This window comes from Nostoc sp. DedSLP03 (assembly GCF_034530815.1).
GTDB lineage: Bacteria > Cyanobacteriota > Cyanobacteriia > Cyanobacteriales > Nostocaceae > Nostoc.
The window spans coordinates 1-57,671 of the sequence record NZ_JAVRCK010000036.1; the positions used below are offsets into that span (position 1 = coordinate 1).

The 57,671-nt window shown below is 40.8% G+C and carries 45 protein-coding genes, 5 pseudogenes and 1 other annotated feature (1 of these 51 running past the window's edge); of the genes and pseudogenes, 25 read left to right on the plus strand and 25 right to left on the minus strand.

From position 1 onward, the window contains the following. The first annotated feature begins 112 nt into the window (after positions 1-112). From RM368_RS18275 to RM368_RS18305, 7 genes are all read left to right on the plus strand, one after another. Positions 113-1,489 carry a cytochrome P450 gene (locus RM368_RS18275; protein ID WP_322695376.1) on the plus strand — a complete coding sequence of 459 codons (1,377 nt, stop codon included), beginning with the start codon at positions 113-115 and terminating at the stop codon, positions 1,487-1,489. A gap of 33 nt (positions 1,490-1,522) precedes the next feature. Beyond that, complete coding sequence (locus RM368_RS18280; RefSeq protein ID WP_322695377.1) at positions 1,523-2,905, plus strand: cytochrome P450; 1,383 nt, start codon at positions 1,523-1,525, stop codon at positions 2,903-2,905. 62 nt (positions 2,906-2,967) lie between these two features. Further along, the gene (locus tag RM368_RS18285; protein ID WP_322695378.1) at positions 2,968-3,837 is read left to right on the plus strand and encodes a TauD/TfdA family dioxygenase; all 870 of its coding nucleotides are present in this window, start codon (positions 2,968-2,970) and stop codon (positions 3,835-3,837) included. A gap of 163 nt (positions 3,838-4,000) precedes the next feature. Further along, positions 4,001-5,032 carry a sucrase ferredoxin gene (locus RM368_RS18290; protein WP_322695379.1) on the plus strand — a complete coding sequence of 344 codons (1,032 nt, stop codon included), beginning with the start codon at positions 4,001-4,003 and terminating at the stop codon, positions 5,030-5,032. 24 nt (positions 5,033-5,056) lie between these two features. Then, complete coding sequence (locus tag RM368_RS18295) at positions 5,057-6,442, plus strand: MATE family efflux transporter (protein ID WP_322695380.1); 1,386 nt, start codon at positions 5,057-5,059, stop codon at positions 6,440-6,442. 70 nt (positions 6,443-6,512) lie between these two features. Continuing rightward, positions 6,513-7,394: an SDR family oxidoreductase gene (locus RM368_RS18300; RefSeq protein ID WP_322695381.1), complete on the plus strand. Its 882-nt coding sequence runs from the start codon at positions 6,513-6,515 to the stop codon at positions 7,392-7,394. Between the two features lie 102 nt (positions 7,395-7,496). Further along, positions 7,497-8,552 carry a methyltransferase gene (locus tag RM368_RS18305; protein ID WP_322695382.1) on the plus strand — a complete coding sequence of 352 codons (1,056 nt, stop codon included), beginning with the start codon at positions 7,497-7,499 and terminating at the stop codon, positions 8,550-8,552. A 125-nt stretch (positions 8,553-8,677) separates the two neighbouring features. Here RM368_RS18305 and RM368_RS18310 read toward each other — a convergent pair. From RM368_RS18310 to RM368_RS18320, 3 genes and pseudogenes are all read right to left on the minus strand, one after another. Further along, positions 8,678-9,028 (minus strand): annotated as a pseudogene (locus tag RM368_RS18310) (four helix bundle protein). 32 nt (positions 9,029-9,060) lie between these two features. Next, on the minus strand, positions 9,061-9,549 hold the full coding sequence (locus RM368_RS18315) for a transposase (RefSeq protein WP_416212242.1): 489 nt from the start codon (positions 9,547-9,549) through the stop codon (positions 9,061-9,063). Between the two features lie 208 nt (positions 9,550-9,757). Then, positions 9,758-10,093 (minus strand): annotated as a pseudogene (locus RM368_RS18320) (ISLre2 family transposase); the annotation flags it as partial. 209 nt (positions 10,094-10,302) lie between these two features. On the opposite strand from RM368_RS18320, the pseudogene RM368_RS18325 reads away from it, so the two are divergent. Further along, positions 10,303-10,686, plus strand: a pseudogene (locus RM368_RS18325) (transposase); the annotation flags it as partial. Between the two features lie 46 nt (positions 10,687-10,732). Here RM368_RS18325 and RM368_RS18330 read toward each other — a convergent pair. Both RM368_RS18330 and RM368_RS18335 read right to left on the minus strand, forming a co-directional pair. Further along, positions 10,733-10,942 (minus strand): annotated as a pseudogene (locus RM368_RS18330) (IS4 family transposase); the annotation flags it as partial. Beyond that, complete coding sequence (locus tag RM368_RS18335) at positions 10,905-11,135, minus strand: hypothetical protein (RefSeq protein ID WP_322695433.1); 231 nt, start codon at positions 11,133-11,135, stop codon at positions 10,905-10,907. The gene RM368_RS18335 and the pseudogene RM368_RS18330, both read right to left, overlap by 38 nt. 203 nt (positions 11,136-11,338) lie before the next feature. Here RM368_RS18335 and RM368_RS18340 point away from each other — a divergent pair, with 203 nt between their 5' ends. Both RM368_RS18340 and RM368_RS18345 read left to right on the plus strand, forming a co-directional pair. Then, a complete protein-coding gene (locus tag RM368_RS18340) occupies positions 11,339-11,833 on the plus strand; it encodes a helix-turn-helix domain-containing protein (RefSeq protein WP_322695383.1) in 495 nt (164 codons plus the stop codon). A gap of 2 nt (positions 11,834-11,835) precedes the next feature. Next, complete coding sequence (locus tag RM368_RS18345; protein ID WP_322695384.1) at positions 11,836-12,420, plus strand: IS630 family transposase; 585 nt, start codon at positions 11,836-11,838, stop codon at positions 12,418-12,420. A gap of 413 nt (positions 12,421-12,833) precedes the next feature. Here the strand turns inward: RM368_RS18345 and RM368_RS18350 are convergent, their stop codons facing one another. The 3 genes from RM368_RS18350 to RM368_RS18360 form a co-directional block, all read right to left on the minus strand. Further along, positions 12,834-14,480, minus strand: coding sequence for an AarF/ABC1/UbiB kinase family protein (locus tag RM368_RS18350; protein WP_322695385.1), 1,647 nt, complete (start codon positions 14,478-14,480; stop codon positions 12,834-12,836). Between the two features lie 31 nt (positions 14,481-14,511). Continuing rightward, entirely contained in the window at positions 14,512-14,808 is a 297-nt protein-coding gene (yidD, locus tag RM368_RS18355; RefSeq protein ID WP_322695386.1) for a membrane protein insertion efficiency factor YidD, read from the minus strand. A gap of 78 nt (positions 14,809-14,886) precedes the next feature. Further along, on the minus strand, positions 14,887-15,951 hold the full coding sequence (locus RM368_RS18360; protein ID WP_322695387.1) for a mannose-1-phosphate guanylyltransferase: 1,065 nt from the start codon (positions 15,949-15,951) through the stop codon (positions 14,887-14,889). Positions 15,952-16,066: 115 nt separating this feature from the next. Here RM368_RS18360 and RM368_RS18365 point away from each other — a divergent pair, with 115 nt between their 5' ends. Next, positions 16,067-17,587 (plus strand): LCP family protein, encoded by a 1,521-nt coding sequence (locus RM368_RS18365; RefSeq protein WP_322695388.1) that lies wholly within the window; start codon positions 16,067-16,069, stop codon positions 17,585-17,587. Between the two features lie 112 nt (positions 17,588-17,699). Next, the gene (locus RM368_RS18370) at positions 17,700-18,206 is read left to right on the plus strand and encodes a pentapeptide repeat-containing protein (RefSeq protein ID WP_322695389.1); all 507 of its coding nucleotides are present in this window, start codon (positions 17,700-17,702) and stop codon (positions 18,204-18,206) included. Positions 18,207-18,496: 290 nt separating this feature from the next. Here the strand turns inward: RM368_RS18370 and RM368_RS18375 are convergent, their stop codons facing one another. After that, a complete protein-coding gene (locus RM368_RS18375; protein WP_322695390.1) occupies positions 18,497-21,514 on the minus strand; it encodes a GAF domain-containing protein in 3,018 nt (1,005 codons plus the stop codon). 888 nt (positions 21,515-22,402) lie between these two features. Here RM368_RS18375 and murJ point away from each other — a divergent pair. From murJ to RM368_RS18390, 3 genes are all read left to right on the plus strand, one after another. Further along, positions 22,403-24,007, plus strand: a complete 1,605-nt coding sequence (murJ, locus tag RM368_RS18380; protein WP_322695391.1) for a murein biosynthesis integral membrane protein MurJ — start codon at positions 22,403-22,405, stop codon at positions 24,005-24,007. A gap of 324 nt (positions 24,008-24,331) precedes the next feature. Then, positions 24,332-24,853, plus strand: a complete 522-nt coding sequence (locus tag RM368_RS18385; protein WP_322695392.1) for an outer membrane beta-barrel protein — start codon at positions 24,332-24,334, stop codon at positions 24,851-24,853. 209 nt (positions 24,854-25,062) lie between these two features. Then, positions 25,063-25,344 (plus strand): hypothetical protein, encoded by a 282-nt coding sequence (locus RM368_RS18390; protein WP_322695393.1) that lies wholly within the window; start codon positions 25,063-25,065, stop codon positions 25,342-25,344. 8 nt (positions 25,345-25,352) lie between these two features. On the opposite strand, the gene RM368_RS18395 is transcribed toward RM368_RS18390, so the two are convergent. The 4 genes from RM368_RS18395 to RM368_RS18410 form a co-directional block, all read right to left on the minus strand. Continuing rightward, on the minus strand, positions 25,353-28,238 hold the full coding sequence (locus RM368_RS18395; protein WP_322695394.1) for a DUF3769 domain-containing protein: 2,886 nt from the start codon (positions 28,236-28,238) through the stop codon (positions 25,353-25,355). Positions 28,239-28,434: 196 nt separating this feature from the next. Continuing rightward, positions 28,435-28,551 carry a photosystem II reaction center protein I gene (locus RM368_RS18400; protein WP_041566417.1) on the minus strand — a complete coding sequence of 39 codons (117 nt, stop codon included), beginning with the start codon at positions 28,549-28,551 and terminating at the stop codon, positions 28,435-28,437. Between the two features lie 445 nt (positions 28,552-28,996). Further along, positions 28,997-29,698, minus strand: coding sequence for an acyltransferase (locus RM368_RS18405; protein ID WP_322695395.1), 702 nt, complete (start codon positions 29,696-29,698; stop codon positions 28,997-28,999). A 657-nt stretch (positions 29,699-30,355) separates the two neighbouring features. Beyond that, complete coding sequence (locus RM368_RS18410; protein WP_174707946.1) at positions 30,356-30,493, minus strand: hypothetical protein; 138 nt, start codon at positions 30,491-30,493, stop codon at positions 30,356-30,358. Between the two features lie 598 nt (positions 30,494-31,091). On the opposite strand from RM368_RS18410, the gene RM368_RS18415 reads away from it, so the two are divergent. Beyond that, a complete protein-coding gene (locus RM368_RS18415) occupies positions 31,092-31,415 on the plus strand; it encodes a hypothetical protein (RefSeq protein ID WP_322695396.1) in 324 nt (107 codons plus the stop codon). A gap of 661 nt (positions 31,416-32,076) precedes the next feature. Then, positions 32,077-34,641, plus strand: coding sequence for an alpha-glucan family phosphorylase (gene glgP, locus RM368_RS18420; RefSeq protein ID WP_322695397.1), 2,565 nt, complete (start codon positions 32,077-32,079; stop codon positions 34,639-34,641). Between the two features lie 712 nt (positions 34,642-35,353). Here the strand turns inward: glgP and RM368_RS18425 are convergent. The 3 genes from RM368_RS18425 to RM368_RS18435 all read right to left on the minus strand — a co-directional run bounded on the left by RM368_RS18425 (position 35,354) and on the right by RM368_RS18435 (position 39,925). Beyond that, positions 35,354-38,407: a tetratricopeptide repeat protein gene (locus tag RM368_RS18425; RefSeq protein ID WP_322695398.1), complete on the minus strand. Its 3,054-nt coding sequence runs from the start codon at positions 38,405-38,407 to the stop codon at positions 35,354-35,356. A 98-nt stretch (positions 38,408-38,505) separates the two neighbouring features. Beyond that, positions 38,506-38,994 carry a hypothetical protein gene (locus RM368_RS18430; RefSeq protein ID WP_322695399.1) on the minus strand — a complete coding sequence of 163 codons (489 nt, stop codon included), beginning with the start codon at positions 38,992-38,994 and terminating at the stop codon, positions 38,506-38,508. A 196-nt stretch (positions 38,995-39,190) separates the two neighbouring features. Continuing rightward, positions 39,191-39,925, minus strand: coding sequence for a DUF429 domain-containing protein (locus RM368_RS18435; RefSeq protein ID WP_322695400.1), 735 nt, complete (start codon positions 39,923-39,925; stop codon positions 39,191-39,193). A gap of 151 nt (positions 39,926-40,076) precedes the next feature. On the opposite strand from RM368_RS18435, the gene RM368_RS18440 reads away from it, so the two are divergent. Together RM368_RS18440 and RM368_RS18445 are read left to right on the plus strand one after the other, a co-directional pair. Continuing rightward, the gene (locus RM368_RS18440; protein ID WP_322695401.1) at positions 40,077-41,345 is read left to right on the plus strand and encodes a glycosyltransferase family 4 protein; all 1,269 of its coding nucleotides are present in this window, start codon (positions 40,077-40,079) and stop codon (positions 41,343-41,345) included. Between the two features lie 320 nt (positions 41,346-41,665). Next, positions 41,666-42,532 carry a calcium-binding protein gene (locus tag RM368_RS18445; RefSeq protein ID WP_322695434.1) on the plus strand — a complete coding sequence of 289 codons (867 nt, stop codon included), beginning with the start codon at positions 41,666-41,668 and terminating at the stop codon, positions 42,530-42,532. Positions 42,533-42,633: 101 nt separating this feature from the next. Here the strand turns inward: RM368_RS18445 and RM368_RS18450 are convergent, their stop codons facing one another. After that, positions 42,634-44,214 carry a B12-binding domain-containing radical SAM protein gene (locus tag RM368_RS18450; protein ID WP_322695402.1) on the minus strand — a complete coding sequence of 527 codons (1,581 nt, stop codon included), beginning with the start codon at positions 44,212-44,214 and terminating at the stop codon, positions 42,634-42,636. 470 nt (positions 44,215-44,684) lie between these two features. Next, positions 44,685-44,819 carry a hypothetical protein gene (locus RM368_RS18455; RefSeq protein ID WP_322695403.1) on the minus strand — a complete coding sequence of 45 codons (135 nt, stop codon included), beginning with the start codon at positions 44,817-44,819 and terminating at the stop codon, positions 44,685-44,687. Between the two features lie 255 nt (positions 44,820-45,074). Here RM368_RS18455 and trpS point away from each other — a divergent pair, with 255 nt between their 5' ends. From trpS to RM368_RS18470, 3 genes and pseudogenes are all read left to right on the plus strand, one after another. Further along, positions 45,075-46,085: a tryptophan--tRNA ligase gene (gene trpS, locus RM368_RS18460; RefSeq protein ID WP_322695404.1), complete on the plus strand. Its 1,011-nt coding sequence runs from the start codon at positions 45,075-45,077 to the stop codon at positions 46,083-46,085. Positions 46,086-46,143: 58 nt separating this feature from the next. After that, positions 46,144-47,073 carry a methylenetetrahydrofolate reductase gene (locus RM368_RS18465; protein ID WP_322695405.1) on the plus strand — a complete coding sequence of 310 codons (930 nt, stop codon included), beginning with the start codon at positions 46,144-46,146 and terminating at the stop codon, positions 47,071-47,073. Between the two features lie 126 nt (positions 47,074-47,199). Next, a pseudogene (locus tag RM368_RS18470) lies at positions 47,200-48,023 on the plus strand (Rpn family recombination-promoting nuclease/putative transposase). Positions 48,024-48,175: 152 nt separating this feature from the next. Here RM368_RS18470 and RM368_RS18475 read toward each other — a convergent pair. The 3 genes from RM368_RS18475 to RM368_RS18485 form a co-directional block, all read right to left on the minus strand. Continuing rightward, positions 48,176-48,421, minus strand: a complete 246-nt coding sequence (locus RM368_RS18475) for a hypothetical protein (RefSeq protein WP_322686256.1) — start codon at positions 48,419-48,421, stop codon at positions 48,176-48,178. Positions 48,422-48,677: 256 nt separating this feature from the next. Further along, a complete protein-coding gene (locus tag RM368_RS18480; protein WP_322686257.1) occupies positions 48,678-49,232 on the minus strand; it encodes a phosphate-starvation-inducible PsiE family protein in 555 nt (184 codons plus the stop codon). A 172-nt stretch (positions 49,233-49,404) separates the two neighbouring features. Beyond that, positions 49,405-50,313, minus strand: a complete 909-nt coding sequence (locus tag RM368_RS18485) for a tetratricopeptide repeat protein (protein WP_322695406.1) — start codon at positions 50,311-50,313, stop codon at positions 49,405-49,407. Between the two features lie 409 nt (positions 50,314-50,722). Here RM368_RS18485 and RM368_RS18490 point away from each other — a divergent pair, with 409 nt between their 5' ends. Together RM368_RS18490 and RM368_RS18495 are read left to right on the plus strand one after the other, a co-directional pair. Then, on the plus strand, positions 50,723-52,771 hold the full coding sequence (locus RM368_RS18490) for an elongation factor G (RefSeq protein ID WP_322695407.1): 2,049 nt from the start codon (positions 50,723-50,725) through the stop codon (positions 52,769-52,771). 316 nt (positions 52,772-53,087) lie between these two features. Then, positions 53,088-53,963 carry a prohibitin family protein gene (locus RM368_RS18495; RefSeq protein WP_322695435.1) on the plus strand — a complete coding sequence of 292 codons (876 nt, stop codon included), beginning with the start codon at positions 53,088-53,090 and terminating at the stop codon, positions 53,961-53,963. A 245-nt stretch (positions 53,964-54,208) separates the two neighbouring features. On the opposite strand, the gene RM368_RS18500 is transcribed toward RM368_RS18495, so the two are convergent. Further along, positions 54,209-54,505, minus strand: coding sequence for a hypothetical protein (locus RM368_RS18500; RefSeq protein ID WP_322695408.1), 297 nt, complete (start codon positions 54,503-54,505; stop codon positions 54,209-54,211). A 361-nt stretch (positions 54,506-54,866) separates the two neighbouring features. On the opposite strand from RM368_RS18500, the gene RM368_RS18505 reads away from it, so the two are divergent. Continuing rightward, complete coding sequence (locus tag RM368_RS18505) at positions 54,867-55,517, plus strand: Uma2 family endonuclease (protein WP_322695409.1); 651 nt, start codon at positions 54,867-54,869, stop codon at positions 55,515-55,517. Here the strand turns inward: RM368_RS18505 and RM368_RS18510 are convergent. The 3 genes from RM368_RS18510 to rplJ form a co-directional block, all read right to left on the minus strand. Further along, positions 55,514-56,320, minus strand: coding sequence for a DUF4058 family protein (locus RM368_RS18510; protein WP_322695410.1), 807 nt, complete (start codon positions 56,318-56,320; stop codon positions 55,514-55,516). The two genes, RM368_RS18505 and RM368_RS18510, sit on opposite strands and share 4 nt — an antisense overlap. A 181-nt stretch (positions 56,321-56,501) precedes the next feature. Continuing rightward, on the minus strand, positions 56,502-56,897 hold the full coding sequence (rplL, locus tag RM368_RS18515) for a 50S ribosomal protein L7/L12 (protein ID WP_322695411.1): 396 nt from the start codon (positions 56,895-56,897) through the stop codon (positions 56,502-56,504). Positions 56,898-56,990: 93 nt separating this feature from the next. Beyond that, positions 56,991-57,575, minus strand: coding sequence for a 50S ribosomal protein L10 (gene rplJ, locus RM368_RS18520; RefSeq protein ID WP_322695412.1), 585 nt, complete (start codon positions 57,573-57,575; stop codon positions 56,991-56,993). A 61-nt stretch (positions 57,576-57,636) separates the two neighbouring features. Further along, positions 57,637-57,671: a sequence feature (ribosomal protein L10 leader region), on the minus strand (it continues 134 nt past the right edge of the window).

Genomic DNA, 57,671 nt, shown 5'->3' on the forward strand with positions numbered 1-57,671 from the left:
GCGATCATTTTTCGATTTTCGTTGAACCTCATATTCAAGAATTAACTAAACATCTGAGAATTTGTATCGATAATTCAGTATACGATATCAATAATGGGAGTAAAAGAGACTCATGAAACTACCCCCAGGACCGAAAACACCTTTCTGGTTGCTAAATCTGCAATTCGAGGCTGACCCTTTTGCTTACATGGATGCTCAGGGCAAACGTTATGGTGATATCGTCACTGTAATGTCTGGTTCTACACCAATTATTTATGTGAGCAATCCCTTAGGAATAAAGGAGATTTTCACAAATACTAAAGAAATTGCAGCCAGAGGTGCATTAAACCAAAATTTCGCCTTAGGAACAGGAAATCAAGGAGTTCTTCAATTAGATGGCTTAGTTCACAAAAATCGACGCAAGCTCTTAATGCAATCTTTTCACGGAGCGCGAATGCAAGCCTGTGGGCGACGTATTTGTGAACTCACAGAAAAGATTATGAGTAAACAGGTGATTGGAAAACCTTTTGTTGCATACCCAACAATTGAAGATATCACCTTACGAGTGGGTATAGAAGTTGTAATGGGTTTGGATAAAGGAGAGCGTTGTGAGAAAATTAAACATTTATTTGTGTCTTTGCTTAGAGATGGAAAATCTCCTATAGATAAGATTCTTAAGAGTATTTTTGGACAACGGGATTTAGGTAAGTGGAGTCCAGAAGGATACCTCGTTCATCTGCGGCAAGAACTTTTTCAATTATTATCGACTGAGGTTGAAAAACGACGATCGCAACCAGATTTTTCACGCCCTGACATGCTTTCCGATCTGATATTTGCTGAAGATGAAACAGGTCAATCGTTAAGCAATGAAGAAGTGCGCGACCTCTTATTATCGCCTATATTTGCCGCTGGTGATGCTTCCGGAACTGCGATCGCTTGGTCTTTATATTGGATTCACCGTTTACCTAATGTTCGCTCCCGCCTTTTATCAGAACTCGACAGCCTTGGTGAAAATCCAGACCCTATGAGTATTGTCGCACTACCCTACCTAAGTGCCGTTTGTAACGAAGCTTTGCGAATTTACCCAACTCAGTTGTTTGCATTTCCCAGGTTGGTAGAATCGACGGTTGAGGTCATGGGTTACGAGTTGAATCCCGGTACAGTACTGATTGCTAATATTTATTCGACACATCAACGTGAAGATTTATACCCTGCTCGAAAAGAATTTCAGCCAGAGCGCTTTTTAGAAAAACAATTTTCTCCCTACGAATTTTTACCTTTTGGTGGTGGTTCTCGTGTTTGTATTGGCGGGACTTTTGCCTTATTTGAAATGAAACTTGTATTAGCAACTATTCTTTCACGTTATCAATTGGAGCTAGTTAGTAAGCGTCCAGAACGTCCCAAATTTGGAGGTCTAATTTGTTACCCAGCTAGTGGCGTGAAGATGGTTATGTGCGATCGCCGTCAACATCAAGGACAGTCGCAGACATTTGTTGTCGGTTCAGTTTAACAGCGATATTTTAACATTTACCTAAAAATACGAATGAAACTACCAGATGGACCAAAAACTTCTCCCCAGTTGCTGAATCGTCAATTTAAGACCGATCCCCTTGGATTCATGGATGCTATGAGCGATCGCTATGGTGATATTTTCACTATCATGGCTGATTCTAGACCTTTAGTTATCGTCAGCAACCCACAGGCGATAAAACAGATTTTTACCAGCGCCAAAGAGATTAAAGCTTCTGGTCAGTTAAACCAAGGCGGTGCGGCTCTAGTGGGAAACAATGGGTTACTTATGCTTGATGGCTTGCGCCACAAGCATCGCCGTCAGTTGTTGATGCCTCCTATGCATGGGACTCGCGTACAGCTATACGGGCAGCGTATTTGTCAAGTGACAGAGAAAATCATCAATCAACTGGCGCGAGGTCAAACTTTTGTTGCTTACCCGACTGTGCAAAAAATTACCCTAGAGGTAATACTGCAAGCTTTGTTTGGTTTATCTGAGGGAGAGCGTTATGAACAATTTCGGCAACTACTTTCCAAGTTACTAAGTTTTGCCCGGTCTCGCTGGCTGGGGTTATCTCTGGCTTATCCCTTTCTGCAAAAAGATTTAGGTCGTTGGACTCCTTGGGGATATTGGCTTCATCTGCAACAACAGTTTGATAAACTACTTTATGCTGAAATTGCACAAAGGCGATCGCAAGTAGATCCGACTCGCACCGATGTTCTCTCGGAACTACTCTTTGCCCGTGATGAAACAGGTCAACCAATGACCGATGAGGATATACGGGATTTGTTTCCATCATTACTACTGGGTGGTCAGGATGCGTCAGCCACTGCCATAACTTGGTCATTGTACTGGGTTCACCGTTCAAAAGATGTTCGCGATCGATTGCTAGCAGAACTTGATACTCTTGGGCAATCCCCAGATCCTATGGCTATTGCTGCGCTACCCTACCTCAGCGCTGTCTGTAATGAAGCACTACGAATTTACCCAACTCAGGTAGTCACATTTCCACGGTTGGTAGAAGCACCAATTGAGGTGATGGGCTACGAATTGAGTCCAGATACAGTCACCAGAGGCTGTATCTATCTGACACATCAGCGTGAGGACTTATACCCACAACCGAAGGAATTCAAACCAGAACGGTTTCTGGAGAGACAATACTCTCCCTATGAATTTCTCCCATTTGGGGGTGGCGCTCGTCGCTGTCCGGGTGAGGTGTTAGCACTTTTTGAAATGAAGCTAGTCTTAGCAACAATTCTCAGTCGCTATCAACTAGCACTAGCCGATGAAGAAATAGTAGAAAAACCCAAGGCTATAGGTGTTAACTATCCTCCTGCTAGTGGCTTAAAAATGATTTTGCTTGGTGAACGTCCACGCTCAACCAAGCCACAGCAGTTCGTTGCTAATTCAGCATAAAAGGCGTTTGTCTTGCGGTAAACAATTACACTATTAATCCCAAAAAATACTAAATAAAACCCATGATTAGTAAAATCGAGTCATTAGGAACAGGAACAGCAAAAATAGTATACAGTACTAACGACTGTCAAGATATTTTACGCCTTTCTAAAGCGGAAATTATTGAGCTATTCAAGTCATCTGGAGTTGTTCTTTTTCGAGGTTTTGGAGTAACTCCCATACTGATGAAAGAATTTTCGGAAAAATTCAGTTGTAGCTACCTTAAAGATCCTACGAAAACAAGTATTGACTCGGTTGATTTTGTTAACTCAGTAGATAACGGAATGGGTGCTAGTCCTGCTCATACTGAGCATGGTTCTAGTCCTTATCAACCTGATGTTATTTGGTTTTGTTGTCAAACGCCTGCACAAGAAGGAGGCGAAACTCTATTTTGGGACGGTGTACAACTATGGAAGGAAATGAGCCAACATCTGAAACAGTTATTTATTGAGAAAAAACTAAAATTTACTTTTGAAAACCTGTCATTAGATATATTAAATCAATGGATTGATGGTGGTGAAACCATTGATGATTGTAAGCAAGTATTGGATAAATTTGAGGATTTTAGTTATCAAATAAATGAAGATTCAACATTTTCTTTAAAATATATTCGTCCAGCAGTAGTGAAAACAAAATATGGGAATCAAGATGCATTTGCTAACTTTCTTTGGGCATCTCACACTCGCGGATGGGAGATTTTTGAAGATGGTTCAAAGCTTCATGACGAAGTAGCCGATGAACTTGAGAAACTTTACGACAAATTTACCCAAGAAATCCCGTGGCAAGCTGGCGATCTAGCTATGATCGATAATTCTAGATTTATGCACGGTCGTCGCGAATTCAAAGATAATCGACGGCGGGTATTCACTACCATAGCTAAGATTTTAGACTAATTCATGGCTCTTTCTTATAGTCATTTACGAAAGAAACTAGGACTTGATTAAAAAATAAATTTAGTTTGATTGAACGCATAATTTTTTGGGAATTATGAATGATTAATTCTCAGGGCTTGGATTTAAGAAACATGCCTCAAGCTTTTTTTCAGGAGCAATTAAATTGCAAACTCAACAGACCGATCAACTACCCATCACAGATTGTCGTTTTTGTTCACAGGTTTCTAAAGCTAACAAAGAAGATCCCATTGGTACAGCAGGTACTTGTGACCACTGGTTGATTATGGAAATTCCCCAACCTTGGCCGCAAGATGTCTTTGAAGAAAATCCAACAATCAAAACATTCATACATTTTTTTGAAGAGGTCATCATCAAGCATAGAATTAACATCAGACCAATGCTAATTGCTCCCGATCGCGAGTACTCTCACCCAGGCTTTACCCGCGTGCTGTACTACTATCGTCTTGCCAAACTGTTTTCTCAGTTTGAGAAACAGGAGTTTGTTCTCCCAGAGGAACAAGCAATTACTTTGGTAATGGCAATATTGAAACAGTTGATACAACAACCCAACAATTTATCAGAATTTCAGCAGTATCAGCAACAAACTAGTCATATTCGCGAACTGATGGTTTGCACACATGCTCAAGTTGATCTTGCTTGTGGCAGATTTGGAACTCCCCTATATCGCCGATTACGCAAGGAATATGCTCCTGCTGCCAACGGAAATTTAAGAGTATGGCAAACAACTCACTTTGGCGGTCATCAATTCGCCCCCACCTTAGTTGATTTACCCCAAGGATGCTTGTGGGGACATTTAGAACCTGAAACCCTTGATTTATTGGTAAATAGAAATGGTTCAGTTGCAGACTTGCATAAATTCTACCGAGGATGGAGGGGTTTAACCAAATTTGAGCAAATTGCCGAGCGGGAAATCTGGACACAATTGGGTTGGACTTGGTTAGATTACTTAAAAGCAGGCAAAGTCCTGGCTATAGAACAAATTGCTGAAGGACAAGAGGCGAATTGGGCAGAAGTTCGGATTGATTTTTCTGCCCCAGATGGCAGTGTATCTGGTGCCTATGAAGCCAGAGTTGAAGTCAGTGGTGAGGTCATCAGCACAGTTGGCTCCGGAAAAGAGATGGAGTTGAAACCGGTGAAGCAGTATTGCGTTAGCCGTTTGGTCAAAGTTGAGTAAACAGCATCAAGCAAGAACCTAAAAATGACTTCCCAAAAACAATCTCAATTGACAAATGAGATCCTCCAAGGCAATCTCATTAAACTGATGTTCAAGTTATCAACTCCTGGTATTTTAGGAACAGTGCTACTAAGCTCAAGCACTTTTGTTGATGCTTTATTTGCAGGACGACTGATTGGTGAAACTGCTGTCGCTGGTATATCTCTGGCTTTACCACTAACTTCTCTTATGGGTGGTTCTGCTTATTTAGTTGGAGTAGGTTCTGCTTCTGTTCTCAGTCGAGCTATTGGTTCTGGAGATATTAAAACTCAGTCCAAAATATTTGGCAACTTAATAGTAATGGGTGTTGTTATCTCCTTTGCGCTGACAATCATTGGCTACAGTTTTGGTGAAAAATTAGTTGTATTGATGGGAGGAAGTGGTGAAGTTGCCTCAGCTGGAGCAGAATTTTTTAAGACTTATATGCTTGGTTCAGTGTTTTGTATCATAGCAGTTTCTGCTAACTATCTCATCAAATCTGAAGGCAAACTTAAATTATCTATGATATTTGCTGCTATTTTTGTCATCATTAATATTATCTTAAATACCATATTTATTAGTATCTTTCACTGGGGAATTCAGGGATTAGCCCTCGCTACAGTGATTGCAATGGTTGTTTACTGTATTGTCATATTAAATTATTTTATTTCTGGGAAAAGTTCTATTCCAGTTCATCCCATAAAATTGGTTATAGCAAGAGATTTATTACCTGATATTTTCTCAGTAGGAATCTCCGAACTACTGACTCCATTTATGAGCTTAATTCAAAGTCTTGTAGTTTTTCAATCCATTTCTCATTATGGAACACAGAATGATATAGCTTTGTTCGGAGCTACACAGACATTAACTTTATTAGCATTCATTCCTTTAAATGGTTTTACGCAAGCCTTACAACCTGTAATAGGCATAAATTATGGAGCCATAAATTACGATAGGCTGAAAAAAGCTTATTTAAGTTTTCTAATTAGTGTCATTGCTTTGTTAACATTATTTTGGTTGCCTCTACAATTATTTCCACAAACGTTTTTAGGCTGGCTGTTGCCAAACCTTACTTTTACTAATAATGATTTACTTCACTTTCGTATTTTTAATTTATTCATACCATTAATGCCATTCATTTCCTATGGTGTAGTTCTTTTTCAATCTATAGGTAAAGGAAAAATAGTTGCTACAATAGTTATTTTAAGAAGTTTAATTTTATTTATTCCAAGTGTGATAATATTATCAATATTAATGGGTTTAAGTGGTATATATTATGGAATAATATTGACGGACGCCGTAATTATATTAATTGCCCTAAAATTAACAGCAAAAGAGTTTAATTACTTTAGTAAAATGCAAATAAAAAATACTATAAATTCAATTATATGAAAAGAATATAATAATTTTTTTAATTTTTATCTTGCAGATAAATGTCCTACCGATTATGAAGGTCACAAAAATGGTTCAGAGAGAAAAAGGTGCTGTTTTGATTACAGGAACATCCACAGGAGTAGGTCGAGCAGCAGCGATCCTACTTGAGAAACAAGGATATCAGGTGTTTGCTACAGTTCGTCAAGCAAAAGATGCTGAATCACTGAGACAGGAGTATAAATCTGGAAGTTTGACACCAATCTTGATGGATGTTACTAAAGCAGAAGAAATTAAATTTGCCGCCGATATTGTTTCAAAATCTGTTGGCGATCGCGGATTAGTTGGATTAGTGAACAATGCAGGTTTATTGGTAGATGGGCCTATTGAGTATATTTCAATTGACGACCTGAAATGGCAATTTGAAGTTAATGTTTTTGGGCAAATAGCAGTGACTCAGGCATTTTTACCATTAATCCGAAAAGCTAAAGGTCGGATAGTCAACATTGGCTCAATAGGCGGCAAAATGACTTTCCCATTCTCATCTGCATTGTGTGCTTCAAAATTTGCATTGGAATCATTTACAGATGCATTGAGAATGGAATTAGAACCTTGGGGAATTGAAGTTATTTTGGTTGAACCAGGCTCGATTGCTTCAGCAGCGCCGGATAAAGTGGAAGAAAGCTTTCAGAAAAATTTCGCCAATATGTCACCTGAAGCAAAAGCTATGTATGGTGATGCCTACAAATTTTTTGTCGAGGGTTTGATCAAATCAAATCGTATAGGAATGCCATCTGAACAAGTTGCAGGTGCAATTCTAGAGGCTCTAGAAGCTAGTAAACCAAAAACACGTTATTTCTTATCTAAGGATCAGATATCTCTAGTGCTTAATTTGATGCTGAAAAAATTCATTCCCGATCGTAGTTTTGATGCAATGATACTAAAAGGTTGGAAGTTAAAAAATCAGAATTGAAGCTATTACCTTGGATTATATCTAACTGAATACTCGAAGCCAAGGTAAATTCAATTCCAATCCTTTCAGAATACCAACACTCAATAAATTTAAATAAAAATTATGATTTTAGCAGACCAGAAGCCTAGCACGTTTCAGTCTCCCTTGACTGTGCAACAATGGGTATACGCCTACTGGGTTTCACGATGTATCTACGTTGTTGCTAAACTTGGTATTGCTGATTTGCTAAAAGACGGTTCCCAACACTGCGATGCTTTAGCTGCTGCAACAAATACCCACAGTGATTCTCTTTATCGGGTCTTACGAGCTCTTGCTGCTCTCGGAATTTTTGCTGAGACACAACCGCGATGTTTTGAGCTTACTCCACTAGCAGATTGTTTGCAGAGCAATGTCCCTAACTCTATACATAACCAGGCAATCATGCGAGGCGAGGAGCATTACTACAAATCTTGGGGAAATTTGATGCATAGTGTGCAGACAGGGGAAAGTGCCTTTGAAGATTTGTATGGTATGGATTTGTTTCAGTACAACAAACAAAATCCTGTTGCAGCAGAAATCTTCCATCAGGGTGTCGCTTCGATCGCTAAAGAGGCACATATTCCACAATTGTCGGCCTATGATTTTTCGTCAATTACGAAGCTAGTTGATGTTGGTGGTGGCACAGGTAGCTTTCTTGCTGCTATTCTCGAAGCTAACCCCACCATGACCGGGGTGTTATTCGATCTCCCAGAAGTGATTGATGAGACCAAAAATTCACCCGAAACAGCATCTGTTAGCGATCGCTGTCAACTGATAGGGGGCAGCTTTTTTGAGACTATCACCGAAGGTGGAGATGCTTATTTACTTAAGCATGTTATTCATAATTGGGATGATGAGCAAGCGATCGCCATTCTTAACTGCTGTTATCAAGCCATGAAAGAACAAGGGCGATTGCTAGTCATAGAGTCCATAATATCTCCGGGAAATGAGTTTTCTTGGACAAAATTTGGAGATGTGAATATGTTAGCGATGTGTTCTGGAGGAAGGGAGCGAACTGAAGCCGAATACAAAGACTTGTTTGAATCTGCCGGGTTTAAACTCAGCAAAGTTTGCCCAACAGAATGGGATTTCAGCATTATTGAAGGAGTTAAAATAGTTAACAATGGCGTTGTTCCATGAATAGCAAAAATTCCTGACTTAGGTATGACTTAAAGTAAAAGATGGTTCTTGGCAACTTTTGGTGATCTTGGTTGGAGGAAGGCAGAGGGCAGAAGGCAGAAGTCGGAAGGGTAGAAGTAATAAATTCAAGCTTTGAGTTTGTTTAAGCTAGCAACTAATATACTTTGCATTTCCTCGACCTCATTCAATAGGGGAGTGAAAAGGTTTTTGTCAGCTAAATCTACTTCTTTGGCAATGATTAATTGGGTATCAAGTTCTCTCAAAGATCCTAATGCAATATGTAAAAACTGTATGTATTCTGGCTTTGAGCGCCTTCCATAGCCTTCTGCTATATTAGATGCTACAGATACAGAAGAACGTCGAATTTAGCTGGTTAAACCATACAATTCGGACTGAGGAAATAGGCGGGTAAATTTATAACAATTGATAGCAAATTGAACCGCCCTTTGCCAGATAAACTGATTTATATAACTCATATCATCAAGTGTAAATTGTCAAAATTTTCTCCTCAAATAGCCAACAAAAATCGTCGTTCAAGTAAGTCTATCTTGGCTCGACCATACATCTGCCGCTTTAATATTTTCAGTCGATTAATATGTCCTTCAACGGGGCCGTTACTCGTCGAAAGCCTGACTCCTGCCTTGACAGTATCGTAGTCAGACTCTAAACCAACAGCAAAACGGCGCAGCAAAGAAACTGATCTGTTTTTAGCTTTGTCTAACCAAGCATCAAGCTGCTCAGGCTGGCGTTGACGCACAAGAGATGCAAACTGTTGAGCTAGCTCAATGGCTGACTTAAAATCCGAATGGGCTGTTTGTAGTCGAGTGATCGCTTCATTATCATCAGGCTCTGTTAATTCCGGTCGTCGCAAGACTAAAGCTGTGACTCGACTGGGGGTGAGAAGACGATGGGAAGAAGAGCTTACCCTGGGGGAAGCGTCTTTGATCTTTGATTGGGAGCAAGGCGATTTTGTGAGGTCGGATAAAAAAGGTGCGATCGCTAAAACGCATACATCAGTAAAAAGTTATTTTCTTAGCATAAAAGGCACTGATAAGACACTACATTAACCCTCAAGAGAAATCTCAAAAGGATGTTTGGTAAGTAATTTGATGATTATTTCAAAAAAAATATATAAAACAATTTGAGTACGTAGTATCAATTATATCTAAAATTTCAATAGTTATAAATATTAGGTATAAAATTTATCAACATATCCGGGGAATAATAAAGGAATTAAAGATAGAATCACAAAAATTATCCCAACTTTTAGCTATCCATTGACAACGAAGATTTAGCATAATTTCTGCATTAGTTTGTAACCAAAACTTATTGTTTCCTTTCATGCGTAAATTAACAACTTGACGAATTAAACTTTCAACCGCACCACTACCGAGAGGTAATTTTCGAGCCGCAACTTCGTTATATTTTAAAAGCCTCCTTCTATACGCTTTTAAAATATAATTTCGCTCTCGTACCATAATTTTACAGCGCTCTCCTGTTGCCTCAGACATAAATTCACCCATATTTCTCATTAAATCTAGAACACCGATTCAGTAATCAGTAAACAAAAGAAAAATCAGCCTAAAGTCAAGTAAATAGTGAAGAATAAAATAGAGTAAACGCTTACCAGTTAAAGCTTACAGTAACAAGCAAGATTTGAAAGATATTTAATAAAGTCTCAAGGAAAGACATAACCAAAATTGATGTAAAGTCAGGTAATAAATGTGCATGACCAACAGCGAATTTACGTATGCGACCCCAGATATGGCAGCCGCCGATACAACTATCGACATTAGAGCAAAGTATCGTGAAGCGGATTAAACGAGCAAAGCTGTTTACGTTCTTACGGCAATATCGCCATCAATTATTTGATGAGGAATTTCAAGAAGAACTGAGCAAGCTGTATGCAGATTCTGCCAAAGGGCAACCACCAGTACCACCAGCACAGTTGGCGTTAGCAACCATCTTGCAGGCATATACAGGGACTTCGGATGCAGAAGCAATTGAAGCGTTGGTTATGGACAGACGTTGGCAGTTAGTAACCGATTGCATAGATTGCGAAAAGGCACCTTTTTCGCAAGCTACTTTGGTGAGATTTGGCAGTGCGCTGATTATCCAAGGACTTGACCGTAGGTCACCTGTGAGAGGTTAGAGTGATTGCACTTTTGTCAAGAGGATGCAGGAAAAATAGCTAAATCCAGCTTGGAGACTGGCTTTCGGAGATATTTAACTACACCTAAGTCTTGATTCTCTGGGGCTGCAAAGTACTGAATGGGGTTATCTGCTTTACCTCGATCGTAAGCGACACTAAAATGGTACAAACCTCGATAAATCATCTCCAAAGAAATTCGGTCAAATGGTAAAGATAATTCGTCTGCAACAGCATCTCCGTGTAGTGTCGGTCATACAATACATATGTACTAAAATTGAGAGATCGCCTGTGCCAGTTGCGTAAGTCCTGATTGTAAATCCTTTCATCCAAAATCGACGTGACGACAAATAAAGCGTGTTACCGACCGTTGTATAGAAAAGTGGCTTAATACCGAAGCGATCGCGGACAGTAAAAAACCTGCCTCGCTTCATCCCATAAGATAAATGCGAATTCACCCCGCAAATATTGCAAACATTCGATGCTAAACTCTTAATAAAGATAAAGTACAATTTCGCTGTCAGAATGGGTACTAAGTCGATAACCCAAGTTTTTTAACTGATACTTTCTAACTTATATCAATTTACATTGAGCTTGCATATAATAGAGAGTCGAGGGTAAGTCGGACAGCAGCAAAATGGCACGTAAGTTAGAAATAGAAATCACCGAAAGTGCAGAATATCTAGAAAAAACACTGAAGCAGGCTCGGAGTGCAAGTCAGAAAGAAAGGCTGCAAATGCTTTGGTGGTTCAAAATCGGACAAGTGCGATCGCATAATGAACTAGCGGGCATATTAGCACGCGACCCGTCAACGATTACACGGTGGTTGCAGAAATACCGTCAGCAGGGATTGTCTGGGTTACTCGAAATCAAAAAACCACCTGGACAAGCTCCAACAATCACAGGAGAAGTACTGAAATCGCTCAAAGCGAAATTAAACTCACCTGAGGGTTTTGGCAGTTACAGAGAAATTGTGAGTTGGCTGAATGAAAATTATGGCTTGGATGTGAGTTACCGAATGGTACATTACTTGGTGCGCTACAAACTCGCCTGCAAGCTGAAAGTACCTCGACCATGCAGTGTAAACCAAGACCCAAAGGCAATTGAGACATTTAAAAAAACATTCCACTAGCATTGTTAGCGTTACAACAATTATTTGGTAAAGGCAAACGGCTGCGTTATCTGTGTCAAGATGAGAGCCGAGTTGGACTCAAAACCGAACCGAGGCGTGTTGTGACAACTCATGGTGTCCAACCAGTGGTTCGTGTTGCATGGAAGCGGCAAAGTTTTTGGCTGTATGGTGTTGTTGAACCACTGAGTGGTTGGCATTTTTGTTTGGAGTATCCAAAACTTTGTGGACAACATTTTCAAGAGTTTTTAGATGCGGTTTCATCTCAACTTGGAGAAGATATTGCACTCCTTCAAATTGACCAAGCCGCAGCGCATTTGACCTATGAGTTGAAATGGCCTGAAAATATTATTCCTTTATGCCAACCTGCCCATTCTCCACAACTTAACCCTATTGAAAGGTTATGGCTTTTTCTCAAATCTCAAATTAAGGGTCAGGTATTCAACACCCTTGAAGAACTTCGCGTAGGCGCAGCCCGCCGTAGGCATCGCCTAAACGAGCTTTTCAGTACAATCACATCGGAACGTGTTATATCTTTAACTTCTTATGACTTTATTCTCGAAGCTCTTTTCTATGCAGCTTCAATGTAAATTGATATTACAACCAGCTGGTATCAGAGGTAATTGGCGATCGCTTTGGGGCATCTTTAGCATTAATAGCGATCGCTTCCTCAAATCAAGTTTATCCTAGTTACTAGTAGCCAACCCAGTCCAGAAGCTTTGCCTGTTGGTTGTCTGTTTGGCGATCGCTGTTCCTTCGCTGAAAATCCAAACGGCATGAGTCAGACAATTTTGGATTTTAGATTTTGGACTTCGGCTACGCTCAGTCGAACGATTTTGGATTGACCTCGTAGATAAATCTAGGGGCTTGAGAATTTTAGATTTTAGATTTTAGATTAACTCCATAGATGAATCTAGGGGCTTGTACCATCAAGGAATGTCGGTCATTAAATTTTTAATTTTAGATTTTTCCTTCAATTCAAAGTCTAAAATTCAAAATGATTTTACCGTAAACGTCCCGATCGCAATGTACTAATAATTAACCACAAACCCAATAAACTAGCGGCTGCAAACAGAATGCTGCTTAAAAAAGATAGCTGAGTTGTTTGCGCTCTGGTGGAAATAATTGCCGCACCCATAATCAGCGAACCCACTAAAATACTAAAAGATAGTCGGTTAGCGGCATCGTCCATAGTGCGCCGTACACCATCTAAACCCCGCAGTGATAGATTCCATTGTAAAGTCTCTGAGGTAACTCGGTCTAATAATAGTTCGATTTGGCGGGGAGACTGGAGAGACAGACTTTTAATATCTAAGGCTGTCCGTAATAGCGATCGCACTGGATTATCGCCTAGTAACTGCCGACGAAACAAGTCTGTTATTAATGGTTTAACTTCATCAAAAAAATTAAGCTCTGGGTTGAATGTCCGCGCTACCCCTTCTAAATTTGCTAGGGTTTTGGCATACAAACCCATATTACTAGGCAACCTAATTTTATTGTTACGGGCAACTTGCAAAACTTCGTAAATTATCTGACTGAAGTTTATTTGTGTGAGGCTGACATTATGATACTTACGTAACATGCGATCGTAATCATTTTCTAACCGCGATAAAATCACAGGTTGAGCAGAATCTGATAGCTGTAAAGTTAACTGAGCGCACCTTTGAGCATCTAAATCAACGATCGCTAACAACATCTCTGTTAATATCTGCTGTGTCCGGGGATCGAGTCTTCCCACCATGCCACAATCTAAGAGGGCAACACGACCATCTTTAAGATAAAACAAGTTTCCTGGATGGGGATCGGCGTGAAAAAAACCATCAATATATAGTTGCTGGAAAAATACCCGAAATAACAAGGTAGTTATTTCTTTACGCTTTTCGGCAGGATCTTTAACGTTGGGGTCACTATCCAAATCCGCCGCCAAGAACGGTATCCCATCCAGCCATTCCATTACCAGTAACTTTGGTGTGGTCAATTCCCAGTTAATTTCCGCAACCACTATTTGTGTGGGATCGTACCAGCGACTCTGAGATAAATTGCGCCGCAGTTGGTCTGTAAAACCCGCTTCCCGTGTAAAATCCAATTCAGCTTCTAAGGCTTTGGTAAATTCTTCGGCGATGGATTTGATTTCGTAGGTTTGCCCAAAATCAGTCCGCGCCACTAAATCGGCAATACCTTGAATTAAAGCAATATCTTGACCAATAGTAATATCAATTCCCGGACGTTGCACTTTTAGAGCGACTTCTCGACCGTCTGCTAGTGTAGCTCGATGTGTCTGGGCAATCGATCCGGCTGCTACGGGAATCGGGTTAACTGTGCTGAAGGTTTCTGCTAATGGAAGTTTTAATTCTTTGCGGAGGATTATTTCTATCTCTGACCAAGGAACTGGTGGTACTTCATCTTGTAGAGTTGACAATTCCTCAATATAGGAGGCGCTCAGTAAGTCAGGGCGGGTAGACATTAACTGACCAAGTTTGACGTAAACTGGGCCCAAGTCTACCAGAATATTTTTTAAAACCGCAGGTGTCGGCAGCTGGGGTTCATCAGCTTTGCCACCAGTAAGTAACCTTCGCATATAGTCCCAGCCATTGCGAAGGAAAACTTCCAGGATTTCTCGTTGACGGGGAACAGTTTGGGTGAGGAACATTTTTGTAAAAAACTGCAAAGAGGCAGAGGAGTTAAAGAGGTAGACAGCAGGGGATGACAATACAACGGAAATCGGCTCTAGTTTTGGTGCTTGTTAAAGTCTTGCTAGCTGCGGCACAATCTTGAAATCTTTTGATGGATGATTGTACAGCTTCGTGGAGCTTCTGTTCGTTCAGCATCCGTTTGACGTAATTTGAGCAAGAATCCCCGCCGTGTAATAAGCGATGGGAACAAGAAAATCCTTTGGACGGAGAAATGTATTTTTGATAGGCAGTAATAGAATCGATTGCCATTGTCTTGGCCAGAGGCTCAAAGCTAATAATGTCCATAACTGTCAGATAAAATAACAGACTGTCAAGTTATAATGGGAAAACAGACTTTTTCGCCTCTGCCAAGGGTTCTAACTTTTATAGCAGGTCGGTAAATCGGGAATCGTTTTGGATAATTTTAAGGATCTGCTTGATTTCCTGGGTACGTTCTTTTTTGACAACGAGGGTGACATTGCGATCGCGCACAATCACCACATCCTCTAAACCAATAGTAACAACTACATCTTCTGGATTTGAGGCGTAAATAATCGCCCCTTGCGTATCTAAACCTACGTGAGTAGCAAGTTCCACATTGGGAGTCTCTTCCGTTTTCAGTAAGCGTTCGATCGCATTCCAATCTCCTAAATCATCCCAACCAAAATCAACTGGCAAAACGTATGCTAGAGTTGTCTTTTCCATTAACGCATAGTCTATACTCTTCTTAGGCAACTGGGGATAGATATCAGGGCCATGTTGTTCTAAAGGTTCGATAATTTCTGGAGCATGGGTATGTAGTTCCTTGAGAACAACCCCTGCCCGAAAAACGAACATTCCACTATTCCAGCTAAAACGTCCCGTAGATAAAAAAGTCTCTGCCGTTTCTCGGTCGGGCTTTTCAGTAAAGCGGTTCACGTGATAAGCTGGCAACTCATTAAAGCTACCTATTTTTTCACCTTGTTCAATGTAGCCGTAACCGGTTGATGGAAAAGTAGGCTTGATCCCCAGTGTAACGATCGCTGCTGTGCTTGTTGCCAGTTGCGTAGCTGCATTTAATGTGTGTGCAAACGCCTCTTGGTCAGCAATCCAGTGGTCAGCAGGGAAAAAGCCAATCACAGCGTCTTCACCATAGCGCTGTTTGATTTCTAAACTTGTCCAAGCAACGGCGGCGGCGGTGTCTCTGCCTTCCGACTCAATCAGCAAGTTTTCAACTGGTAGATTGGGTAGTTGTTGTCTTATGCCTTCAGCTATCTGACTAGAAGTGATTACCCACAGGGAATCCCAACTTCCTCCGAGTGCTAACAAGCGATCGGCGGTTGCTTGTAATAGACTTCTAGAGCTACCATCAAGACTTAAAAATTGCTTGGGTCGGTCTTTGCGGCTTAGGGGCCAAAAACGTTCACCTTTACCACCAGCTAGGATTACGGGGAACAATAAAGTATTCATGTTGTCATACACGCCTACCGAAGAACATTACAAGTTTACAGTGAGCTTTTCCACTGGCAATATTTGTAGCTTGGATTAACATACTTTTAGGGAGTGGTTGAGTGGGGAGATAATTGTGATAAAACAAGTCGAATGGTCGGAAAATCCGGTTACGTCTCAGCAAGTAGTAGAGTTTGAAAGTGACGTGGGATCGTCGCAAATTCAACGGACAGAAAATCAAATAGCGCCAGCACCAGTAGCCGACTTAGAGGAGGGGCAGGTCGAACTAAACCAGCCAGCAAATCCGAACCGTAGTGTCATCGAATCTGTGGGCGCGTTTCCCAATCAGCTTTCTGAGAGACTGGGCTTAACCATGCCTCGATGGCTGTTATGGTTTATGACGGTTGTCATTGGCATCATCTTATCTGGGCTGCTGGTGTCAACGTTAGCGCTGTGGACTCCTTTATGGAGCAATCTAGATCGAACAGATGACGATTTAGGAACTGCTGCTAAAGACGAAGTAAAAATCCCATTACCAGGGGAGTTATGGGGTAAACTCTCCCAGTACAAGCTTTCACGTCCGATGAATATTTTAATCATGGGGATTGAACCAGTCAGCGGTACCGTTGATGGTTCACCAGAAAGCTTTGCCGGGAAAAGCGACTCCATGCTGCTGGTACGACTTAATCCTAGTGAAAAATCTGTAAGAGTGCTTTCCATTCCTAGAGATACAATGATCGCCATCCCCGAAAAGGGAGAAAAGGGATTAACTAAGGTATCTGATGCCAATGCCAAAGGCGGCCCAGTCTTAGCAGCACGGGTAGTTAGCCGTACCTTAAATAATGCCCCAATCGATCGTTACATCCGTATTTCTACTAGCGGCTTACGGCAGTTAGTCGATCAATTAGGCGGAGTAGAAGTCTTTGTTCCCCAATCAATGGAATATAAAGACTCCAGCAGTCGGCTGTCGATTAATTTAGTCAGTGGCTGGCAAACCCTGAATGGCGAACAAGCAGAACAGTTTGCCCGATTCCGCGAACCAGGTTTGGGAGATTTACCGAGAGTGCAGCGTCAGCAAGCACTAACAGCAGCCTTGCTGCAACGCTTAAATAGTCCCACCATCTTACCCAGGTTGCCTCAATTAACTCGCTTAATGCGAAAATATTTTGATACCAACCTGAAGATGGAAGAAATGATGGCGTTGGTCAATTTCGGACTTAACCTAGATCGGGATAATTTCCAAATGACTGTGTTGCCAGGTACCTTTAGCCGCTTTAGCAAAGACCCCGATAGCTATTGGCTGAATATGACTGGACAACAGAGCCTGTTGAATGATTATGTTGGGGTAAATGTACCTGGTCTAAAGCCAGATATGCGTCAGGTTCCTAACCTCAAAATTGCTATTCAAAATGCCTCTAATCAACCTCAGCTAACTGAAAAAGTTATTGCTTATCTTAAACAGAAAGGCTTTAATAATATTTACAAAGTGCCTGATTGGCCGGATACTCAACGTCAAACTCAGATTATTGTCCAAAAAGGCAATCGACGAGTTGGGGTTGATTTGCAAAAAGTCTTAGGCTTGGGTCAAATCGAGGTAGCGGCGATTGGTGATTTAGAATCCGATCTGACAATCCGCATTGGCAAAGATTGGAAATAGCTAAGAGTCATTGGTCATTAGTCATTAGTCATTAGTCATTAGTCATTAGTCATTGTTAACTAACAAAGGACAAAGGACTAATGACAACGGACTACTGAAAAATAATAAAGTTATGAAAAAGATTTTACTGCGCTTTTTGGGTTTGATTGTGATTTTACTACTAGCCTTTGGGTGGATAATACTTAATCCCAAACCGGCTTTTGCTCAGATAAACACAATTAATTACAACAATATAAATTTAGAAAATCGTGACTTTTCTCATACTGATTTGGCAGGGGTGACTTTTGTGGCAGCAGAAATGCGGGGGACAAATTTTGAAGGAGCGAATTTAACCAACGCAATTCTGACTAAAGGAGTTTTATTAAAGGCAAATTTGGAAGATGCGAACTTAAGCGGCGCTTTAGTCGATCGCGCCACTATGGATGGTGCTAACCTGAAAAATGCCATCTTTACTGAAGCTACTTTGACCCGTAGCCGCTTTTATAATGCTGATGTCACTGGTGCTGATTTTAGCGATGCTTTAATTGACCGTTATCAAGTCTCGCTGCTGTGTGAAAGAGCCGATGGCATAAATCCAGTTACGGGTGTGTCAACGCGAGATAGTTTGGGTTGTAGGTAAAAAATCTCCGCGTTGAGCATAAAAACAGAGACATTTTTGCGAAAAAGATGATTAAAAGTTTTCTAACTTCAAATTAGTAGCTGTTTATACTAATTCTGCTAATTTATCAACATTAACTGTGCGATCGCATCCAAAAAAATGATCCTAAACTCTAAATAAAATAAATTATTATATTGATTCAAAGGTTGGTGCATTAGTTTGTTATGATGCCTTCGGGGGAACGGAGGAAACCTCTACCGATCCTGGCTCCCCTATTAAAATTGAGTAAAATTGTCAAAAATCAGTAGTTTCTAATTATCAATAGGAATTTCAATTAAAAACTCTGTTCCTTCTCCTGGTTTAGAGGAACATTTCATCTGACCATGATGTTTCTCAACTACTATTTGATGGCTAATAGACAATCCTAACCCCGTACCTTTACCTGGTGCTTTGGTAGTGAAGAAGGGATCGAATATATGCGATCGCACCTCTTCTGGAATCCCCAGACCATTATCAGCTATTCTGATTACAACCTGGTTATTAATGACTTGCGTATTAATCCAGATAGTCAAAGGTATTCTCGGACACGTTTGTAATAATTTCAAATACCTTTGCTGTATAGTGTTAAACTTTTCCTCTAATGCATCAATACTGTTACTTAAAAGATTCATAAACACTTGATTTAATTGCGCAGGATAGCATTCGAGCAAAGGTAAACTATCATATTGTTTAACAATCTCAATTGCTGGGCGATCGTTATTATTTTTGAGGCGATGCCCTAAAATTAACAAAGTACTATCCAACCCTTCATGAATATCTACTGGCTTTAATTCAGCCTCATCTGTACGAGAGAAGTTTCGCAGTGATAGCACAATATCACAAATCCGCTCTGTTCCTACTTTCATAGACTCAAGGGTTTTCGGTAAATCTTCGATGATAAAGTCCAAATCACTCTTGTTGATTTGCTCTTGGATAGTTGGCAATATTGAAGAGTGTTGACGGTAAAGATTCACTACCTTGAGCAGTTCTTGAGTATATTCATTTAAATGAATAAGATTGCCAAAAATAAAACTGATAGGATTGTTGATTTCATGGGCAACTCCAGCAAGTAGTTGTCCTAATCCTGCCATTTTTTCACCCTGAATTAACCTGGTCTGAGTTTGTTTTAATTCTTGCAAAGTCTGAGTAAGTTCTAAGGTTTGACGTTTAGTTTGTTCGAGTAATTCTGCTTGCTGAATCGCAATTCCTAATTGCACCCCAACTTGAGCCAGTAAATTAATTTCCTCTTCTTTCCAATAACGTGGTTGCGAATTTTGATAAGCAACTAATAATCCCCATAATTTTTCACCTTCGCGAATCGGCACAAAGGTTTCGTTACGCGGAAGTTCGTTATCGTCGTCTGTATCTTCAAAAGTTTCTATAATCGTTGGTTGGGTTTGTGCAACTGGTTTCCAACCATCTTTAAAGGAATCTGCTACAAATTTACCGCTCCAATCCGGGTTGAAACGGTAGATTGCAATTCGCTCAACTTCGAGTAACTCTCGCACAGCGTGAGTAGTAGTTCTAAAAATAGTTTTAATATCGAGTGACTGGCGGATTTTATCAATAGTTGCAGCCAGTAGTTCTTGACGTTCCATTGCTTTTTCGCGTTCAGTGGCTTCTGCTAACTGGACAACCTGCATTTGAACTTGCTTTAAATAAGAATCCTGTTTTAATGCAACTCCTAATTGCTCGGCGATTTGACTAGCAAATTCAATCTCAGAAGGTTGCCAGTAGCGAGGAGCAGTACATTGGTGAATACACAGCAATCCCCAAAGTTCACCTTTTTTCAATAGAGGTGCGACCATATTTGCCCGTACTTGAAATTTTTCTAGGATTTGGACGTAGCAACCGGGGAACTTTCCTTGATAAATATCAGCGATCGCATTTACTCGACCTTGAGCATAAAGAGGTGCAAAGTTTTCACCAAAACAATAGTCATAAACTTTTTCTGCCATTACCGAGTTACACTCAGGCACAAAATCCTCAGAAATAAATTCTCCTTCCCAATCTTTTTGCGGGTCAAAACGAAAGACTGCCACTCGGTCTGCTTGCAGCATTTGCCGAGCCTCAGTGACAGTAGTTTGGAAGATTGTATCTAAATCTAGAGACTCTCGAATTCGAGTAATTACACTAGTTAATGTTTTTTGTTGCTCTGCTTGGTACTGAGCGTATGCCAGCAACTTATGGTGTCGCACTGCGACACCAATTTGTGTGCCGATTTTGCTCAGTGATTCGACTTCATAAGATTGCCACTCTCTGGGTGAAGCATTTTGATAGGCAGCGATGATTCCCCAAAGTTGATCTCCTTGGAGAATCGGGGCAGTTGCAAACGCTTTTGCCTGAAATTGTTCCAACAGAGTTACATGGCAGTTTGTTAATCCCGCTTGGTAAATATCATTAACTATAAAAGTCTGGTTGTTAACGTAACGCCCGCCTTGCGTCTGTTGTAAATAACTATCAGCGATCGCAGGCAGAAGACCAACTAAAGGAGTCCAACCTTCAGCAAATGATTCAGCAACAAAGTTACCACTCCAATCGGGATTGAAGCTAAAGATGGCAACTCGGTCAGCTTGCAACAGCTTGCGTATTTCTTGAGTTGTGGTTTTAAAGATAATTTCAATATCAAGGGGTGAGCGAATTTCATCGACAATTTTAGCTATTACTTGGTCACGCTGAACTGCTTGAACCAATTTTGTTGCTTGCAATTTGACTTCATGAAGATGCTTTGCTTGTTGAATCGCAACAATAAGATGGTCAGCAATTTGACGAATAAACTCAATTTCTGATTCTTTCCATTCACGAGTCTCACTGCACTGATGAATGCAAAGCAATCCCCACAGTTCCTTCTTCCGCGATAGAGGGACAACGAGGTTGGCCTGCACCTGAAATTTGCTTAAAATTTCCAGATGACAATCACTCAGTCCCGCATTGTAAATATCTGCTACTGCTTGCACTCTACCTTGTTGATAACTAGAAGCAAATTGTTCTCCAAAGCAGTGGTCATAAACTTTTATTGCCATTGCTGAGTTCCAGCCAGTTGCAACATCTTCAGAAACAAATTCTCCCTGCCAGTTTTGTTCGCGGTCGAATTGCAAGACTGCTACTCGGTCGGCATTTAGTAACTGACGCACTTGTTTAACAGTCGTTTGAAAAATTGTTTCTAAGTCAAGAGATTCCCGAATTCGGACAATGACACTCGCCAGAGCTTTTTGTTGCTCTAGTTGCTCTTGAAGTTGAGCGCTTGATAAAAGAAGTTGATTTTCTGTGAAATTTGAATTGGGTTCCATTGCTCTGGATTATTTTGTTTTTTATACAAGGGTTCCTCACACCAAACTTCATGGGGTTAACAAGTGTCAAAAATATGACAAACTGCAAAGTTTTACAGTCTTCAACTGGCCGCGTCCAGGATTCACCAATTTCAGATGGATAGCAACTTGTTGGGATAGGGACGAATGGGCGCTTTGGGACTGAGTACTGGGTACTAGGAAATAAAATATGAGTAAGATTTGTTTGGGATTCAAATCTCGCCCGATATCCAGTCTCTAGTCTCCAATCCCCAATCCCTAGTTCAACTATTTCCCAGAAGATGGTTATTGTTATAGTTCCCCTTTCTCGATCTATCCTTGTAATGGATTAAAAAATAATTTTGGCTTGTACACAATAGAGGAGATAACTAAGTACACAATTGTGTAAATTCGTCGTCAATTGAGGGTTTATTTGAAACACAGAGGAGCGCAAAGTTTCTTTGAGTATATTCACTACAAACTTAAGCAGGGCTGTCACTAAGTTAGTGTTGTCGGGGCAAATCAGAAAATCGGTCTGACCCCTTTGAAATCGCGATCTAACTAACTTGTAATTCGCTGTATTATAGCAATTCAGGAATTTAATTTTGAGCGTAGGCGAGCATTTACCGTAGATATCGCTTTGCCTTTGCCGTTGGCGTAGGCATTTATAGCAAAGTGCTAAGTTTTGAGTGCTGTTAGCGTCAGCAAGGCGTTTAGCCGGTGCTGAGTATAGACCCAGTTGCTTCATGGCTTTGAGCAATCAACACTATCCTAACCTATGTGACTACAGCTATAAAATTACTAATTGGTCAAAATTTACCTGACAGACTGCAAAATTTCAGGTTAAATGTTTTAAAGTATGCACTCTGCTAGAGTTGTCGGGTATTATTCGTGACACAACAAGATCAAAAACCCTCTCGTTCTTTCGCTGGAATTGCTGGCATTGTTGCCGCAGCCACATTAATTAGTAAAGTCTTCGGTTTGGTGCGGCAGCAAGCGATCGCTGCCGCATTTGGTGTTGGTGCTGCTGCTACCGCCTATAGTTATGCCTATATTATTCCTGGCTTTCTATTGATTTTACTCGGTGGCGTAAATGGGCCATTACACAGTGCCCTCGTCAGCGTTTTAGCCAAGCGTCGGCGAGAAGAAGCGGCTCCTTTAGTGGAAACCGTGACAACGCTGGTAGCTGGATTGCTGTTGCTGGTGACAGCGGCTCAAGTTCTATTTGCGGATGCGATCGTTGATTTAGTCGGTCATGGTTTGGAAGAAACAACCAGAGCGATCGCTATTCAACAACTCCGCATTATGGCCCCGATGGCTTTATTTGCCGGTTTAATTGGCATTGGCTTTGGTACTCTCAATACAGCCAATCAATATTGGTTACTCTCCATTAGCCCTTTGTTATCCAGTATTACCGTTGTTGGCGGTATTGCGATCTTGGCGATGCAACTGGGCAAAAACATTATTAAACCGGAGTTCGCTTTAATCGGGGGAATGGTCTTAGCTTGGGGAACCTTGGCAGGAGCAATTCTCCAGTGGGTGGTGCAGCTAATTGTTCAATGGCGATTAGGATTAGGCACATTACGCCTGCGGTTTGATTTTAAATCCCCAGGCGTTCAAGAAGTTATCAAAATTATGACTCCGGCAACAATTTCCTCTGGAATGATGCCAATTAATGTTGCCACTGACCTTTATTTTGCTAGTCCTATCCCTGGTGCGGCGGCAGGATTTAACTATGCCAATCTATTAGTCCAAACTCCCTTAGGGATTATTTCTAATATCATTTTACTGCCTTTATTACCGATATTTGCCAAACTATCTAGCCCCGAAAATTGGCCAGATTTAAAATTACGGATTCGCCAAGGACTTCTACTTACTGCTTTTACCATGTTACCGCTAGGGGCACTGATGGTATCGCTATCAGTACCCATTGTACAGGTGGTATACGAGCGCGGTGCTTTCAAGCCAGAAGCCACACAGCTAGTTTCATCTTTGCTAGTCGCTTACGGAATTGGGATGTTTGTCTATTTGGGGCGTGATGTTTTGGTGCGGGTATTCTATGCCTTGGGTGATGGACAGACACCTTTTCGCATCAGTATTTTTAACATCTTGCTCAACATTGTATTAGATTGGTTTTTCGTTAAACCTTTTGGCGCTCCCGGTTTGGTATTAGCAACGGTGGGTGTAAATTGTAGCTCAATGTTAATGCTGTTATGGTTGCTCGATCGCAAACTCAATGGTTTACCTTGGCGCGAGTGGAGTTTGCCGATTCTGGGTTTGGCTGGCGGTAGCTTAGTTGCTGGGGTAGCAAGCTATGGAGCTTTGGTTGGTTCTCAGGAATTGTTGGGTAAAACGGGTTTACTGATTTTGGTGTTGCAATTATGTATATCTGGTTTCGTGGGAATTGCGGTGTTTGCTGCGATCGCTTCCTGGCTGAAAATACCAGAGATAAATATTTTTATCTCTCGTCTACGTCAGCGCTTTTTGAAGAAATAACTGTTATCTAAATAGAATTCAGGTTCAGGAGTCAGGAATCAGAATTCAGCATGAACTTGGAGCCAGAGAAAGCGGATAAGACAGCATAAAGACAAGAGGGTGGTGGATCTGAATCTTCCACTTTCTTGTTTTGAATCCTGAATTCTGACTCCTGAATTCTGACTCCTGAATTCTTCAATTAAATATTTCAGTTGTTACACCCAAGTGGGTGAGAAATAATTCAGCCACTTGGGTGAACCAGGTGCGTGAGGTTACATTTTGTAAAAAAAGAGATTCTAGTACTAGAGAACATTGATTTTACCTAACTCTAGTGAGAATAACTTTATGAAACTGACAAAATTAGCTGCCTCTTTCTTTGCTGCTGCTTCCATTGTCCTCTCAGCCGGCATTGCATCTGCTCAAACAGCAGTTACTAACGGTACTAACGGTAATTACATCGGTGCTGGTGTCGCTGTTGGTGCAACCAGTGGCGGACAAGGAAACGATGAAGCACAAATTGGTGGTAATATTCAAGGACGATACGCCGTACCCAATGCACCTGTTTCACTGCGGGGTTCTGTGTTGTATGGTGGTGATGCTGCTGCAATTATGCCCATAGTGACTTATGATGCGCCCATCGCCAAAAATACTAACGTTTACTTCGGTGGTGGTTATTCCTTTGTAACTGACGAAGGTCAAAAAACTCCATTGGGCAATCGGAATTCACCTGTAATTACCCTTGGTGTTGAATCAGAAGTTAGCAAAAATGTCATTGCCTATGGCGATACTAAATGGGGTATTGACGCCTACAGAAATAGTGATGCTGATGCTGTCAGCTTCCAAGCCGGATTAGGCTATCGCTTCTAGTAATTACGAGCTAGAAAACGGCCTATTCATAAGCTAAAGCAATGCTGTTTACCAGCCGTAATCGTAATTCATTCTTTCATACCTGAGTATTCTATTCAGGTATGAATAATTTTTATTGATGATTTTAATAAAAAATGATATTGGCTAGTATTGATAGTTTCTTTTAAAGTGAAATGAGTAATTGAGAATACACGTATAAGATATTACTCATGAAAAAGATTAATCCCATTCCAGAAATAGTTGGTGAAACAACTGACGTAGAATCTTGGCTGATGCGAGCGGGGCTAAAATTTTCCGACTTAGGTAACGATGCTGCAAGTATTGCAATCCGTAGACAATGGCGAGAATACCAAGCCGCAGTTCATAGATGCTGTGTTACCCTACATCAACCACCATCACACGTTCAACTAAGCGGCGACTATGCCAGCTTGAGAATACCTGGCGCGGCATTAACTAATTGTGAGATCGATCGCCTGTCAAATCTTCCCTAGTCCTTAGACTAATTATCCTGTTGCACGCCGTTCACTACTGGCTTAACTTCCGAAAATGGATCGGTGCCGCCACCCCAGTTAAAGTCACTGATTCGGAAGCTGATGCCGCCTAACTCCAACACCGGATTGTAACGTAAGGTGATGCCATAGGTGCGACGGCTATATTCCAAGATGTAGTCGGTGCTAGTTTCCTTACCAGTATCCAAGTTAACAGATGTTTGAAAGCCTAAGCGAAAAGGGCCGTAGATTTGCTGTGATATTCCAGCGGTCAATACTTTGTTATCAACGGAGCGGTCAAACAAAAAGGGTGATAATCCGCTATTTAAGCCTTGAGAGTAACTGATATTAAAGGCGGTATAGTCGAAAAAAGGTCGGGAAAAATGGCCAATTTGCCCTTGTAAGCCAATTGTACTAGTTAGAGTACTTTGGTTATCACCATTGGTGTAATAACTAGTAGTGCCTGTGAGGCTAGCGATCGCTAGCAAGTAAGGAACTACAGGAGTAGCGGTGTATCGTAACCCCTCACTGGCAGTGGGTGGTAATGGTTTTCCCTGCCACAGCAACAGCCCTCTACTGAGAGTCGCACTGGCTTGTAAACGACCAAGTGAAATGCGATTGTTTTCCCGCACTGGTTCTAGCAAGTCTGGGCGATCGGTGTTGGCATCAATATACTGGGCACTTGCCTGGTAGTTGAGGTTGATGCCACTTTTTCCTAAAGGAATCACCGGAGAGGTAATAATGCCGCCAAAACTGCTCTGGACAGTTTGAAAACCCAAAGTACCGTTGTAGAGACGATTGCGGTAGTTATATTGCACATTCAATGTGTGGGGAAGAGAAGTGCCTAATATCTGACGCAATCCTAAATTCACCCGCAAATTATCTTCCACGTCATTCAAGTTAAAACTAGTTAATTCCCCATTTCCCTGAATTATCGTCCGTGGACTCAAAACAGAATTTATCTTGGTCTTCACAGCAAACAGTGAGCCTAAGTCACCCACCCCTTCTTGCACACCTCTCTGTAATAATAACTGGGGCGTTATCGTCCAGCGTGTTTGCTCAGTATCGATTAGTGGAAAGCCACGCTCAATATACAAACCACCCCGATCTTCTCCATCGTAGCCGGGGGAGACTATTGCAGGTGAAGCGTCCCGCTCTCGGCGGTCAATAGTACGCTCATTCAACGGAATTGGTAAGGAGACTTTTTGATCTAATACCAAACGCTGTCGCTGTGTCCTGATGCGGTCTACCAAAGGTGATTCTCGCGTCAAAGTTACTTTATCTGCGCGTAATTCTAATTCCGGGGGCGAAAAAGGATCGTTGGTGATGCGGACATTGCTTGCTTGCCAGCCTTGCGGATAAAAATCAATTTGTTCAGCTTCAAACCTAAGCCGATTGACTACACCCCCTGTTTTCGATCGCGGGATGTTGCTAGCATCTGACTGACCACCAAATGTCACATTAATTCCTCCAGGGCTACTCACACCGGAAAGGGGCTGATCGGCTCGAATGCGATCGCTAGGCGGAAGTCTTGAAACTCCACCAGCACTTATAGCTGTGGGTGAAAAAGCAAAATCTGTTTGGGCTGAGGGTACGTAAATTTCTCCTCTACCATTTTCCAGTTCTCCACGATCTTGAACAAAGTTATAGGTAAAGCGTTGTCCGCGCAGTATCTGATCGCCCCGTGTTAAGGTGACGTTGCCTTCACCCGCAGCGATCAAGTTGTCCAAATTAACTTGCAAGCGATCGGCATCCACTACTGCCCCATCAAATCGCACAACTACATTACCTACAGCTGTAATAATTCGCTGTTTCTCGTCATACTCTTGCCGATCTGAAGTGACTTCTACAGTTCTTGGCCCGGCTGGCGGTGTGGTAGCTGGCGCAGTTGTACCAGATGGTTGAGCTTGTGGCTGAGTGGTATTTACTTGTGGTGTAGGCGTTGGTACTTGAGCTTGTGACTGGAATGGGGACTTAAATTCTACAGTTATCGGCGCTGAGAGTTGGTTTGTCGGGTTACGAGACTTAAATGTTATAAGATTTTGTACTGATTGAGAACTCGGTGCAAGATCGGCAGCAGATACAGAGATATTGTCTTTTTTTAGAGACTGTTGTGCAGTAATATCGCGTTGCTGTTTTTGTTGAGTTAACTTCTCAGCTAAAATTTCTGCTTTGGATTTGTCTAACTTGTTGCTGTTGGTGACAGTTGGGGCGATTTGAGGAGGGAGCAAAGATTGGGCGACAAGGGGACTTGGAGAAACTTTATAGCTAAAGCTAGAAGAGTCCAAAAAGGTTGGTTTTGCTCCACCATTAGAGTTTAGATTTAGCGTAGACGCAAAGCGGCTTGTCGTCAGACATCGCTGACTGAGTTTTTGAGAAGGCTTATCTTTTGCATTTTGGTCTGAAGCCTCCGCTTCGACTTTTCTTTGCATCTCCCGTTTGCGCAGTGCCGACATCAGAAGTTCCGAGTGGCGGGGTTCGACGCTCGGACTTGCCTTTGTGTCTTTTTTAACTTGGCGATTAGAGGTTGTAACCTCTTGCGTGGGATAACCAACAACCAGCGGCTGCCCCAAAAGCCCAGCAGTTGCAGAACCAGGGAGTGGGGAACTTTCTGGTGGAAAGGTTTCTGGTGAATGAGGTACAGAAGAAGTTTCAGCTACTACCAAGCGATCTTGAGTTGAGTCGATCGGAGTTGACAATAAAAGATCGCTCTTAGTGTTACCCGAAATTGCCAACTGAGCCAAATTCTTGGGCTGCTTGGATTTGTCTGTGTTTTCGTGTGTTCCAGTATCTACACCTGAAAGAAACTTTGTATGACTAGCAGATGAGGCGGGATTTACAGGTTGTAAAGATTCAACGATAGGAGGCGGATTAGGTGGCAGAACTGGATGAAGCATAAGTGAGCAAAATCGGGCTAACAAACAGCCAAATGACAAAGGGAAGGATAAACATACATTTTGCCTTCCGACTGTCGCCTTCTGCTACCTACAGCAAGCTACTTGGAGAAAGAAACTTACTAAATTTTCGCTTAGTAAGTTTCCGTGGCGTTTAGTATTTTCCGCCTTCCAAAGTCGCGGATAATTTATCGCCCTTTTACTCTAAGTCCCGACGGCCGGGGTTACGAGCCGGATCGTTCGACAAAAATCCGAAGATGAAGATAGTTACAAAGAAGGCAACAACAATATAAACAGCGATTTTTAAAGTCAGCATAGAAATATCTCCAACGGGTAAAACAAAGAAAGCTTTTCTTTCAGTATCTGCAATGCAGAAAAGATAGCTACTTTATATTACCCAAATCTCGTCCCTTTTTTAGAGGACTCTGGGGACTCAAGACTAGGAATGTCTAGCCTACGGTTATTGATAATGTACAAGATGTCAGTTGTCTGACTTGTAGATGCCCTTAAGAAAGATAACTCAGAGGCGTTTACCCTTGTGACGTTGACTGATGGCAAAGGTTTCCCAAAAAAGGCAACAGGTTACAGGGGATAGTTACTATTCCCCATGCCTTTCAGCAGTGCTGAGTAATGAGTAATGAGTAATGAGTAATGAGTTAAGAGTTAGGAGTTTTGTTTATCCCTTTGTCCCCTCATCTCCCCTGCCCCCTGCCCCCTGCTCCCCTGCTCCCCTTGCCTCTCTCCCTCTTATACCCTATGCCCTATTTCTCAACTTGAAGCTTTGCTATATCTTTGCCAATTCGGTTTTTGATTACTCGTGCAGGTGTGCCAACAGCAACGGAAAAAGCAGGAATATCTTTATTAACAACTGCTCCTGCACCAATAACACTGCCTTTGCCAATAGTAACGCCATCTAATACTGTTACTCCATGTCCTAGCCAACAATCATCCTCAATCACAATTCCCTTGCGAGTAACACCTTGGTATTTAATCAACTCCATCGGATCGGCAAAATTATGATTATTGGCATATATCCCTGAATGGGCAGCAATCATGCAGTGTTTACCAATTTTAATGTCTCCTGGCCCCTCAATACACACGTTAGGAGCAATGAAGGTGTCTTCATCAATATGTATATACGTATCTTCTAAAGACCCAATATCAACGTTACGTTCAATCGCGACTCTATTTCCTAGATGAATTCTATTATTTTTATGTCCTCTCGCATCCATCCGCACACCCTTGAAAATATAGACTCCTGCACCGATCTCAATACAAGAAGTACCGTTAAATTCAACACCATTTTGAATATATACTGGGCTGTCTATCTCGGCAAAAATACTACGATATCCTAAATTACGCAACTTTGGGCCGAGAAGAAGTGTTGGAATATCTCCTAACACTGTAGTTACTAAAAGTTCTTGCACGCGCTGCAATTTAGAAAAATATTGCTCGTTCTGCATGGCTACATATCTCGTTAATCAATTGTTGTTGACAGTGTTTAAAGTTGTTTTGGCTGTATTCTAATCTTCTACCAATACCAATAGACTCTGTGTGTATTAATACATGAGCTAAGGTGGCAATCTCACCAAAATTTCCCAAGATTTTTAGATGGTTTTACATTGAAAAACCAGAGTCTGGCTTTGACTATGCGAGCAATTATTGAGGTTAGATATGTAGAATTACTCAAGTAATATGCACAATTGCATTAAGTCGCTAGCAGATTTTGTACTATATGCACGTAAAATTTTGGCTTATGTTTCACAAAATCAATTAACAAAACAATTTCAGTGCATTGCTGTGTCAAAACTTAGACTCTAAATTGTCTGAGGAAAATTTGCTGGTTTAGATAGACTACTGTTTTGGTTCTCTGGCAAATTTGAAAAGCTTGCTACCGCTAACAGCACTCCTAAAGCAAATAGGGATAGTGTTGTTTGTCTTGAGGCTATTTACTCTCAAGCGGTTTTAGTTTTTTGAAACAATTCAGTTTCACAAACTATTTTGCAACAAAAAATACATTTAACTAGACTATATTCAAAGTTTAAATAAAATTTATGCCTAGCATAACAATGTAATTATTGTTGGATTTTTCTGGGTATTTATGCCCAAATAAAATCCAATTAGGGTGGATTATCTCCCACATCAGCCATCACATTGAAGTTAACCATCGGTGCAAACAAGTAAGCGCTTCCCCGACTGCTATGACGGCTTTCTTGCAACGAATTTCTAGAGTATGCTGCTCCAATCATGTTGCACACGGATGATTTACAGACTAGCCAATTCACGTTTGTAATGACATGAATGGTTTTTAATAACAATTGTTTTTAACAATAGCACATTTTATTTTTAGTGGGACACTCTTCTGAAATAAGTTGATTTCCAGATTTATTGTTGATGATAATACTGTAAATAAGTTAACTTTTTTACTAAAACGATTCCTACGGCAGGCAAAGCCTACGCTACTCTAAAATATTTTTATACACTTAGATAGCATCCATTAAGGAGGGAGATTAAAAAATGCTGTAAGTAGTTATTGGCATTTTGGTCTATATTGTTATCGTTACTATTTTATAATTGGGCGTTAAACTCAGAATGATATTTACTATACTTGTGACACTCACTTCGTTAAAAAGCCAAAGTAGCTGAAAACTTTTCTCTTCGCTATTACTTGTATCTAAAAATTTGTAAATCACCCATTCGGGTGAGCCAAGCGGGTGATGCGTGCTAGGTACTACTCATTATAAATTTTATTATAAGAAAGCTAAAAGTAGCTTATTTTCGAGGATAAATCTGCAAAAAAACATCTAACTTCCCAAATTGAGGTATCGGTTTTAACTCACACAGTTGGTTCAAATTATGGCTTTAATTAAAGAAATTGTACAAGAAGCTCTAACTATCGGCTTTTTGAGTGTTGTAGACGAAGATCAACTGCGATCGCAGCTTCAAGGTAATTATGACTCAGAAGACCTAGATGCCTGGATCGTTTTACAGCGAGCGATCGCAGCAGGTGATGTAAAACTTGAGTCGCGCCGAAAAAAAGCTTCCCTATCTCCTAAAGCCAAGGACACTTCATCAAGTATCAAACTTGCTTATCAAATGGCAGCAGAACTCGCTTATGCAGCAGCCGTAGCTCTGACAATGACAAAAAATACTAAAGATCAGCCTTCACTAGGTGCATAAAATAACACCTTTATAAGTTATCTTCCTGATTTAGTACAAATATTTCATACCAAGTAGTTAGCATAAGTGTAGCCCACTCCAGGCATCGCTTTTCTTGATTAACTGCTTGGTAGGGCTTTCATCCGATTATTTATGGAGTTTCCCTTCTGCTTCCTGGCTTGAGAATGCTGAGTGCTGTTAGCAAAAGCGGGGCATTTAGCCCGTGTTGAGTAAAAATCCCAGTCTTGAGAAGATTTTTATGCAAGGCTTTTGAAACTCCTTTCATCGGGACTGCCTTCATTGACAGCGCAATTTTATTAAAAAATAATTAAAAAATTTCATCTTACCGGACACAGCTATGGAGTATTTTTGCCCTCAGCTAAGACTCTCAAATTGATCCCCGGAAGCAATACTAAAATAAATATAAATTATTTCTTCAAAACTAAATTTTTTTCAGTCATACATACCAGCCAATGATTAAATTTTAATATACCAAGTACATGGCTCAGAGTAAGGCATAGAATTAGAAACACCTTGGTGTAAACTTTAGCAACGAGGTTAAAAATAATTCTCAATGCTTAACAAAGTCATCGCTTTTTCACAAACTACAGTATAAAGAATTGGCAACATTGGTAAAGAGAGTAAACAATAACCATAGCTAAACTTGGAGTTTTGCCAACCTATGCAGCCAATTCGCACATTTAACGTATCCCCTTCACTACCGCCGCGACTCGAACCATTACGGCGGCTGGCATATAACTTGCACTGGGATTGGAACGTTGATACTAAAGATTTATTTCGTCGCTTAGACTCCGACCTATGGGAGTCTAGCCATCACAACCCAGTGTTAATGTTAGGTACTATCTCTCAATCGCGGCTTCTGGAAGTTGTCGAAGATGAAGGCTTTTTAGCGCAAATGGATCGATCTGACCGTCAGTTAGACGATTATTTGCAAGAGCGCACTTGGTATCAGAAACAACGGGAACAGAAACCCAAAGAATGCTATGCCTATTTTTCGGCGGAATTTGGACTTGTAGATTGTTTGCCCGTCTATTCTGGAGGCTTGGGCGTTCTGGCAGGGGATCACCTCAAATCTGCCAGTGACTTGGGGCTACCGCTTGTCGGTGTAGGTTTGCTGTATCAGCAAGGCTACTTTGCCCAGTATCTTAATGCTGATGGCTGGCAGCAAGAACGCTATCTGCTCAACGATTTCTATAATATGCCCTTGCATCTAGAGCGCAATGCCGATGGTTCTGAACTACGGATTGCGGTAGATTATCCAGGACGCAAGGTGTATGCCAGAGTTTGGCGCGTACAGGTGGGAACGGTTCCCTTGTATTTGATGGACACTAACATTGAACCGAACAACACTTACGACCACGACATCACAGATCAGCTGTACGGTGGCGACATCGATATGCGTATTCACCAGGAAATTATGCTGGGGATCGGTGGCGTGCAAATGCTCAAAGCTTTGGGGTTGAAAGTCACCGCATACCACATGAATGAAGGTCACGCCGCCTTCTCTGCTCTAGAACGCATCCGCTTGCTGATTCAGGAAGAGAGGCTGAATTATGCCCAAGCTAGACAGGTGGTAGCTTCCAGTAATATTTTTACTACCCACACGCCAGTACCAGCAGGGATTGACTTGTTTGCTCCCGAAAAAATGTTGTACTACCTGGGGTATTATGCAGAGATATTTGGGTTGCCCAAAGAGCAATTTTTAGGACTGGGGCGCGAGAATACAGGCGATTTATCCGGGCCTTTTAGTATGGCGGTGCTGGCACTGAAAATGGCAACATTTTCTAACGGTGTCGCCCAACTGCATGGTGTGGTGTCGCGGCAAATGTTCCAAGGCTTGTGGCAGAAAGTGCCAGTGGAGGAAGTGCCGATCGCTGCAATTACCAATGGAGTCCATGCTCGGAGTTGTGTGGCGAAATCGACTCAAGAATTGTACGATCGCTACCTCGGCCCAAATTGGTCATCAGCACCACCAGATAGCCCATTGTGGGATCGGATGGACGCCATACCCGATGAGGAATTGTGGCGCAATCACGAACGCTGCCGTTTAGATATGATTTTGTATGTGCGGGAGCATTTAGTTAAGCATTTGACCGATCGCGGCGCTTCCGCCTCCGAAATTTCCCAAGCACAAGAAGTTTTAGACCCTTACGCTTTTACCATTGGCTTTGCTCGTCGCTTTGCCACCTACAAACGCGCCACCCTCTGGATGCGCGATCTGGATCGCATTAAGCGGCTTCTGCTGGCTAACAAAGACCGGAAAGTGCAATTTGTGATTGCTGGTAAAGCACATCCTAAAGATATCCCCGGTAAAGAACTGATCCGCGAGATCAATCACTTTATCCGCGAACAGCATTTAGAAAAACAGGTAGTGTTTGTTCCCAATTACGACATTCACATCTCCCGGTTGATGGTTGCGGGTTGCGATATTTGGTTGAACACACCGCGTCGTCCACGGGAAGCCTCTGGTACTAGTGGCATGAAAGCCGCAATGAATGGCTTGCCAAATTTAAGTGTGCTAGATGGTTGGTGGGATGAAGCTGATTACGTCCGCACAGGCTGGGCGATTGGACATGGAGAGAATTACGACGATCCCAACTATCAAGATGAAGTAGAAGCAAATGCTCTCTACGAATTGTTAGAGAAGGAAGTTGTACCGTTATTTTATGAACATCGGGATACTGATGGTTTGCCCCGTCCGTGGGTTGCCAAAATGAAGGATGCAATTCGGTTGAATTGTCCCTTCTTTAATACAGCGCGGATGGTCGGAGAATATGCTCAAAGGGCTTATTTCCCAGCTAGCGATCGCTATCATACCCTGACTGTTGATAACTATGCTCCAGCGAAAGAACTAGCCGCTTGGAAAGAAAAACTCAGCGAACATTGGTTCAACATTAGAATCAAAGATGTTGACGTATCGGCAGCTTCAGACATTGAAGTTAACCAAACCGTTGCTGTCAAAGCCAAGGTTGACTTAGCAACTTTGACCAATAATGATGTGCAGGTGGAATTATATCAAGGTGCGATCGATGCCAATGGTGAGATTGTCAACGCTGTGCCAGTAGTGATGGATTACCAAGGCGAAGATGGACAGCAATTGAGTATTTACACTGGTAATATCATCTATACCGCTTCTGGTTTACAAGGTTTGTCTTTGCGTGTATTGCCGAAAAATAAAAATCTGGCTAATGCTTATGAACCAAGGTTAATTGCTTGGGCAGAATAAGAGTGCTGATTAATTTTTGAATAATCAAAATTAGGCGTTGCTGATTAAGTTTAGCAACGCCTTTTATAAGACAATTAGAAAAGTATGATACCAATTTGAAAAATGATTGCGACAGATTGATTTACAGAACCCGGATATACAAAGCGATTGACAATCCAAAATCCAAATACGTCGAGAGTAGAACAGATGTTAGGAATAACGCTTAAGGAAACGAGAGTTTATCGAGAAATTAAGGAAGAGTGACGAGTTGAGGCAGAGCGATGGCTCATTGTCCGGCTACTAACTCGACGGGTGCAAGAATTACCTCAAATCGCTTTATTAATGCTTAGTTACTACCGCCTTTTAGCCGATTTTAAAAAAGTAAAGGGAATTCCTAAGCGTTGAGCTATACGCTGCACTTGCCTTAAGGTTTTGTGGGAACGAACTTGCTGTTTACCCTTGTTGTTGTGATGTCTGCGGTCTTTCATTTATTTGTTTGCCTTTTCCTTGTATAAAGATTTGAAAACCAAACTTTTTAACTCATCGATCACATTATGATATAAGCAGCTATGAAATATCATGCGATCGCTTAGGTGTAGAAAATTTTCAATGGTTCAAAAAAACATACATGATAATTGGGCTGATACTTGTCACACTATCAATTTTGGCAGTCAGTTCATCATTGATATTTTCACCGTATTATCAAGGTTTATCAGTCAATTGGAATGCTTTACTATTCAGTCTCTTGCTCTGAATGTAATGTTGCTTGAACTGCATCAATATTTTTGCGAATAAGCATCATATTAGAATGAACTTCTTCACTAAAATCTTCTTCTAGTTGCCTTTCAAGGATTTCTAAAGCTTGAACTAATAGCAACTCAGCCTCTTGGTGACGAGCTTGCATATAATAAGTCATTCCTAAATCGTACAGGCTAACAACTAAATTAGGGTTATCTTTTCCTAATAGCTGTTTTCTTAGCTCTATAACTTTCAAATATCGAGACTCTGCTTCACTGAATTGCTTTTGGCAATAGTAAGTATCAGCTAATTTGTGTAAGCTATCAATTGTTTGCAAATGGCACTCTCCTAATATACGAAGTCTAATTTCAAAAACTTTTTCATACAATGCTTCAGCTTCAATAAAACGGTTTTGTAATTCATATATGTGAGCAAGAGCGACAAAGCCATCTAGTACATCAAGATGTTCTTCTCCCAATAATTTTTTCCTAAGCTCTAAAGCTTGCAAAAGAAAATCCTCAGCTTTTTTGTAGTTTTTTTGTTCTAAAAATATGTTAGATAAAATCTGATTAATGTAAGAAACAGTTAGATCGTCTAACTTAACCTTTATTAGACCTCTCTCACATAACCAATTATTAAGTTTTAAGGTTTTTAAAAATAAAGACTTTGCCTCTTGGTTATAATTGCTCTCATAAACAAGCATTCCTAATGCAATTAGAATATTAATTTCAATACCTATCTTGGACTTGTCAGAGTTGGTAAGTCTTAAAGCTAGACGATAAATAGATTCTGCTTCAATGTGACATTCTTGTTCATGATAAATATTGGCTAGACTATATAAACTATAGGCTACATAATGATGATTTTGGGATACTAAAGACTTGAGGAGAGTTGTAGCTGCTTGCTCTAGATTTTCTGTTTCAACAAAGTTTTCTTGCTGATAGTACAAACCTACTAACTTAGGTATGTTATTTTCTATTTCAGAGTGATTATCCTTCAAGATTGTTTGGCATAACTTTAAAGCTTCTGCGTATACATAATTAAAATTTTTACTTCTAAAATAGCTTCTTGCTTCCACGCGAAAGAAGAAGGCTTCTAGAGAATGATCGTACTTTAGTGAAGCGAAATACTCTAGCAACAGACGATGGATAAATATATATCCATCACCAACCTTTTGCAAGAAAATAATTTCTTTAGCATACTTAAGAAAGTGCTTATAATTCCAAGGAATAACTCTATTTATATATAGGATAAAACGTATAGTAAATCGATTTACATCAGAGAAAATAAATATAAAAGTAAACAAAAATCCTGAAGACAAGCCAACACTAAAACCTAATTCTGTAAAATACTTTAATAAATATTTCAAATCCATAGCAGCAGAATGTTGAACTTTCGAGATGCCAAGATAGAGCTTCCATCCCAAAATAAAGAAATCCCACGTATGAATAAATAGTTTGTGACCAGTGTTTATAAAAATAGTCATTAATATACAAATGAAAATCAGATTGCCGCACAGTATGCCACTTAGTGTACTAGCTAGAAGCAAAACTATAGAACTAGTTACGATGTTTAAAGCGCTTCTTTTTTCAAGTTCTTTTTCCGCTTTATATTCGTCAATATTCCTCGATCTAGAAAAAATGCTAATTCTATTAAACCAAAAAAGCGTTATACAACAACCCTGGATAATATAAAGTAAAGAAACTTCTGTAATCCACTTTAAATGAATTTTCAAAAACCATATAGCAAAAGTTAAAAGGAAAACCGAACTGCAACTCAATACTATATCTTTTGTTTTTAAACTTTTAGTTAAGGTAATGAAATCTTGTTCTTCATCTATAAACAGGGTGAATTTCATCATAAAAATGAAAAGTAACCCATTCATAAATCCTGTGGATATTCCTAAACTGGGTTCGTTTCTCCATCCCCAATCCTGCATTCCAAGGATATACCCCGAAATTGAGAAGGTAATAATTGGGATTAAGCTACTGAAAAAACAGTATAGTCGCTGTTGCAACTTATTAAATTTTAGTAGCTCTGGCTGTATCTGGTCTACAATAAATATACTTTGAGAATTTTGGAGCATTCTCTGAGCTAACCAAGTTAGCCAGTTTTTAACTTCTGATTTTGCAAATTTATACTGCCTAGTGTTGTGTCGTTTTCGGTGTCGAAAGAACATTCTTTCAATATAGTCATTAAACAGATGCTGGCGATATTCTTTTACTGATTTATTGGCAGGAAAATCTTCTATTGATACTCCTTGATAAGTCAGGGCTATGATATCAAGCATTAAGGGAGACTTTGCTAATTCTTGCAACGTGGTATCTTGTTGAAACATGACTCTGACTACTTCTAATTCAGATCCAGCTTCAGCAAAAAAAAGTTCTATTTGCTGCACAGTTAGTGGTTGTAAATAAATAGCAGCTTGAAAATTCAGGCGTTGCGGAAGAGACTCATATTCCTGAACACGACTACAAACAACTATCTCCGTTTGCCCATATTTTTGGCGGAAGTAGTTTAAGCTTTGAACACACTCTTGCTGATAATTAACGCTAACCTCGTCTAAACCATCTAGTAAAAGCAATAATTTCTGATTGTTGAGCCAAGCTTGAACTATTTTTTTAGATATGTTGTATTTGCTGATCTCCTCAACTAAGCAATCTTCAAATGAACTCTGTTTTTTTTGAATCATTGAAGTTCTACGCATTTTCGCATTACCCCAAGATGCAAGAGGCAGCACTACAGGTATTGGGCAATCAATGTCTTGCTCGGCACGCTCGATCAAGTCACGAGCTAGTTCTAGTAAAGTTATTGTTTTACCTGCTCCTGGTTCTCCCAAGATCAGCAGCGATCTTCCTACTCCCAATTCATCAAACTTGTCAATCACCCTTGTACCAGGAGAAAGTGTATGCCTCGATTGATCTGGTGTCTCCCACACCATAGTCCAAGGGTAATTTATTGCATCGTATCTTTCCTCTAATCCCAGTTCAATTCGTACTTTATTATGTAATCTATTCTCTAGAACATCTTTGATCCAGAATTTCTTCACCTGATTAAGCAAAGTCTGACGATTTTTATAATCTTGCCTTGTAATACGACTTGATTTCGGATTATCTAAGCCCCGACTCTTGCCTGAATCGGGGCTGATTATTTTTTTCTAAAAAGTTCTCTAATTGGCTGCAATGCTCTTCTCAATGCATTTTCTGTATCTAGCTCTACCTCATAAGATAGAATTCCAGGTATAAGAGGCAAAGCCAAATTTACCTTAGCCGACGCAGGTATCCCCGGCTCATTGAGTTTATCTCGAATTTCTAGTAACAGTTGCATAAATTCATCGGAATAGTGGATACTGGGCTTGTTTTCAATCAGTTCCACTTCTTGTACAACGTGAACGATCGCATTACGCGCATCAACTTCTTCTACTTCACACGAAGGGGCAAACTGCGGCAAAAGCTGCCAATACTCTGCTTCATACTTGCGAATCTGCGGAAGAATATCATCTCGAATTTGCTGAGTAATCGCAATCTTCGCACGCGCGTCATAGGTTTTAGCAAAGTCTTTTTCCATACTTCCCAGAGTTTCGTACCACAACTCTAGGTTTCTCTCCACATCTGCTAACCTTCGACTTAAGGACATTCCAGTATAACTCCTGTGAAATTCAATAATATTTGTCAAAAAAATATATTGAGTACGGGTGTAGGCTACAAAAAAAGTGGTACGGGTAAATCGGTAAAAGCTTTCTTATCCTATAGCATAGCAAAAACTTATCTCAAACTCCTTCTGTGCATCCTCTGCGTGAGATAAAATCCTACTTTCTAAGGCCAATTTAAGCTCAAATTCTTTGAGGGATGATAATGTAGCCAGTGGTGCGATCGCCTAATACCAAATTACGTTGTTCTCCCCAATACCACCAGTAAGCAGCAACATAGGCGCAAATTAAGCTATCTAGTTTATCTTCAACTGCTTTGAGGGTTGTGCTTGTGGTGGGAATTTCGGAAGGAAACGAACCGCCAAGACGCAGAGGACGCAGAGGAGGAGAGAAGGAGGGGAGAATATCAAGAAGATAATTTTGGAGTTTAATTAGTTCTAGACGGCGCTCATTGAGGCGTCCTTTTTTGTATTTGAGGATGCGTTCTAAGTTGAATAGGTTAACGATTGCAGGGTGGGGGAAGACTTCTATTTGATATCTACTGAGTTTTTGCGGTTCTATGGTGGGGGCGTGTGCAAAACCGCGTGATTCTAATTCTAAGCCAAAGTTGATGGTGCGATCGGCGAAGGGTAGGTTTTGATTAGCTGGGTAGCATCCCGCATGATATTTGCCAAAGTACTTGTGGCTGAGTTTGTCGGGGAGACGACTCCCGGTAGCATTGGGTATGAGGGTAGGTGCATCTACGGCGATAATGGCTGGCTCATCTGGTTGGACGCTGCGATCGATCCAGGTGAGGATGTCTGCAATGGCATCTTTGCGGTCTAGATCGAGTAATTGTAGTTGTCCATCTATCCATTCTAAACAGCACAATCCACTTGGTTGCGATCGCCAGCCTAAATCAATGCCAATAAATTTCATTGTAATAACACGAATTTGCGATTATTCTCGCATTTACTGACAACCATTTACCTAAATTTACTTGCTCAAAATCTTGAGAAATAATCTTATAATCTTACAAAGATTGTCTTAATTTATTTTATCTCACAATAAATTAATCAAGATTATTCCAATGAAAGTTTTATTTTTACATCCCAATTTTCCCTCACAATTTCGCAACCTAGCGATAGTTTTGGGTAAAGATCCTAATTGCCAGGTTGTCTTTGGGACAAATCGTCGAGAAGGGGAAATACCTGGCGTTTTTAAAGCTATTTATACTCCTTCTCGTGAAGCTGCGCCTCAAACCCACCATTACGTTCGCAATCTGGAAAATGCTGTTCTTACCGCGCAGGCTGTCTATCGCGTGTCTGAGAAATTAAAAGCCGAAGGTTTTGTTCCAGACATAGTTTATGGACATTCTGGTTGGGGACCAACTTTATTTATGAAAGATATTTTTCCCAAAGCAGAATTATTATGTTATTTCGAGTGGTTTTATCACGCTCATGGTTCAGATGCAGATTTTGATCCTAATGAACCACTAAATGCTGATGATGAATGCCGTATCCGCGTGAAAAATACGCCGATTTTAACTGATTTATATAGCTGCGATCGCGGTCTTTCTCCAACTAATTGGCAGCGTCAGCAGTTTCCCAAAGAATATCAAAGCAAACTCACTGTAATTCATGATGGTGTTGATACCAATTATTTTGTTCCCAAACCAGGTGCAAAGTTAGTTTTACCAAGAATAAATCTGGATCTTTCTCATGTCGAAGAGTTGGTAACTTATGTAGGACGAGGAATGGAACCTTATAGAGGTTTTCCGCAGTTTATGGAAACGGTAGCGCTACTTCAGCAGCGACGACCTAAATGCCACGTGGTAGTTGTCGGAGAAAATCGAGTTGCTTATGGGAAGAATCTCCCTGATGGTCAGACTTATAAACAATTAATGCTAGAAAAATTAAAATCATCTTTGGATTTATCGAGGCTGCACTTTACAGATAGGCTACCTTACAATGAGTACCTTCAGGTATTGCAAGCCTCTTCTGTTCATATTTATTTAACCCGTCCTTTTGTATTATCCTGGTCAATGTTAGAAGTAATGGCAGCAGGATGTTTACTAGTAGCCTCTAAGACTGCCCCAGTTTTGGAAGTCGTACAAGATGGGGTGAATGGACTGTTGGTAGATTTCTTTTCTCCTCAGAATATTGCTAATCGGGTTGAAGAGGCGCTGAATAATCCCCAAGAAATGCAAGCAATTCGTGCGAAGGCGCGAGAGACAATTATCAAGCGTTATGATTTGGCCAAATTGTTACCACAGCATTTGCAATGGATGTTCGCTGGTAAAAGTTCTGATAGTTTAAAAAAGCGTCCAAATTCTAAAGGATTTGGCAAAATTCATTAGTCATTGGTCATTGGTCATTTGTCATTTGTTATTTGTCACTTGCATACATATTTTTTGCCTCAAGCAAAGGTGCAAATAAAAACTTGAAAATAAAGACTTTTGCAATAAGTATATTAATCATTAGTTATTGATCGAGAGCAAATGACAAAAGAAAACTATCGATACAACTCTTGGAGAGGCTGCACTACCGACTAAGCTTAGTACAAATGACAAATGACAAATGACCAATGACCAATGACTAATGACAACAACTCTTGGAGAGGCTGCACCACCGACTAAGCTTAATGCAAATGACAAATGACAAATGACTAATGACAAATATGCGAATTATTTTTACCATTGCCCATTTTTTCAAACCTAGCGGTGAGGGTCGTCATGCTTCCCAACGCAAAGACCCGCAACCCCGCTTGCAGGCGTTAACTAATAGCCTTACCGCCTTACACCAATTATTTGGTAAATCTCAAAGTATTATTAACATTGCTCAACGAATAGCTTTTCCTGCTAACCAGCCGCAATCGCATGAAATAGATATTGTTATTTGTACAACCCAAGATAATCATCTTTTAAACCAGCTTCCTTTCCCATCCCATTTATATAAGCTTCATTCTACTAAGGTAGAACCTCTGCTTTTAGCTTTTGAGTGCCAATCTGTTCTGCAAAGTTGTCTTGGTCAGTATGATTATTACTGTTTCTTGGAAGATGACTTAATTATCCACGATCCTTGGTTTTTTATAAAATTAAATTGGTTTACTCAACAAGCAGGTGATTTAAATTTGCTCCAACCAAATCGTTATGAAATCTCGCCTTACGGTTTGGTTCATAAAGCTTACATTGATGGGGATTTGGCTTTGCGAGTAACTGCTCCTTTTCAAAATGTGCAGGAGCAACCAGAACTTAAGGGTACAATTATGAATGCACCAATTACCTTTTGTCGTGCCCTCAATCCTCATGCAGGCTGCTATTTTTTGAATGCAAACCAGATGGTTCACTGGGCTAGTCAACCTTATTTTCTTGACCGAGATATTAGTTTTGTTGGGCCTCTAGAAAGTGCTGCCACCTTGGGAATTATGAAGACATTTCGGATTTATAAAACCTCACCGGAGCAAGCAAGTTTTTTGGATATTCAGCACTTTGGAACTGGATTTTTGGGGTTAATTGGAGGACAGGTGAGTTTAGCACAGAAGTAAATCGAATTTCAAAGTTTGGTTTTTGTGAGCAAAATTAATGCGATCGCTATTTATAAAACATAATAAAAACACATTAGCGATCGCTCAACAATCAACCAATCTTAAATTGTGACTAATGGTTTTTCAACAGGGGTAGGCGTAACTAACGGATCAAATCCTAATTGCTCAATAATGCGCTCTCTAGCTAAAAGGCGGTATTCCCAAAAATGCTCGCCAGCAGCACATAAACCCAAATACATATTTACGAATTGGGGTTTGGTGCGAATGATAGCCCAAAGCTGTTGCCAAAATTGACCCCGAATTTCCTGGCGTTGCCAACCTTGTCGCCAGAGTAAGTTTGCAAGTAGTCGCAGTCCTTTGCCAGGAGGAAAATACATCGTCTGCTGTAGTTGGGGATTAGGTGTAATTTTGAGGCATTGTTCAAAACAACGTTGGAGATAGTTTTTGGGTTCGTACATTCTCCAAATTGCCTCTAAATATTCTTTAGCAACTTCAGCCATTGGACGGGTAGGAACAAAATTCATTAAGGAATTCTGATCCCCTACCTCCAAACATCCAAATCCTTCTAATAATCGCTCCTCTTTTTTTAGTCTTTCCCACAAAGCAGTATTGGGAAGGGCTTGTAATATACCGAGCATCGGTTGAGGAATACCTGTTTCTTCGACAAAAACTTGAATTCGCTCTCCAGCACCAGATTTTTCTCCATCAAAACCAATGATAAATCCTGCATAGATTAGTAATCCAGCTTCATTGATGGTACGACAGGCTTCTAACAAGGGATTGCGGGTATTTTGAAACTTGCGAGTGACTTGCAGACTGTCTTGATCTGGTGTTTCAATACCTAAAAATACTCCGTAGAAACCAGCTTTAGCCATTAATTCTAATAGCTCAGTATCTTCTGCTAAGTTGACGGAAGCTTCGGTTATGAATGTGAAGGGATAATTGCGTTCCTGCATCCAGGGAATTAATGCTTGTAAGAGGCGTTTCACATTGCGTTTATTGCCAATAAAGTTGTCATCCACGACGAACAGAGATCCGCGCCAGCCTAACTCATAGAGGGTTTGGAGTTCTGCTAAAGTTTGACTGGGTTCTTTAGTGCGTGGTTTGCGACCGTAAAGATTAATGATGTCACAGAATTCGCATTCAAAAGGACAACCGCGAGAAAACTGGATTGCCATCATTAAGTAATCATCTCGCTTGAGTAAATCAAAGCGAGGTATAGGGCTTTGGGTTACATCTGGTTTTTCAAAGGCGCGGAAGGTTCCTTGTTCTTCACCTTTGGCGATCGCATCTAAAAATTGTGGAACTGTAATCTCCCCTTCATCTAAAATCAAATAGTTAGCTCCTGCTTTATGAGCAGGTTCTGGCACTGAGGTCGGATAAGGGCCACCCACAGCAACTTTTTTCCCCAGCTGCGCTGCTTTGTGAATTTGGGCGAGAAAGTCTTCTTTTTGTGCAAGCATGGCAGAAAGAATCACGATGTCGCACCATTGCCAATCAGCATCCGTTTCTTGGTTAACATTGCGATCGTAAAACCGAACTTCCCAGTCTGTTGGGAGCATAGCAGCAACAGTCAGAATCCCTAATGGTGGAATAAATGCCTTAAGCCCCGCTATCTTCATGAATTCGTCATAAGACCAAAACGTTTTGGGAAAGCGGGGGTAAAGTAAGAGTACTTTCATTGCTGTAGTCCTCTAATTAAATTTTGGTTGGAAGATTTTTTACTTTTGATAAATCTGTGTTTTGAATAATAATTGCAGAGATGATGCTACAATCCCACTATCCTTATTCTTTCTCTATCTGTCTTGAGAGAGACATTTGCATTGGCAAAAGTAATTTTTTAGTGTTAGCAGGATTACCGCCGTTGTCATAAAATATAATGGCGAATTTGTGCAACGAAAAACTGCCACACCAATCGTCTGTTAGTAAATCCAGAAATAATTGAGCATTTTTATAGGTCAGAGTAGTAAAGCTTTCATCACCAGACTCTCCTGAGTGAAAAAATTAGCTCATAATGTTGAGGTTACTGCTACTTTCTCTGAAAAGAATTTAAATTTTGTCTATCTTTGTAAATCAAAAGTACATAAACTGCTTTGATAAGGAGAAAAAGCTTTAATACAGCGTTTTGCAGTTTAGTATTTCTATTGCCGTGTTATGTAAACGCAACCTTTTGCAATGTCATTGCATCGACTGACAATGCGATTGTTCCGACTAACAATGCCATTGCATCGACTAACAGTGCGATTGTTCCGACTAACAATGCCATTGCATCGACCAACAATGCCATCTTTTTATTTACAACGGACTACAGTCAAGCTTTACAATGCCCACTTTACAAGCTGTCTAAAGTACACTAAATTGTCGTTTTCCTTTGTGAAGAGTTTCTATAGCAATCAAAGTTGAGTTAAAATCTCTCATTCCACAAGGGCGAGTTGACCTGGAAAATGTCAAAATTAAATGAGTTTTGCGTAGGCGCAAGTAACTTGTCGCCAGACATCGCCACTTGACATAACGCGGATTTGAGATAACTAAGTTGGAATTTATGGGCAAGCAACGTGTTCTTTCTGGAGTTCAACCAACCGGCAATTACCATCTAGGTAACTACTTGGGAGCCATTCGCAACTGGGTAGAAGGTCAGAGCGAATACGAAAATTACCTTTTTGTGGCTGATTTACACGCGATTACAGTGCCACATGACCCAAAACAGTTGGCAGCTGATACCTACACTCTTGCTGCTCTTTATCTAGCTTGTGGTCTTGATTTAAATCACTCCACTATCTTTGTACAATCCCACGTTTCGGCCCACAGCGAACTCACTTGGTTGCTCAACTGCATTACGCCTCTGAACTGGCTGCAAGATATGATCCAGTTCAAAGAAAAGGCTGTTAAACAAGGAGAAAATGTGAGTGCAGGCTTATTGGATTACCCTGTGCTGATGTCAGCTGATATTTTGCTTTACCAAGCGGATAAAGTGCCAGTGGGTGAAGACCAAAAGCAACATTTGGAATTGACGCGGGATATTGCAGCGCGGTTAAATCACCAATTTGGTAAACCAGAACAACCAGTTTTGAAGTTACCAGACCCTTTGATTCGCAAAGAAGGGGCTAGGGTGATGAGTTTAGCGGACGGTACACGCAAAATGTCGAAGTCCGATCCTTCAGAGTTAAGCCGAATCAGTTTGCTAGATTCACCAGAGCAGATTCAATACAAAATTAAGCGTTGTAAAACCGATCCGATTCGGGGGCTGACTTTTGACGATCCAGCGCGTCCAGAGTGTAATAATTTGTTAACGCTCTATACATTGCTGTCAGGGAAGAAAAAGGAAGATGTGGCAGTTGAGTGTCAGGATATGGGCTGGGGACAGTTCAAGCCATTGTTGACAGACACAATTATTGAGTCTCTCAAACCAATTCAAGAAAAATATCACTCGATAACGGCGGATAAAAGCTATTTGGAGTCTGTGTTGCGGGATGGAGGGGAAAAAGCTAGAGCGATCGCAAATCAAACTTTATCACAGGTAAAAGCTGCTTTAGGCTACTCTCTTCCTCTATAATTTATCCCTTTTCGGTGTGATTGGCTATACCATTTAAGAAATTGAAAGTCTTAATGTTATGCATCACACCCACAGCCCCACAGGTTTAAATGACTTTCGCAGAGCTGTACAAGCAGGTGAATTTCTAGTTACCGCCGAGGTAGCACCGCCGAAAGGGGGAGATCCAGCACACATGATTCAAATGGCGGCGACTCTTAAGGGAAGGGTTCATGCTGTCAATGTTACTGATGGTAGCCGCGCCGTGTTAAGGATGTCTTCGTTAATGGCGTCGGTGATTTTATCACAGAATGGCATAGAGCCGATTTGTCAAATTGCTTGCCGCGATCGCAACCGCATTAGTTTACAAGCTGATTTGATGGGCGCTCATGCTTTAGGCATAAATAACATTTTAGCTTTGACTGGCGATCCAGTAAAATCAGGCGATCATCCAGATGCCAAAGCAGTGTTTGACTTGGAAGCTGTGCGATTGCTGCAACTGATTCGGAAGATGAATCAAGGCGTTGATTGCAATGAAAAACCCTTGACTGATGGAGCCTTAGATTTATTTGTTGGTGCAGCAGTAGATCCGCAATGTAAAAGTTGGTCAGGTTTACAAAGTCGATTTGAACGCAAAATCGAAGCCGGAGCGCAGTTTTTTCAAAGTCAATTGATTACCGATTTTGATCTGCTACAAAAGTTTATGGATACCATTGCTGCTGGTTATAAAAAACCGATTTTGGCAGGAATATTTCTATTGAAATCAGCCAAAAATGCCCAGTTTATTAATAGATGTGTGCCAGGTGTAAATATTCCCCAACATATTATTGATAGATTGGCAAAAGCCAAAGACCCTTTTGAGGAAGGCATAAAAATTGCTGCCGAGCAAGTGCAGATAGCGCAGCAATTATGTCAAGGTGTTCACATGATGGCGGTGAAGCGTGAAGATGCGATCGCGCCAATTTTAGATTTGGCTGGGATTGCTCCAGTGAATCAGTTGGTATCTATGTAAATTAAAGAATGAATCTTTTATGAAAGCAGATGGTTATTCCTATCTGCTTTTTTTGTGTTGAAACAGACGCGGTTACACTATTTTTGATAGACTTTCAATATCCAATGTTCCTTTGACTAAATTTAGGTGCAAACTGACAAAATATTTTATAGCTTATTTCAAGCTTTTCCTAGCATATTTTTTGCCATAATTGGCGACACGACTGCCAATATCAACGCATATCAATTTTTTTCAGTCGAGCTAAAAGAAACTGCTTTCAGGATTGATGGGGTATTCATCCCCACAAGTGAAACTACAAACCAACCACTTTACTTTGTTGAAGTTCAGTTTCAATTAGACGCAAATTTTTATAGACGCTTCTTTGCCGAAATCTTCCTTTACTTGCGTCAAAACGAATCAGTCAATTTTTGGCGTGCAGTTGTTATCTATCCGCAACGAAGTTTAGATCCAAACGATCGCCTACCATATCAATTGCTGCTAGACAGTTCACAAGTGCAACGCATTTATCTAGATGAATTAGATACGGGGGAGAACTCACTTCAAGTTGCGATCGTTAAATTAATTATCGAAAGAGAAAAGACAGCCGTTGACAAAGGTAGAGAATTGATTTTACAAGCAAGGCAACAACTAACAGATGAATCTACCAGCAAGCAAATTGTAGAATTGATAGAGACTATTCTGTTGTACAAATTTACCCGGTTAAGCCGAGAGGAGTTAGCAGAAATGTTGGGTATAGACGACGAATTCAAAAAAACACGGATGTATCAATCAAGGCAGATGGCTTAGAAGAAGGTCGCCAGGAAGGTCGCCAGGAAGGTCGCCAGGAAGGTCGCCAGGAAGCTAAGTTAGAAGCTATTCCCCGATTGTTGGCATTGGGATTGAGTGTAGAACAAGTGGCGGTGGCTCTTGATTTAACGGTGGCGCAAGTAGAGCAAGCAGCCCAGAATTAGTTTATCTTATAGTGCGCAGTGCTTGCCTCTAATATAATCAGCAGGTGTGACGCCGAATAGCATGTTTAAGACATCGCCTCTTTTTGTTTTAGCTAAACTAAACTAGAAGCGATGTCTACGACGGGCTTACGCCTACGAACTCAAAACCTGGGTTACATCTTACCGTGTTGCAGCACTTGTTGTAGATGTTGGCGAATCTCTTGTGCGTGTTCAATATCAGATTGCCGCAATTTTTGGAACAACTCTACACAAGGTTGAGAACCTACTTGTTCTGCATCTTTGATGTATGTATCGTAAGCTTTAACAGCTTCAGCCTTGTTGTGCAAAACGGTGATAAAATCATACTCCAAGTCGCTAATCGCTGTTTGAGATTGTCCGTTACCTGTATTTGTAGCCATTGCTTGAACCTCTTTTATAATTTCTAATTAACGTTATATTCACCCTTAAAGAGCGATTCATCTTCCAAAAAGAGTATATTTCAATACGTCGGAAGTACCTTGCAAAAGTAGGTTATACCCTTTTAGATTTCAGAGCCATCCAATTTCCTGATATAGTCTCAAACAAAAGAGTGGAGAGTAAGAAAATACTTTTTCACCACTCTCCACTAGAGACACGATGAATATCGTCTCTCCCACTCCCCATTTTCATAACAATTTATCCAAGCGGTTGATTCTCATCACATTGACGTGAATACTGTAATTCCAACTCGTTTTGGCGTTCTCTACCTCCCCTATACACAACCGGACAAAACTTAGTATTAGCACTCATACAATCCATGTGTGGTGTCTTAGCGCATACCACGAGTAGTCCACCCAAAACAAATAACAAACCACAAATTGCAAGCGTATTAACCCAAGAAATTTCCAGCGCTCCGTGAACGACTACCTCTCGCAGTAAAGATACTATTGTTACCTCAACTGCCACTCCTACAGAGATACTATGTTCTTGCAAATAGACCATTAATAGTCGAAATAACTCGACTAAAATCAACACAAATAGTATTTTTGCAGTCACATGTTTATAGTCTAGTGGTTGCATGAGGGCAATAGCTATCCCCCACAATTGGATTAGCATGACGGCGAACAAACCCAAACACAAAACAATTACAATTAAGTCTTGAAAGGCTTCCATGTTGCGAACAATTGATTGCCGATCGAGCCAGCGATCGCTAAATAAAAATCGACTTTTCTGGCGCTTTTGCATGTACATTTTTCCAATCGGGACGAGTTCAGACAACACCAGCGAGTCAACCCAATAGTTTTATCTTATGCAATATTAAGTTTTTCTGCCTCAGCGAGGTTGGTAATTTATTAGTCATTGCTCATTGGTCATTGGTCATTAGTTTTAGACAAAAGACAAATGACTAATGACAAATGACTATTCATTTGAAATTTTGTGCTTGTTGTAACAATTGCTCGGCATTTTTCGCCCATTGGGGATTTTTTTGAGCATTGTATAAATCTCTAGCAAATTGCAATACTTGTACTGCATCGCCATATTGCTGTAACTGGATAAAAACTAACCCAGCACCATAATAAGCGTTGGGATAGTTAGAGTTAGCTTCGGCTGATTTTCTAAAAGCCTCTAATGCTTCTTGCAATTTACTTTGTTGAAAAAAAATTGAGCCAAGATTGTAGTAAGCTTCTGGATATTTGGGATTAATTTTTAATGCCTGATAAAATGCACTTCTGGCTGGATCGAGTTTGCCTTCTTGGAGATAACACATCCCAATATGGTAAGGAGGTTCTGGTGCATTTTTGCTATATTCTACGGCTTTTTTAAAAGATGCGATCGCTTTCTCACAATCTCGTTGCTGTTCTCGCACTAACCCCAAGTTATAGTGGGCAAATCCGAGTTTGGGATCGAGTTTTAAGGCGTGTTGTAAATAATCGTTAGCTAACTGTAAATTATTCCCTTCTAACAACGCTCCGCCTAAATTGGCAAAAGCTGGAGCAAATTTCGGATCTGCTTGCGTCGCTCGATAAAATGCATCCGCAGAGGGTTGTAATTGTCCCGTCTGTCGATATGCTAACCCTAAATTATAGTGCGCTGGTGCTAATGTCGGATCTAATTTAGCTGCTTGTTTAAAAGCAGCGATCGCATCTTGTACCTTTCCCGCCTGAATTGCTTGTAAGCCTTGGTTTAACCAGTCTACAGCAGTTTTAGTATTAGATTGTGCCAGCTTTGAGGCGACAGGAGGAGATAGCGCAAGAGAGGGGAAGGAAATACTCATAATCAGCATCAAACTTACTAACCCTGCTATGCGATATTTAAAGAATGATAATCTCATTGATTTTCTGACTCGCAACACTTTTAGTTAAATTTACTTGATAAAAAGTTTTTTACAAAACTTTTTGATTTGGGATAAAAATTTGCGATCCTTAATTTTTCTTAAGCTAAATCTTACGACAGGCTACAATTTTTTTAACTTTCAATTAAAGGGAGGATAATAACGAATTAAAGAAGGGGTAATTTTGACTCCAGAGAACCATTTTGTTCAAATAGAATTCAGGAGTCAGGAGCCAGAATTCAGTTGGTAATTCTGTACGACTGGCAAAGAAATAAATCGGTTTAAGACGCTCGCGGACTTGCTACTGTCTTAATTCTGAATCCTGAATTCAGAATAGCTGGATTCTTCTTTAACCCTTGATATATACAGAATCATGCGGTTATAAAAGACTTACCGCAAGGGAGGTTTTATGAACGAAAAAGTAAAATCGGGTTCGCGGAACGTTGCAATTGTTGGGCCTTATTTAAGTGGAAAAACCACTTTACTAGAAAGCTTGTTATTTGTCACAGGGGCAATTTCCCGCAAAGGCAATGTTAAGGACAGCAATACAGTAGGAGATAGTGCAGCCGAGTCGCGCGATCGCCACATGAGTGTAGAAGTCAGCGCCGCTAGCACTGAGTATAAGGGCATTCGCTTCACTTTTCTTGACTGTCCGGGAAGTATAGAATTTGCCCAGGAAACGTACAATGCTTTAATCGGAGTCGATGCAGCAATTGTAGTTTGCGAACCCATCCGCGAACGAGTCCTCACCCTTGCCCCTCTATTTAAATTCCTGGACGATTGGGAAATTCCCCACCTCGTCTTCGTTAACAAAATGGATCGGGCAAATATTCACGTCCTAGAAACGTTGCACGCCCTGAAAGCAGTATCTAGCCGTCCTTTGGTAGCGCATCAATATCCCATCATGAACGGGGAACAACTCACCGGCTTTATTGATATGGTGAGCGAACAGGCATATCAATATCATCCAGGCGCACCTGCCGATCCCATTCCCTTCCCCGAAAGTTTAAAAGAAGAAGAACATATAGCACGGGCAGAAATGCTCGAAGCCCTTGCAAATTTTGACGACCATTTACTCGAAGAACTTTTAGAAGACATCGAACCTCCTCAAGAAGAAATCTTCAAAGATTTAAAAATGGAATTAGGGGCAGATTTAGTAGTGCCCGTTTTCTTTGGTGTAGCAGAACAAGATTATGGTGTTAGACCTCTATTAGAAGCCTTGTTAAGGGAAGCTCCCGAACCAGAAACTACAGCAGAACGTCGTTTAAAAAACATCAAAGGGGATACAGCTTTAGCGCAGGTATTAAAAACTTACTACACTCCCCAAGGTGGCAAACTCTCTCTGGTGCGTGTTTGGCGGGGCAAATTAACTGATGGCATCGTCCTTAATGGCATTCGCACTGGTGGAATTTACCGCCTCATGGGACAACAACAACAGTCAGCTAACCAAGTAAGTGCTGGTGAAATTGTTGCATTAAGCCGTTTAGAAGGCATTAAAACAGGCGATACACTCTCCACAGAACAGCAATCGGCAATCAAATTACCCAAAGCTGTAGAGTTGGAACCAGTGTATGCTCTGGCTATTACTCCAGAAAAGCGCAATGATGAAGTGAAACTCAGCAGTGCCATCACCAAGTTATTAGAAGAAGACTGCTCACTTGCTTGGGAACAACATGGCGATACCCACGAAGTTATCTTGTGGGGTCAAGGCGAGATTCATTTACAAGTCGCCCTAGACAGACTGCGCCGCAAATATAACTTGCCGATGACAACCCACTTACCACAAGTGCCTTACAAAGAAACCATCCGTAAAACAGTGGCTTCAGTTCATGGTCGCTACAAGCACCAAAGCGGTGGTCACGGACAGTTTGGTGACGTTTTTCTCGAAATCAAGCCCCTACCACGCGGAACAGGTTTTAACTTTAATGAAACTATTGTTGGCGGCGTGGTTCCTAAACAGTACATTCCTGGCGTAGAAATGGGCGTGCGGGAATTTTTGACACACGGGCCTTTAGGTTTCCCAATAGTGGATGTGGCGGTAACTCTGACTAATGGTTCGTATCACAACGTTGACAGTTCCGAACAAGCATTTAAGCAAGCTGCCCGATTGGCAATGCAAACGGGGATACCCCAAGCGGAACCTACCTTGTTAGAACCGATTTTGCGGATAGATGTTACCACACCGAGCGAATTTACCTCCAAAGTGCTGCAACTATTGAGTGGTAGACGGGGGCAAATTTTAGGCTATGAGGGGAGAAACGATTGGCAAGGCTGGGATAATGTCTCTGCATACTTACCACAAGCAGAGATGCAGAATTTTATTGTAGAGCTGCGATCGCTCACTCTTGGCGTTGGTTCCTTCCACTGGGAATATGACCATCTCCAGGAAGTACCAGAAAAGCTTGCCGAACGTGTCATTCACAGCAATGGCAATGGTAGTAACGGCAACGGCAAGTAATACCAATTTGAAAAAATAATGCGACAAATAGACCATTTGTAGAGACGCGATTCATCGCGTCTTTACCCAAGGATATGTTGCAATCATTAATTGAATTGGTATAATTTTCGATTTTGAATTAATTGTAAAGTAGCGTATGCCCGCCATAGGCATCGCTCCAAAGCTAAGATTCCTGACTTCTGAGAAAAGTCGGGAATCTTTTTTAATCTGTAAAAAATTTATAAATCTCTAACTTGTGTGAAATGGTATGAATTTAATAAAAGCGTTTGGGAATTATGTGATTAAGCATATTCGTCTTAACTACACAGAAAAACTCATGGGCTTTATAGTCTCTCTTGTAACTAGCTTAATTGCAATTCTCGTTTATCTCAATACAGATAAGATATCTAGTGAAAGGTCACGTTTAGCAATACGTGGAATTATGATACTGATTGGCAGCATTGCAGTACTAAATTCTTTTTCTAGGCTTTTGGTGATTGTCCCACCTGGTAATGTCGGTGTCGTCAATTTCTTTGGTGAGGTTTCCGAAACTACTCTTAATCCTGGTGTCCACTTGCTTAACCCCTTTAGCAAGGTGCTGAATTTTTCTACACGCCTTAAGGATATAAAAGAAAATGTAGATGCAACATCTCAAGAAGGTTTGAGCCTAAATCTTGATGTCAGTCTTCAGTACAAGCTCGATCCGCAAAAGGCAGCTACAGTATATAAAACAATTGGAACTGATGAAACACAATTGGTAATTTCCAGATTCCGCTCTACAGTCCGCGCCATCACGGCAAACTACCCAGCCAATGCTATTTACTCTACCAAACGCCAAGAAATCGCCCAAAAAATTGACCAACAACTCACCCAAGAGATACCAGCTTTGGGTTTCATCGTTGAGGAAGCTCTTTTAAGAAACATCAAAATGCCTGATACTCTACAAGCAGCAATTCAAAATAAACTCAAGACAGAGCAAGAAAATCAGCAGATGAAATTTGTTTTAGAGAAAGAGCGTCAAGAGGCAGAACGAAAGCTGATTGAAGCGCGAGGTATAGCTGATTCCCAAAAAATTCTCTCAAATGGACTTAGCAACCAAGTGTTACAATTACGAGCGATTGAAGCCACAGAAAAGCTAGCTCAATCTAATAATTCTAAGCTGGTAATTATTGGTTCTGAAAAAGGCGCAGTGCCTATTATGATCCAGCCATAAACCAGAACTTCAAAGCCTTAAATTTTTCTGATCGAGTCAATGACTTGACATAAGTTTAATTGTATGCAAAATACACTATACATTATTTGCTACGTTCACTCTTGGCGTTGGTTCTTTCCATCGAGAATATGACCATCTCTAATAGTACCGGAAAAGCTTACTGAACGAGTTATTCATAGAAAGGGCAGGTAATTTTGGATTTATTTAAAATCAAAGCCCTGCACCTTTAAGTGCATGGCTTTTTGTCAATGAATATTTAATACGCTTTGGACGTGCTGTTGAAACACTAATCCTTCTTTACCCCAACGCGTTTGTAATTTTTGTATATTTTCCAATTTGATTGCTTTACCAAATCGAGGAAAATGAATGGAACAATCAAATACTTTGTCATTTTCTGGGGGATGCTCCCAATTCTCGGTCATCCAAACTACCTGCACAATACGATAAATATTAAATTCATCTTCAGCATTTGTGTCACGATAAAGTTGATTGTTCAGCATTTGAACAATATGCGTTACTTTTCCATGTTGTCTTAAAATCATTAATTCTGCTTCTAGTGGGGATCTGGCATTATTTTCGTCTCTACCTTTTAAATTTCTCCAATGTAAAGCAAAAATCTTTAAATCTGGATATATAGTATCTATGTTTTCATAAGCCCAAATTTCACCATCTATAGGTGTTATGTTTTTAGTCCAAATTAATCTATTTAAATCTATAACTATTTCTCAATTTTGTTCTAATAAAGAAGCTACAGTTATAGTTTTCCCTAAAATATCGCTAAAGTAACAAAACTTCGTTTTTGCACATATCATAAATCAAAAGTTTGATAGTTAAATATTATTTTTGCTACGATAGTTACATCTTGGCTTTTACAATCTAAACCTGAAATTTCAATGGTAAGTAATGGTAACACTTCAATTGCAACAATTAAGTGTTCCGCCGGGACATAGAGTAATACTCCACGATGTTAGCTGGCAAGAATTTGAGGCAATTTTAGAAGAACTTGGCGACCATCGAGCCACTCGATTGGCTTACAGCCAGGGAACTTTGGAGATGAGAATGCCATTACCAAAGTATGAGAAAGCCAAAGTCATCCTTGGGGATTTGGTGAAAATTCTGTTGGAAGAGTTAGAGATTGACTGTGAAACATTTGGCTCAACCACTTTCAAACGTGAAGATATGGCTTTTGGTGTAGAGCCTGATGATTCTTTCTACATTCAAAATCATGCTCAAATGATTGGTAAAGAGCGAATAGACTTGAGGGTTGACCCGCCACCTGACCTTGCAATTGAAGTTGATGTTACTTCCAAAACTCAACTGGATGCTTACGAAGCATTAGGAGTTCCTGAACTGTGGCGATATGAAAATGGCAAGCTACAAATTAATATTCTTCAGGATGGCAAATACATTGAGTCTGAAATTAGTCCTAGCTTTCCCAACTTGCCAATTGTTAAAGAAATTCCCCGATTTGTCGAACAAAGCCGAACTTTAGGTAGAAGTCCAACGCTTAGAGCCTTTCGTCAATGGGTAAGAAAGCAAATCAACTCAACTTAATGTAACCCTTGCTCTTTTAACAACTCATCTGCCCAAGCTGAATCAATTTCTTCAAGGGGCGGAACTGCGTCACGAGTGTAGTCTATAGCCAAATCAAATCCAGCGCGTTGGCGCAGCCCGCCGTAGGCATCGTAAACGCCATGTATTAATGCTTGCAAGTCTACTAATGGTTCTGTATCGCCTCTATGTATGGGTAACAAAAAAGCTGGAATCTGCTCTTGCAACCCAAAGGGGTATAATTCTGCTTTGGGGCGAGATTCACTGCGACTTACCAAAATGCGATAGTCTGATTTAATTTGACTACCCAAGATTGGCATAGGTTCGCCACCACGCAGCAAGTCTATTTCTAAAAGATGAGTGAAGCTACCTAATACTTGCTGACGTTTACTTTCGTATGCCTTTTTTCCTTCCCCAGTCCGCTTATTTTTTGGTGATAGAATCTCAATCACTGTTACAACTTCTCCTGTTCCCACTTCCCGAACTTCTAGGTATCCTTCTCGTACTTCCTCTAGAATGGGAACGTTGACAGTTATCGGTTTTTTAGGCGGTGCAGCTACTGCAATATTAGACGGTTCTTTTTCTGTGTTTGTTAAAGAACGTCCTACAACAACATCAGGAATCCCAACTAAAATAGAATTTTCATCTGTCATTTGATATACCCGTTTCTCAACCGCCACTCGATATTTCGGTCGCAGTTGAGGAGCAATTGCATCTGCGATCGCTATAATTAATCGACTGTGAACTTCCGGCCACAGTTCAGGATTTTCTAAGTAGGGGTTCATCCCTGGAAATGGTGAAGGCATAAGCTTGGCAAGACTAAATTCTTAATGCTGATCTTAGCAATCTCGTTTGTGAGCGCGAAGATGTTTCAACAAATGAGCGTTGCAATACTTAATAGTATTTCCATAAACAACAGAAGACTCTACGATAAAAAAAGGAGCCTAAGTTAAGCTCCTTAATAAAAAATTGGTAATAGAATTGTGACTACTTAACAGTCACCTTACCGCCAGCTTCTTCGATGCGCTTCTTAGCATCTTCAGCAGCATCCTTAGCAACACCTTCTTTAACTGCCTTGGGCGCAGCTTCTACCAAGTCTTTAGCTTCTTTCAAACCCAAACCGGTCAATTCCCGGACAATCTTCAGTACAGCAATCTTCTTATCAGCTGGGACTGATTCGAGAACCACTTCAAACTCGGTTTGCTCAACAGCTTCTTCGGCAGGAGCAGCAGCACCACCACCACCAGGCATCATCATCATGCCGCCAACAGGTGCAGCAGCACTTACACCAAAAGCTTCTTCAATTTGCTTGACTAACTCAGAAGCTTCCAGCAAAGAAAGACCTTTTAGTTGTTCTAAAATTTGATCGGTTGCAGCAGACATTGATATAACTCCTGTAATTTTGATTATTTATTTGTCATAAGTCATTGGTCTTTAACTATAGACTTTTGACTTTCGACTGATGAACCACGAAGTCTATTCAGCAGCAGTTTCGGCGCTGCTATCTTGAACAGCAGCAGTTTCGGTACTACCACCACTTTGCTCTTGGTCAGCCACAGCCTGCAAAGCACGAGCCAGCGAACCAGGAACTTCGTTGATACCCACAGCAATCTTGGTAGCCAAAGAATTGATAGCTCCAGCAATTTGAGCAATGAGTTGTTCCTTAGATGGCAAGTCTCCTAGTATCTTGACATCAGGTTCTTTGAGTAGGCGACCTTCCAGTACACCACCACGAAGTTCTGTCTTCTTGGTGGCTTTTTGGAATTCTTGGTATGCCTTAATTGCCGATGAAAAATCATCTTTTACCAGCAAAAATGCGGAAGAACCATTGAGCAATTCCGACAAAGGTTGCCATTTTTCATCGTCTTTGATAGCAATGCCCATTAAGGTGTTCTTTGTCACCTTACAAACGGTGCCACTAGGACGCAGCCGCCGCCGTAAATCGGTAATTTCAGCAACAGTTAGTCCCTGATACTCTATTACCAGTGCCAGAGTTGACTCACTCAAAGTTTCTTTGAGGTCAGCTACTATTTCTTGTTTATTTTCTAGTGTTCTACCCATTCCAATCTCACCTCCTTAAAACAATCGGGGAAGTGCCCTAGTTGTGTTTTTTCTCAACCTGAACCCAAACAACAAACCCCAGCTAATATAGCCGGG

Excerpts from the sequence above, each read along its gene's own strand:
- RM368_RS18275 (WP_322695376.1), top strand. The coding sequence starts at position 113 with ATGAAACTACCCCCAGGACCGAAAACACCTTTCTGGTTGCTAAATCTG.
- RM368_RS18280 (WP_322695377.1), top strand. The coding sequence starts at position 1,523 with ATGAAACTACCAGATGGACCAAAAACTTCTCCCCAGTTGCTGAATCGT.
- RM368_RS18285 (WP_322695378.1), top strand. The coding sequence starts at position 2,968 with ATGATTAGTAAAATCGAGTCATTAGGAACAGGAACAGCAAAAATAGTA.
- RM368_RS18295 (WP_322695380.1), top strand. The coding sequence starts at position 5,057 with ATGACTTCCCAAAAACAATCTCAATTGACAAATGAGATCCTCCAAGGC.
- RM368_RS18300 (WP_322695381.1), top strand. The coding sequence starts at position 6,513 with ATGGTTCAGAGAGAAAAAGGTGCTGTTTTGATTACAGGAACATCCACA.
- RM368_RS18305 (WP_322695382.1), top strand. The coding sequence starts at position 7,497 with ATGATTTTAGCAGACCAGAAGCCTAGCACGTTTCAGTCTCCCTTGACT.
- RM368_RS18335 (WP_322695433.1), bottom strand. The coding sequence starts at position 11,135 with ATGAAGCGAGGCAGGTTTTTTACTGTCCGCGATCGCTTCGGTATTAAG.
- RM368_RS18340 (WP_322695383.1), top strand. The coding sequence starts at position 11,339 with ATGGCACGTAAGTTAGAAATAGAAATCACCGAAAGTGCAGAATATCTA.
- RM368_RS18350 (WP_322695385.1), bottom strand. The coding sequence starts at position 14,480 with ATGTTCCTCACCCAAACTGTTCCCCGTCAACGAGAAATCCTGGAAGTT.
- yidD (WP_322695386.1), bottom strand. The coding sequence starts at position 14,808 with ATGGACATTATTAGCTTTGAGCCTCTGGCCAAGACAATGGCAATCGAT.
- RM368_RS18360 (WP_322695387.1), bottom strand. The coding sequence starts at position 15,951 with ATGAATACTTTATTGTTCCCCGTAATCCTAGCTGGTGGTAAAGGTGAA.
- RM368_RS18370 (WP_322695389.1), top strand. The coding sequence starts at position 17,700 with ATGAAAAAGATTTTACTGCGCTTTTTGGGTTTGATTGTGATTTTACTA.
- RM368_RS18375 (WP_322695390.1), bottom strand. The coding sequence starts at position 21,514 with ATGGAACCCAATTCAAATTTCACAGAAAATCAACTTCTTTTATCAAGC.
- RM368_RS18385 (WP_322695392.1), top strand. The coding sequence starts at position 24,332 with ATGAAACTGACAAAATTAGCTGCCTCTTTCTTTGCTGCTGCTTCCATT.
- RM368_RS18390 (WP_322695393.1), top strand. The coding sequence starts at position 25,063 with ATGAAAAAGATTAATCCCATTCCAGAAATAGTTGGTGAAACAACTGAC.
- RM368_RS18395 (WP_322695394.1), bottom strand. The coding sequence starts at position 28,238 with ATGCTTCATCCAGTTCTGCCACCTAATCCGCCTCCTATCGTTGAATCT.
- RM368_RS18400 (WP_041566417.1), bottom strand. The coding sequence starts at position 28,551 with ATGCTGACTTTAAAAATCGCTGTTTATATTGTTGTTGCCTTCTTTGTA.
- RM368_RS18405 (WP_322695395.1), bottom strand. The coding sequence starts at position 29,698 with ATGCAGAACGAGCAATATTTTTCTAAATTGCAGCGCGTGCAAGAACTT.
- RM368_RS18415 (WP_322695396.1), top strand. The coding sequence starts at position 31,092 with ATGGCTTTAATTAAAGAAATTGTACAAGAAGCTCTAACTATCGGCTTT.
- glgP (WP_322695397.1), top strand. The coding sequence starts at position 32,077 with ATGCAGCCAATTCGCACATTTAACGTATCCCCTTCACTACCGCCGCGA.
- RM368_RS18430 (WP_322695399.1), bottom strand. The coding sequence starts at position 38,994 with ATGTCCTTAAGTCGAAGGTTAGCAGATGTGGAGAGAAACCTAGAGTTG.
- RM368_RS18435 (WP_322695400.1), bottom strand. The coding sequence starts at position 39,925 with ATGAAATTTATTGGCATTGATTTAGGCTGGCGATCGCAACCAAGTGGA.
- RM368_RS18440 (WP_322695401.1), top strand. The coding sequence starts at position 40,077 with ATGAAAGTTTTATTTTTACATCCCAATTTTCCCTCACAATTTCGCAAC.
- RM368_RS18445 (WP_322695434.1), top strand. The coding sequence starts at position 41,666 with ATGCGAATTATTTTTACCATTGCCCATTTTTTCAAACCTAGCGGTGAG.
- RM368_RS18450 (WP_322695402.1), bottom strand. The coding sequence starts at position 44,214 with ATGAAAGTACTCTTACTTTACCCCCGCTTTCCCAAAACGTTTTGGTCT.
- RM368_RS18455 (WP_322695403.1), bottom strand. The coding sequence starts at position 44,819 with ATGGCATTGTTGGTCGATGCAATGGCATTGTTAGTCGGAACAATCGCA.
- trpS (WP_322695404.1), top strand. The coding sequence starts at position 45,075 with ATGGGCAAGCAACGTGTTCTTTCTGGAGTTCAACCAACCGGCAATTAC.
- RM368_RS18465 (WP_322695405.1), top strand. The coding sequence starts at position 46,144 with ATGCATCACACCCACAGCCCCACAGGTTTAAATGACTTTCGCAGAGCT.
- RM368_RS18475 (WP_322686256.1), bottom strand. The coding sequence starts at position 48,421 with ATGGCTACAAATACAGGTAACGGACAATCTCAAACAGCGATTAGCGAC.
- RM368_RS18480 (WP_322686257.1), bottom strand. The coding sequence starts at position 49,232 with ATGTACATGCAAAAGCGCCAGAAAAGTCGATTTTTATTTAGCGATCGC.
- RM368_RS18485 (WP_322695406.1), bottom strand. The coding sequence starts at position 50,313 with ATGAGATTATCATTCTTTAAATATCGCATAGCAGGGTTAGTAAGTTTG.
- RM368_RS18490 (WP_322695407.1), top strand. The coding sequence starts at position 50,723 with ATGAACGAAAAAGTAAAATCGGGTTCGCGGAACGTTGCAATTGTTGGG.
- RM368_RS18495 (WP_322695435.1), top strand. The coding sequence starts at position 53,088 with ATGGGCTTTATAGTCTCTCTTGTAACTAGCTTAATTGCAATTCTCGTT.
- RM368_RS18500 (WP_322695408.1), bottom strand. The coding sequence starts at position 54,505 with ATGATTTTAAGACAACATGGAAAAGTAACGCATATTGTTCAAATGCTG.
- RM368_RS18505 (WP_322695409.1), top strand. The coding sequence starts at position 54,867 with ATGGTAACACTTCAATTGCAACAATTAAGTGTTCCGCCGGGACATAGA.
- RM368_RS18510 (WP_322695410.1), bottom strand. The coding sequence starts at position 56,320 with ATGCCTTCACCATTTCCAGGGATGAACCCCTACTTAGAAAATCCTGAA.
- rplL (WP_322695411.1), bottom strand. The coding sequence starts at position 56,897 with ATGTCTGCTGCAACCGATCAAATTTTAGAACAACTAAAAGGTCTTTCT.
- rplJ (WP_322695412.1), bottom strand. The coding sequence starts at position 57,575 with ATGGGTAGAACACTAGAAAATAAACAAGAAATAGTAGCTGACCTCAAA.